The following is a 57,065-nucleotide window of genomic DNA, read 5'->3' on the forward strand; positions in this document are numbered from 1 at the left end:
AGGGGACGGGGGGGGGGTGGAGACCGGGGGGGCCCAGAGGGGAGCGGGGAGTGGGGGGTTTCTTTCAAGGAAGGGCAGCGGGGGGGCGGATTCCCCACGGGGGGGGGGGGTGGCCGCGGAGGAGGAGGCGTCGGTGCCCACCGCCTCGCTGTGAGGGCTGAGCCGGGGGTCAGCTCAGGCCGGCCGTCTTCAGCCAGGTCTTGGCGACGTCCAGCGGGTCCTTGTTCTCGAGCTGGACCTGGGAGTCCAGCTCCAGCAGGGTCTTGGTGTCCAGCTTGGCGGAGACCGCGTTGAGGGCGGCGACGCCCTCCTCGGGGAGGCCGGACTTGTAGACGAGCGGCGTCACGTTGGCGAAGCCGAAGAGGTTCTTCGGGTCCTGGAGGACGACGAACTTCTCCTTCTTGATGTTCGGGTCGGTGGTGAAGATGTCCGCGGCCTGCACGGTGTTCTTCTTCAGCGCCGCCGTGGTCAGCGGGCCGCCCGCGTCGAGCGCCTTGAAGGACTTGAACTCCAGACCGTATACGTCCTTCAGGCCGAGCAGGCCCTGCTGGCGGGTCTGGAACTCGGGCGAGCCGCCGATCACCATCTCGGGAGCGATGCCCTTGAGGTCGTCGAGGGTGGACGACGCAGTGAGGTTGTACTTCTTGGCGGTCTCCGCGTTCACCGACACGGAGTCCTTGTCCTCGGCGGGCGAGGGCTCGAGGAGCGTCAGCTTGGAGTCGAGCTTGGCCTTCACCGCCGAGCCGACGGCCTCGATGGACTTCTGCTCCGCCTTCGGGTCCAGGTACGCCAGCAGGGAGCCGTTGTACTCGGGCAGGACGGTGATGGAACCGTTCTTGAGCAGGCCGTACGTCGTCTCACGGCTGCCGATGTTCGGCTTGTACTCGACCTTGATGCCCTTGGCCTTGAGGGCCTCGCCGTAGATGTCGGCGAGCAGGATGCTCTCGGCGAAGTTGTTCGAACCGACGACGACCGTGTTGCCGTCCGCCTTTTCTTCCGCCAGCGGGTTGTCCGAATTGTCGGCGGAGTCGGAGCCGCATCCGGCAACGAGCGCCGCCACTGCTGCGAGGGCGACCGCGGCCGCGCGGGGGTGTCGCATGCTGGACCAGCTGCTCTTCACGGTAGAAGTCACGATTCCCGTTCCGGGGCTCAGAGAGTGAATGACCTTCATCTGATCCAATCCAGCCGCTTCTCGGTCAGTCAAGGGCAGCCGGGTCACCAATTGGCTTCGATGCGTACCCGATCGTGAAGATACCGAGGAGGATCCGGCAGGGAGACGCACTCAGGTTGTAACGGATTCTTGACTCAGGGTGCGGAGCAACCGCTTCCGAAGAGCCTGTAGTCTCGCCGCAGTTGGCGAAGCACAGTGATGTGCAGGCGCCGCTCCGCTCACATCCCAAACCCAGCCAGAGTCGATCAGAGACGGTCACGTGCGTTCCCGCGCCGTGCGACACCCCACGAAGGAGGCCTGGTGTCCACGAACGAGGTGGGCCTAAGGCGCTTCGCCGACCGCTGGCCGTTCAGGCGCAAGCTCAACGTGCTGGTCGGCGTCCCGCTCGCCGTGGTCGCCGTGCTGCTGGCGTATCTCTTCACCGACCAGGTCGGCCAGGCCCGGGACGCGGCCGCCGCGGCCCGGCTGGTGCGGGACAGCGCCCAGGTCGCGGAGCTGGCCGACCGGGTGAACGCCGAGCACCAGCAGGCGATCCTGCTGTCCGTGCGGTTCGAGGCCACCGAGTCCGGCGCCCGGCCCGGCATCACCGCCTACCGCAAGGCGCAGGCTGCGGTGGACCAGCAGGTCGAGACGGTGCGCGACACCTTCGGCGACCGGCTGCCGGACACCGAGGCGCAGGCCCTGAAGGAGATCAACGGCCTGTCCAGCCTGCGAGCGACGATCGAGCAGGGCTATCTGCCCGCCGACAACATCGACCCCGCCTACACCAACGCCGCCAAGGCCGTGATCGACGGCTTGGAACTCGACCGCAACCCGTCCCTCGCCGCCACCTTCACCGGCAATCTGCTGGACTCCCTGCTGCGCGCCGACGCCGCCCACAGCGCCTTCGAGACCAGCGTGTTCTCGGCGCGGACCGGTGACTCCAACGCGCTCATCGAGTTCATCGCGGCGGTCGGCAACTACGAGCTGTACCAGCACCAGGCCGAGCGCTTCGCCCGGTTCGCCACCGAGGCGCAGGCCGACGAACTGAGCGGTATCGAGCACAACACGGCCCAGGCCGAGATCCTCCGGCACTACGCCGAGCTGCAGATCGACCCCAGTGGACTGCAGGCCAGTTCGCCGGCGGAGATCCGCGCCGCGTTCGCCCAGGCCCTCGACGGCTACCCCGACTACCGCGCGCAGTCCCAGACCCGGCTGAAGATCACCTCCTCGCTGATCGGCCAGATCGCCGACCGCGCCGACAACGCCTCCAACGACGCCTGGTGGAACGCCGCCTGGCTGCTGAGCCTCGCGCTGCTCGGTTTCGCGCTCTGGCTGGCCCTCTCCGTGGCGGTGCGCCGCTCGGTGGTCCGGCCGGTGCAGGCCCTCACCGGCGCCGCGCAGGAGGTCGCCGAGGTCGCCGGGCGCGAACTCGCCCGGGTCGCCGACGACGACACCGAGGACGACGGCCCGCCCCTGCTGCGGGACATCCCGGTCACCGCACGCGACGAGATCGGCGACCTCGCCGAGGCCTTCAACCACGTACAGACCACCGCCGCCGCGCTGCTGGAGCGCCAGGTGCTCAGCCGCCGCAACACCGCCGAGATGTTCGGCAACGTCGGCCGCCGGGTCAGCAACCTCACCACCCGCCAGCTGGCGCTCATCGACGCCGTCGAACGCGGCGAGACCGACCCGGCGCTGCTCGAACGCCTCTACTCCATCGACCACATCGCGGTCCGGCTGCGCCGCAACGCGGACAGCCTGATGCTGCTGGCCGGCATCCGCGAGACCGTCCTCGACGCGGGCCCCACCACGCTCACCACCGTCGTACGGGCCGCGCTCGGCCAGATCGAGGGCTTCCAGCGGGTACGGCTCGACGCACACACCGACGTGATGGTGGAGCCCGACATCATCGGCGACCTCACGCTGATGGTGGCCGAACTCCTGGAGAACGCCGTGTCGTTCTCGCCGGCGGGCAGCCCGGTCGAGGTGACCCTGCACACCGGCGACGACGGCGGCGCGTCGATCGTGATCGCCGACCACGGCCTGGGCATGAGCGCCGAGCGGCTGGCCGAGGAGAACGCCCGGCTGATCCGCCGCGAGCGGCTCGACCTCGTCCCGACGAAGGTGCTCGGCCTGTTCGTGGTCGGAACGCTGGCCCGCCGCTGGTCGGTCGGCATCACGCTGACCCGGACGCCGGGCGGCGGCGTGACCGCCGAGGTGGCCATCCCGGCGTCGCTGCTGCTCTCGATGAGCCGGGTGGCTCCGGCGCCCGCGACGCCCGCCGTGCAGGCGGCGTCCGGCCCGCGCCCGTCCACCGCGGCGGCACCGGGCGACGCCGCCCCGCTCCCCCGCCGGGTGCCCAAGCGGGCGGCGGCTGCGACAGCCGGCACCGAGGACGACAAGCCCGTGATCCCCAAGCCACGCGACGAGGACGCGGCCGACGACGCCCAGGCCTCCCGCCCGCTCCGCCGCCGCGTCCGCGGCGCGACGCTCCGTACGACCGTCGGCGACACCACCGCCGAGACCGCCCGCCCCGCCGCACCCCCCGCCGACGCGGACGCCGTCCGCAGCGCGCTGGAGGAGTTCGAGGCGGCCGTGGAGCAGGCCAACCGGGACAGCGCGAGCGGACCGGATCCGAAGACTTCGCAGGACCAGAACCACCTCCCGGAAGGAGCGGAGCAGTGAGCACGCCGACAGGTGACACTCCCACGGGAGGGGCCACGCCCGACGAACTGCGGGCCGCAGCAGCCGACTTCACCTGGCTGCTCAATCGTTTCGCCACCGAGACCGCCGGTGTCGTCGACGCGATCGCGGTCTCCTCCGACGGTCTGCTGATCGCGGTGGCCCAACTACGGGAGCGGGCGCACTCCGAGCGGCTGGCCGCGATCGTCTCCGGCCTCACCAGCCTGGCCGCCGGTGCCTCCGGCAACTACGGCCTGGGCGCCCTCAACAAGGTCATCATCGACCTGGAGGGCGGCCATGTCCTGGTCTCCGCGATCGGCAGCGGCGCCGTGCTCGGCGTTGTCGCCGACAAGGAGGCCAAGCTGGGCAACATCGCGTACGAGATGACGCTGTTCGCCAACCGGGCCGGTGGCGCGCTCAGCCCTCAGCTCGTGCTGGAACTGAAGAACACCGTCGGCGTTCCGTCGACGGGTTGACCGGGCACCGCCCGGCCGAGGAACAAGAGGACACAGACCCATGGCGGACGGCCGTACGCCGAACGGTGGCGACGAGGGCGGCTCCCCGGACCGGGTGGGCCCCGCCCCCGCGGTACGGCCGTTCCTGGTCACCGCCGGCCGGGTGGCGCCGACCTCGTCCGGGCGGACGATGCCCGTCGAGACCCAGGTGGTGGCCACCGCCGAAGGTCTCGACGCGCTCGACCGGCTCTCCTTCGAACAGCACGACATCATCGCCGCCTGCCGGCAGCCGCAGTCCATCGCGGAGATCGCGGCCCGGCTGCGGCTGCACCTCAACGTGGTCCGTATCCTCTCCGAGGACCTGCGGGCGGCGGGGCAGTTGACGGTGTACGTGCCCAACACCGACGCCACCCATGACTCATCCGTCCTGCGCAGGGTTATCGATGGCCTCCGTGCCATCCCCGACTCCCGGGGGGTACTCCGTGACACCGACTGAACCGGTCGCCGGCGGCGCAGCTGCGCAGACCGCCGTACGACCGCCGCTGCCGGTGAAGATGGTGATCGCGGGCGGATTCGGCGTGGGCAAGACCACCGCGGTCGGCTCGATCTCCGAGATCGAGCCGCTGACCACCGAGGCGGCGATCACCGAGGTCGCCGCGGGCGTGGACGACCTCTCCCACACGCCCCGCAAGACCACGACCACGGTCGCCATGGACTTCGGGTGCATCACCATCGACCCGACCCTGAAGCTGTATCTCTTCGGCACGCCCGGGCAGGACCGGTTCGGGTTCATGTGGGACGACATCGTCGAGGGCGCGGTGGGTGGTCTCGTCATCGTCGACACGCGTCGCCTCGACGACTGCTACGCCGCGGTCGACTACTTCGAGCACAAGCAGATCCCGTTCGCGGTCGCCGTGAACGCGTTCGACGGGAAGGTCGAGCACGAGTTGGACGAGGTCCGCTGGGCTCTGGATGTCTCCGACCGTGTTCCTGTGGTCGTCTTCGACGCGCGGGAGCGGGGTTCGGTACGGGACTCTCTGCTGGTTGTACTGGAACTGGCACTGGCGCGTAGCGAGGGGTGAGCAGGGTTTCGTGGGTGGCTGCGGGCCGGTGGGGGCTGGTCGCGCAGTTCCCCGCGCCCCTATCGGGGCGCCCCGATAGGGGCGCGGGGCTGTGTCAATTTGCGGCTCCGCCGCGTGGGCGCGACCAGCCACGACGGCGCCGCACCTCCAGCGGAGCTACGCGCGGCGGACTCCTCGTGACACCGAGAAGCGGCCCGCCGCCCAGAACACGCCCAGCGTGACCAGAGCCAGCGCAGCGACCAGCGTCGCGCCGCCCACGACCTTCTCGTAGTCGCGCTGGTAGAGACCGTCGACGATGTAACGCCCGAGCCCGCCGAAACTGACGTACGCGGCGATCGTGGCCGTGGAGACGATCTGGATGGCCGCGGAGCGCAGCCCGCTGAGGATGAGGGGGAGGGCGACCGGCACTTCGACCCGGAAGAGGATCTCGGTCTCGGCCATGCCCATGCCGCGGGCGGCGTCCACCGGCGCGGGGTCGACGGAGCGCATCGCCTCGTACGTGGTGACGAGGATGGGCGGGATCGCGAGCACGACCAGCGGGATCATGACGGGCGCGAGGCCCAGGCCCAGCAGCACGAACATCAGCACCATCAGGCCGAAGCTGGGCAGTGCGCGCCCCGCCGTGGCGATGAGGGCGAGCGTGTTGCCGCCGCGTCCGGTGTGGCCGGTGAGCAGGCCGACCGGCAGTCCGACGGCCGCGGCGATGGCGAGGGCCTCCAGCGTGTACTGGACGTGCTCGGCGACGCGGGTCGGGATGCCGTCGTAGCCCTGCCAGTGGGCGCTGTCGCTGAAGAAGGCGTCGATGTAGTTCAGGACGTTCACCGGGCGGCCGCCTTCGCGAGCGTACGGGTGTTCTTGCGGGTGCCGCGCGGCATCCAGGGCGTGAGGAGGATGCGGACGCCGATCAGCGCGGCGTCGACGAGGATGGCGAGGACGGCCGTGCCCACCACGGAGAGCCAGATCAGCCGGGGCTGGTTGTAGATCATGCCGCTGTTGAGCAGGTTGCCGAGGGCTCCCTGGTTGCCGATCAGCATGCCGACGCTGACGAGGGAGACGCTGGACACGGACGCCACCCGCAGCCCGGCGATGATCGCGGGCGCGGCGATCGGCAGCTGCACCTGGAGATAACGTCGTATGGGCCCGAAGCCCATCGCGGTGGCCGCGGCGAGGGTCTCCTGCGGCACCGATCGCACACCGTCGACGATCGCCGGGACCAGCACGACCAGGCTGTAGACGGCGAGCGGGATCATCACGGTGAGCTCGCTCAGCCCGGTGTAGTCGATGAGGATGACGAAGAACGCGAGCGACGGGATCGCGTAGAGCACCGTCGTGACCCACAGCACCGGCGGGTACAGCCAGCGCACCCGCACGCACAACTGGGCCAGGGGCAGCGCCACCAGGAGCCCGAACAGCACCGGCAGCAGCGCCTCGCGCAGATGCAGCGTGACCAGGCCGAGGTAGCTGTGCTGGAGGTCGCTGGGCAGGTCGAAGAGTTCGCTCATCGCGCGGCCTTCTCCGTCGTGCCGTCGGTCTTGGTGCCCGCCTTGCCGTCCGCGCGCCGCTCCGCGTGGGCGCCGCGGATCGCCTCGCCGATGGTCTGCTGGGAGACGACTCCGGCGGCCCGGCCCTCGCCGTCCACGGCGACGGCCCACCCGGTGGGCGAGAGCACGGCACAGTCCAGCGCGGCCCGCAGCGAGTCCGTACCGGCGCTGAACGGCCGTCCGTAGGAGAGGAGTTGGTCCTGCCGGATCTCCCCCGCGGTCAGCTCCCCCGGTTCGGCCCAGCCGAGCGGCTTGCCGTCCAGATCCGTTACGAGGAGGTAGGGCGCGTCCGTGGTGTCGCGGGCGGCGATCTGCTCGGCGGTCGCGTCGACGGCGATGATCGGCGCGGTCAGCAGGGCTAGGTCCGTGGACGGGAAGAACGACAGCCGGCGGATGCCCCGGTCGGCGCCGAGGAAGTCCTCCACGAAGGCGTCCGCGGGGTCGGTGAGCAGTTCGGCGGGCGGCGCGAACTGGGCGAGATGGCCGCCGGTGCGCATCACGGCGACCATGGTGCCGAGCTTGACGGCCTCGTCGATGTCGTGCGTGACGAAGACGATCGTCTTGCCCAACTCCGCCTGGATCCGCAGGAGTTCGTCCTGCAGGCCCTTGCGGACGATCGGGTCGACGGCCGAGAACGGCTCGTCCATCAGCAGCACCGGCGGGTCCGCTGCGAGCGCCCGTGCCACGCCGACGCGCTGCTGCTGGCCGCCGGACAGCTGGTAGGGGTAGCGCTTGGCGAGGGCGGCGTCGAGTCCGACCCGCTCCATCAGCTCCCTGGCCCGCGCCCGCGCCTTGTCCTTCCCCCAGCCGAGCATGCGGGGCACGGTGGCGATGTTGTCGACGATCGTGCGGTGCTGGAAGAGTCCGGCGTTCTGGATGACGTAACCCATGGACCGGCGCAGCGTGTTGACCGGCTGCTTCATGATGTCGACGCCGTCGAGGGTGATGGTCCCCTCGCTCGGCTCCACCATCCGGTTGATCATGCGCAGGGTCGTCGTCTTCCCGCAGCCCGAGGGGCCGACGAGGACGGTGATCGAGCGGTCGGGTATCTCCAGGGAGAGCCGGTCGACCGCCACCGTGCCGTCCGGGTACCGCTTGGTGACTGAATCTATCCGTATCAAAACGCGGAATACCCTTCGGGTCTGGCAGAAGTTGCCCGCTTTCGGCCATGGCGCGGGCCGTTGCGGGGAGAGTCTAGACCGCCTGTGTTGCGGTTTCTTTGACGGGCGAGACAGAGCTCCCTGGGCTCCTCACCAGATCAGCAGGCCCCCGCCCCGCCTCTGCGCGTACCGCGTGCTCGCCTCGATGCAGTCAAGGCGCCTGGAGATGTGGTCGGCGTGGTCCTCGACGGTCCGGTCGGGCGAGCAGGTCTCGGTGGCCAGCTGCGTCACATGCGCGCGGACCAGGGCGATTTCACGCAGGAAGGCGGGAATCTCGTCGGGGGCGACGACGTCCGCGTTGTCGACGCTCACCAGGGCCGGGAAGAACCGGGCGCCGATCCGGCGTATCGCCTGCGACCCCCACACCTTGGTGCGCCAGGACTCCGGTCCTGCCAGATCCAGTCCATCGTCGCGCCCGTCGTCCGGTCCGGCCAGGATGTCGATGCCACCATCCGCCCGCACCAGGAAGACCTCGCTCGTCAGACTCACACCCGCAGTGGATCACGCCCGCTCCGCACCGGTCGACGGGATTTCGGCGGCCGCCGGCCGGCGCACCGGACGACCCGCGCCGGGCCCGCCCCGCGCTCTGGTCAGGCAGCCTGCGTTGGGGTGGAACCTGGAGCAGGTCCCACGGCGAGAGTCGTCACGCCGCCCAGCCACGCATCTGCCTGAACGAGCGACCTGGCGAAGGGCGGCCCTCAGCGTCGTTTTCCGCGCGGCCTGCCCTTGGCCCGATCACGCCGCCCCTATCTCCGCGCGAGCCACCGGACAGCCCTCCGTACGCAGCACCCGTCGCTCCGCATCCACCGCGAACACCTCGCACCCCTCCCGCCCGGCCGCCCACGCGACACCCTCCGCGCCCATCGCGAACGCCGCCGTGGCCGCGGTGTCCGCCTCCGTGAGCGTGGACGCGACGACGGTGACCGCGAGAAGACCGGTCGCCGGACGCCCGGTGCGCCCGTCGATGATGTGGTCGCCGCGCTCGTAGCGCCCGGACGTCGCGACCGCGCCGTCGGTGATCTCCAGCACCGTGCACAGCTGATCGGCGTGTTCGGGGTGCCGTATGCCCACGCGCCAGGGACCGCCGGCCGCGACGACATCGCCGCCGGCATTGAGGCAGAACCTGCGCACCCCGGCGGCGGTCAGCAGGTCCGCCGCCCGCTGCACCGACCAGCCCTTGACGACCGCGCACGGGTCGAGGCCCTCGCCGGGCCGGCGGGCGTCGAAGGCGCCGCCGGTGGCGAGGCGGTACTGCTCGCACAGGTCGAGCACCTCGGCGAGGTCGGCGCTGACCTCGCCCAGGGCGATGTCGCCGCGGTCGAGCCGGGACACCTCGCTGTCGGGCTTGAACGGGCTGAACCGTTCGTCGACCTCGCGCAGCCAGGCGAAGACCTCGTCCGTGAGCGCGGCGGGGACCTCCTCGTCGTCGATGCGCAGGGAGACGGGGAAGCCCATGACGTGCTCGACCCGGTGCATGTGTCAGGCGCCCTTCGCGTCGATGGCGGCCTGGAGGGACTCCATGTAGCCGTCGCTGGTGATCGTGGCACCGGACACCGTGTCGATGTCCGCGCTCTGCGCCTGAAGGGTCGCCGCGATCAGCTTCGGCACCGCGGCCGTGGTCTGCGGGTGGTTGGGCTGCTGGAGCATCCGCACGGACTTGATGGTGTCGCCCTCGAAGGTGACCTCGACCTGCACCGGACCCTTCTCGGTGGCGAGTGTCGAGCCCGCGACCACCTCACTGGTTGCGTTACTGGTCGCCTTACTGGTTGCGTTCTTGTCGATCGCCGCCTGGAGGGACTCCTTGTAGCCCTCGGTGGTGATCGTGGCCCCGGACACGGTGTCGACGTCCGCGCTCTGCGCCTCCAGGGTCGACGCGATCAGCTTCGGCACCGCGGCCGTCGTCTGCGGATGGTTCGGCTGCTGAAGCATCCGCACAGCGGTGATCTTGTCGCCGTCGAAGGTGACCTCGACCTGCACCGGACCCTTCTCGGTCTGGATGGTCGAGCCCGTGACGACGGTGGAACCCGAGGAAGCCGACGGCGTGGACGCGGGCGCAGCCACTTCCGTGGACGTGCCGGTGTCGACGGACGGTTCGTAGCGCCAGACGGTGACCAGACCGGCGGCGGACAGGACAAGGGCGGGAATGACTCGCTTCACGGTGTCCCTCTCATCCAGCCAGGCTGAAACGCTCGAAGTGGATCTGCGGCTTGGGCACGCCCAGCTCGCGCAGGGTGCCGAGCACCGCGTTCATCATGGGCGGCGGCCCGCACAGGAAGACGTCCCGGTCGGCGATGTCCGGCACGAGCCGGCCGAGTTCCGGCGCCGCGAGCCGGTCCGGGACGGGCGATCCGGTCACCAGGTGCAGCTCGGCGCCCTTCATGGCGGCGAGGTCGCGCAGCTCGTCGTAGAGGACGGCGTCCCGGTCGCTGCTCACGCGGTAGATGACGACGGCGTGACCCTCCAGCTCCTCCAGCAGGGCGCGGATCGGGGTGACCCCGACGCCGCCCGCGATGAGGAGTGACTCGGGCCGGGTGCGGTGCATCGCGGTGAACGCGCCGTAGGGGCCCTCGGCGAAGACGCGCGTGCCGACCTTCATGTGCCGCAGGGCCGCGCTGCCGTCACCGGCCGCCTTGGCGGTGAGCCTGAGGCTGCGGCCGTCGGGAGCAGCGGACAGCGAGAAGGGGTTGGCCTGCCACCAGCGGTCGCGGGTCATGAAACGCCACAGGAAGAACTGGCCGGCCCGTGCGCCCATCTGGTCCAGGTCGCGGCCGGTGATGTAGACGGAGACGACATTGTCGGACTCGGGGACGACGGCCGAGACGCGCAGCTGGTGGCGCCAGTTCCGCCACAGCGGCAGCACGGCCCGGCCCAGGACCACCGCGCCGAGCGCGAAGCCCCACAGGGTCCACCAGTAGGCGGTGGCCAGGGACGACGCGACGAACGTCGTACCGACGGCCACCTCGTGCGTGAACGCCAGCACCACGGCGGCGTAGGTGTACAGGTGGATGAAGTGCCAGGTCTCGTACGCCAGTCGGCGCCGGGCCCAGCGGGCCGAGAGGGCGCCGATGAAGATGATCAGCACCCAGGCGACGAGCGCGCGCAGCACGCCCTCGGTGGTCTCCGCGAGGTCGACCAGCTGGTTGACCGGGTCGAGGCCGGAGGACTCGCCGTAGCCGAAGGTGATGAAGACCACGTGGCCGACGAGCGTCCACAGCAGCGAGAAGCCGATCCAGCGGTGCCAGAGGGTCATCCGGTCCATGCCGATGCGGCGGTCGAACCAGGGCAGCCGGGCGACCAGCAGCAGCTGGAACGCCATCAGGAGTCCGCCGAGCAGGCCGCACAGCCGGCCCAGCACGATCAGGGTGTTGGAGGCGAACCCGGCCTGGACGAAGAAGTAGGCCACCACGGCAACGTTCACGGCCAGCACGGCGTACAGGCCCGTGCGGGCGGCCACCCTGGGGCGTATCGCCGTGGGGGGCGCAGGGGGCGATTGGACGGTTGTCACGGTCGGCAGCTCCTCGGTCAGGGGTCCTGGTGCACTGAGCTTCGCTGGCGGGAGCTGTCGAAGACCTGTCGTTGTTCTTTCAAGTACTTATCGATGTGGTCCAGGCCTCGACCGGGCCCATGGAGATCACGGGCGCGTGCCGCACTATGAGGGGGTGGAAAAAGTACGACTGCTCGTCGTGGACGACGACCCGCCGATCGCCGACCTCGTCGCGACGGTCGCGCGTTACGAAGGCTGGGACGCGGTCACGGCGAACTCCGGTGAGGAGGCGCTGCGCGCCGCCGCCGAGTTCCACCCGGACATCGTGGTGCTCGACCTGATGCTGCCGGACCTGGACGGCTTCGGCGTGCTCGACCGGCTGCGCCGCTCCGGGACGATGGTGCCGGTGGTGTTCCTCACCGCGCGGGACGCGGTCGCCGACCGGGTGGCGGGGCTAACGCGGGGCGGCGACGACTACCTGGTCAAGCCGTTCGCGGTGGAGGAGCTGATGGCCCGGCTGCGCACGGTGCTGCGGCGCAGCGCCGGGCCCGGCTTCCAGCGGTCCGTCCTCCAGGTCGCCGACCTCACGATGGACGAGGACACCCGCGAGGTGCGGCGCGGTGACCGGCTCATCACCCTCACACCCACCGAGTACGAGGTGCTGCGCTACCTGATGCGCAAGTCGCCGACCGTGCTCACCAAGGCGCAGATCCTCGACCATGTGTGGGAGTACGGCTTCGGCGGCCGCTCGAACGTCGTCGAGCTGGTCGTCAGCCGGCTGCGCCGCAAGCTCGACGAGACCGACGACGGCACGGCCCCGCTGATCCACACCGTCCGGGGCTTCGGATATGTGATCCGGCAGGCCGCCGAGTGATCCGGCGGCTCAGACACACCTACCGCAGACTGCGCCTCGGCACCCGGCTCGCGCTGGGCCTCGGCGTGCTGTCCCTCGTCGTGTTCGCGGTCGTCGGCACGGCGCTGACGACGTACATGCGGGACTACCTGTCGAAGCAGCTCGACGAACAGCTGGCGCAGGGCCAGATCGCCCAGTCCAAGTCCATCGCGGACTACGGCACGCTCTCCGGGAAGAAGTACTACAGCTGGTACTACGCCGTGTACGACGTGCGGGACGGCACGCCCGTGCTCCGCAAGCCCGAGGACCCCGCCGACCTGCCGGAGGACGTCGACGACTTCACCGCCGTGGCGCGGGCGCAGACCACCTCGCCCACGGAAGTCCTGCGCACCGACCACCTCAAGGGCAAGGGCGACTACCGGTTGCGCGCCTGCGAGGTCGAGTCCGGTCTGATCCTGGTCAGCGCCGCGCCGATGGCCGACATCGACGACACCGTGGGCCAGTTGATCACGATCCAGGCCGTCACGTTCGGGCTCGCGCTGCTCGCCCTGGTGGTGGCCGGCCGGGGGATGCTGCGGCGCGGTCTGAAACCGCTGAGCGACATGGCGCACACGGCGCGCGGCATCACCTCGCACGATCTGACCGACTCGGCGCGGCTGCCGGTACGGCACGACGGGCGCAGCGGCGGCCCCGAGGTGGAGGAGCTGCGCACCGCGTTCAACACGATGCTGGAGCACATCGACGACTCCCTCGCGGTCCGCACGGAGGCCGAGCAGCGGTTGCGCCGGTTCGTCGCGGACGCCTCGCACGAGCTGCGCACACCGCTGATGTCCGTACGCGGCTATGCCGACCTCTTCCAGTACGCCGCCGCCAACGCCCCCGAGGAACGCGACAAGCACCTGGCCCGGCTGCGCGCCGAGGCCGCCCGGATGGGCTTCCTCCTGGACGACCTGCTGCTGCTCGCCCGGCTTGACGCCGCCGAGGTCGAGGCGCCGCTGCGGGTCCAGGAGGCGGACCTGGTGGAGCTGGTCGAGAACGCCGCGGACGCCTTCCGCGCGGCCCACACGGACCACCCGCTGACGGTGGCCACCGGCCCCTCCCGGCTGACGATGCGGCTGGATCCGCAACGCGTCCGGCAGGTCCTGGACAACCTCCTCACCAACGCGGCCGTGCACACCCCGGAGGGCACGGAGGTGTCCCTGTCGGTGTCGGTCACGGCCGGCCGGGCCGTCGTCCGGGTCGCCGACGCGGGCCCCGGCATCCCGCCCGACGACCGGAAACGGATCTTCGACCGCTTCTACCGCGTCGACAAGGCCCGCAGCCGCGACCGCGGCGGCAGCGGACTGGGCCTCGCGGTGGCGCACTCGCTGGTGAGCGCGCACGCCGGCACGATCGACGTCACCAGCGAACCGGGCGCCACGGTGTTCACCGTCTCACTGCCCCTCCCGAAAGGTCTTACAGACCGGTGACATGACGGGCGCGGCCCGTCCGTAAGGGCAGGTCGCAGCCCTACGTTGAGGGCATGCGCGTACTGGTCACCGGCGGTGCCGGCTTCATCGGGTCCCATGTCGTCGAGTCCCTGCGGGCCCACGGCCACGAGCCCGTCGTCTACGACATCAGCGACGCCCCGGCGTCGGACGTAAGGGACCCCGACGCCATCCGCGCCGCCCTGCCCGGCGTGGACGCGGTCTGCCACCAGGCGGCGATGGTCGGCCTGGGCGTCGACTTCTCGGACGCGGCCGATTACGTCTCCCACAACGACCTGGGGACCGCGGTGCTGCTCACCGCCATGGCGGAGGCGGGCGTACGACGTCTGGTGCTGGCCGGGTCGATGGTGGTGTACGGCGAGGGACGGTACTCGTGCGAGTGGCACGGCGTGGTGCGACCGGGCCCCCGTTCGATCACCGACCTCGAGTCGGCCCGCTTCGAACCGCCCTGCCCCGTCTGCGGCGAGGACCTGTCCCCCGGCCTGGTCGCCGAGGACGCCCCCGTCGACCCACGCAACGTGTACGCGACGACCAAGCTCACCCAGGAGCACCTGGCGGCGGCCTGGGCACGCACGACAGGCGGCTCGGCGATCTCACTGCGCTACCACAACGTCTACGGCCCCCACATGCCCCGCGACACCCCCTACGCCGGCGTCGCCTCCTTCTTCCGCTCCGCCCTCGCCCGCGGCGAATCCCCCCGCGTCTACGAAGACGGCCGCCAGCGCCGCGACTTCGTCCACGTACGAGACGTGGCCTCGGCCAACGTGGCAGCCCTGGAGGCGAATCCCGCACCGGGCACCCTCACCGCGTACAACACCGGCAGCGGCGACCCCCACACGGTCGGCGAAATGGCCCGAGCACTGGCAACGGCATGCGCCGGCCCGGACCCGGTGATCACCGGCGAGTTCCGCCTGGGGGACGTCCGCCACATCACGGCCGACTCGTCGCGGCTGCGGGCGGAGCTGGGGTGGAAGGCGGAGGTGGGCTTCGAGGAGGGGATGAGGGAGTTCGCGCAGGCGGAGATGCGGTCCTGAACAGCAAGCGCAGGCACGTCCTGGACATCCTGGAGGGACTGGACGAGGAGGCGCTGCGGCGCCCGGTTCTACCGTCTGGCTGGACATGCCTTGGGCTGGTGCACCATCTCGCCCTGGACGACGAGAAGTTCTGGTTCCGCGCGGTCGCCGCGGGGGAGCAAGCGGCGATCGAAGAGATCCTCGGCGCCGGGGCGAACGCGTGGCAGCCCGCCCCGGAGAAAACAGCCGAGGAGATCTTCGCTCTCTACCGGAAGGAAGGGGAGCTCGCCGACACCTTCCACTGGCACCTGGACGTCGTGCGCGAACTCATCGAGGCAACATCAGCCCCTCCGGCGTTTGAGGAGCGGGGTCTGGGGCCGGAGCCCCAGGGTGGGACGGGTAGGGGCGGCGGGGGCGAAAGACCGCCCGTCACACCCCAGCCATCGGCAACGTCACCTCGAACCGACAGCCGCCCGGCACATTGTGGACCGCCGCCCGCCCCTGATGCGCCTCCACGATCCCCCGCACAATCGCCAGCCCCAGCCCCGCCCCCGCCGGAGGCGTCCGCGCGTCGTTCCCCCGCCACCCGGTGTCGAACACCCGCGGCAGATCCTCGTCAGGAATCCCCCCACAACCGTCCGTCACGGACAACACCACACCATCGGCCGACCGTTCGGCGGCCACAGCGACCGTCCCGTCCGTCGGCGTACGCCGAATCGCGTTGACGAGCAGATTGCCGAGAACCCGGCTCATCTCCTTCCCGTCCACCTCCACCGGCACCGGCTCCACCCGATCCCCGACCAGCCGCACACCGTGCTCACGCGCCAGCGGATCCGCCCCCGCGAGGGCGTCCCCGACAAGGTCGTACAGCGAGATCCGGCTGGGGCTCAGCGCCAGCGTTCCCGCATGGATGCGGGAGAGTTCGAAGAGGTCACCCACCATGTCGTTGAGGTGTTCCACCTCGGTGCGGATCTGACGCAGATAGCGGTCGGGATCGGCGGCGACACCGTCCTCCAGCGCCTCGGCCATCGCACGCAGCCCGGCGAGTGGGGTACGCAGGTCGTGCGAGATCCAGGCGACGAGTTCGCGCCGCGAGGATTCCAGGGCCCGCTCGCGGGTCCGGGACTCGGCGAGTCTGACGCTGGTCGCCTCCAACTCCCGGCTCAGCGCGGCGAGTTCGGCGGTGGCGGGTCCGTCGGGTGAGGTGAAGTTCCCGCCGTCGCCGAAGGAGCGCGCGGCGAGCGCGAGGGCGCGGCTGCGGGCGACGACCCAGCGGCCGAGCAGCGTCGCGGTGACGAGAGAGACCACGGCGGCCATGGCGACGACCAGCGTGACGACCTTCAGATCGTGCTCGGACAGGAACATCGCCCGCGCGACCGCGAGGGTGCCCGCGAGCATCGCGGTGACGCCGACGGCGGCGACCACCGCGAGGTGCACGGCGAGCGAGCGGCGCCGGATGAGCCGCAGGACACCCGCGCCGAGCACGCCGGCCGCGGCGGCGCCGAGGAAGGCGAAGAGGGCGATGAGAAGCATGTCGCGCATGATCACGCCTCCCCGTTGCCGAAACCGCTGCCGGAATCGGCGTCGAACCCGGAGCCGGTGCCGGAGCCGGTGTCGAAACCGCTGCCGGCGCCAGAGCCGGTGTCGAAGCGATAGCCGACCCCCCACACCGTCTGAATCAGCCCCGGCCGCGCCGGATCGTCCTCGACCTTGCCGCGCAGTCTGCGGACATGGACGGTGACGGTCGACAGGTCGCCGAAGTCCCAGCCCCACACCTCACGCATCAGGTCCTCCCGGCTGAACACCCGGCCGGGGTGCCGGAGGAAGAACGCGAGGAGGTCGAACTCGCGGACGGTGAGGGCGAGTTCGGTGCCGTTCTTGGCGGCGCGGCGGGCCGCCGGGTCGACGGTGAGCCCGGCCGCGTGGAGGCTGGCGGACGGCTGGGCGGGGCGGGCGCGGCGCAGCACGGACTCGACGCGCAGGACGAGTTCGCGGGGGCTGAAGGGTTTGGTGACGTAGTCGTCGGCGCCGACCTCAAGGCCCAGGATCCGGTCGTCCTCGTCGCCGCGCGCGGTGAGCATGATGACCGGCACGGGCCCGCGCACCCGCATCTGCCGGCACACTTCCAGGCCGTCCATGCCGGGCAGCATCAGGTCCAGCACGACGAGGTCGGGCCAGTGCGCGGCGGCCCGCTCCAGCGCGTCGGGTCCGTCCCCGGCGCGGTCGACGACGTATCCGGCCCGGTCGAGGTATCCGGACACCACTTCGGCGACGGTCGGATCGTCGTCGACGACGAGGACCCGGGCCCCGGGCCCCGCGTGCTGCTGCTGTTCCATGCCGCCAGCGTCGCACCACCCGCCCACGGATGGCGCCCACCCCCGCTGACGTCCTTGTTTCGTAAGGAGCCGCAGTCCGGTATGCCCGTTTCGCGCTCGTAGGGTGAAAGCCGTGACGACCTCATCTCCGACGGACCACAGCACGGACCACGGAACGGACCAGGAAGTCGACGTGGTCCTCCCCTGTCTCAACGAGGCCGAGGCGCTGCCCTGGGTCCTGGAGCGCATCCCGCCCGGCTGGCGCGCGCTCGTCGTGGACAACGGGTCCACCGACGGCTCCGCCGACATCGCCCGCGCCCTCGGCGCGACCGTCGTACGCGAAGAGCGGCGCGGCTTCGGTGCCGCCTGCCACGCGGGCCTGACGGCGGCCACCGCCGACATCGTGTGCTTCTGCGACTGCGACGCCTCCCTGGACCCGGGCGACCTCATGCCCTTCGTACGGGAAGTGGCGGGCGGCGCGGCCGACCTGGTGCTCGGCAGGCGGCGCCCGCAGAGCCGGGGCGCCTGGCCCGCGCACGCTCGCGCGGGCAATCTGGCGCTGGCCCGGATGCTGCGCCGCCGCACCGGACTGCGCCTGCACGACCTGGGCCCGCTGCGGGCCGCCCGGCGTGAGCCGCTGCTCGCCCTCGGGCTCAGCGACCGGCGCAGCGGCTATCCGCTGCAGATGGTGGTGCGCGCCGCCGACGCGGGCTGGCGCATCGCCGAGCACGACGTGCCGTACTTCCCGCGCACCGGCGCCTCCAAGGTCACCGGGACCTGGCGCGGGACCTGGCAGGCGGTGCGGGACATGAGCCGCGTACTGACCGAGACCGCCGCCGAGCAGGGAGTTCGCCCGTGACCACGCTGCTCGTCATCGCCAAGGAGCCCCGGCCGGGCCGGGTCAAGACCCGGCTGACGCCGCCGTTCACGCCCGAGGAGGCGGCGGCCCTCGCCGAAGCCTCGCTCGCGGACACCCTGGACGTGGTGGCGCGGACACCGGCCACGCGCCGGGTCCTGGTCCTCGACGGCAGACCGGGGCGCTGGCTGCCGCCCGGCTTCGAGGTCGTACCGCAGTGTGCGGGCGGCCTCGACGAACGTCTCGCCGCCGCCTTCGCGGGCTGCACCGGCCCGTCCCTGCTCATCGGCATGGACACCCCGCAGGTGACGCCGGAGCTGCTGACGGTGGACTTCGCCGACTGCGACGCGTACTTCGGTCCCGCCGAGGACGGCGGCTTCTGGGCGTTGGGCCTGGCCGCACCGGACCCCGCCCTGCTGCGGGGCGTCCCGATGTCGACGCCGCACACCGGCGCCGTACAACGCGACCGCCTCGCGGGACTGCGGGTGCGGGACCTGCCGCGCCTGCGCGACGTCGACACGGCGTACGACGCGGAGGTCGTCGCCAAGGCGGCGCCGGGCGGGCGTTTCGCGGCGGCGCTGGAGCGGCTGACGACGAAGGCGCGGTGAGTGCGGTGCGGAGCGCCCAGCAACTGGTGCCGATCGTCCGGCAACCGACCCCCGACGGCCGCCCCTGGACCGTCGACCTCTACAGCGACGCCCTGCGCACCGGACGCGGGCCGCTCTTCCTGCGCCGTACGGACGGCTGGCTGCTGCCGCTGGACGTGGAGCGCTGGTGTGCGCGGGCCGACGCGGTGGACCTGGAGGTGCTGGCCCGGTGCGAGGGCGCCGTGCTGGACGTGGGCTGCGGTCCCGGCCGGCTGGTCGCCGAACTCGCGGCCCGGGGCCGGCGCGCGCTCGGCATCGACGTCAGCGAGGCGGCTGTCGCGCACACCGTGCGGCTCGGCGGACAGGCGCTGCACCGCTCGGTGTTCGAGCCGGTGCCGGGAGAGGGCCGCTGGGGCACCGTCCTGCTCGCGGACGGCAATGTCGGCATCGGCGGCGACCCCGTCGCCCTGCTCGACCGGCTGGCCCAACTGCTGGCTCCCGGCGGGCTGTTGGTCGCCGAGACGGCCCCGGTCGACGTGGACGAGCGTGTCCATGTGCACGTGACCGACGGCCGGGGCGCGGTCGGCGCCCCGTTCCCCTGGGCCCGCCTCGGCACTCCCGCCCTGCTGCGGCACGCACACCGCGCGGGCTGGAGTGCCGTCGATCAGTGGACCTCCGGCGGCCGTTCCTTCGCCGCCCTGCGCAGCCGCCGTACGAAAAGGATCGCGGAGCCCGCGAACAGTGCGGCGGTGATCAGCAGCCAGCGGGCGAGGTAGCTGTCCGCGGACAGGCCGGTGGAGCCGGCGTAGCGGTCCGCCACCCGCCCGCTGATCAGCGGGAACCACACGAGCAGCAGCAACAGCGACAGGGCGGCCGGCACACGGACGTAGCCGGCCGCCCACCGCCGCCCGGCCGCGCCGCACGCCGCCACCAGCGCACGGTCGGCCGCCGCGTACAGCGGCACCAGGACCAGGTCGTGGACCAAGGCGGCGCCCACGAACCACAGCGCGACCTCGAACCAGTCGCCGTCGAGCAGCCGCACCCCCGCGTATCCGGCGAGCGCGAACGACGCGGCGAGCAGGAGGAGTTGGAACGAGCTGCCGACGGCGACACGCGCGCGCATCAAAGATCGCATCTCAGGTCGCATCACAGATCTCCGAACGTCATCCGGGCCACCCACTTGGTGTTGAGCACGCCGGGTGCCGCGGGCACGATGACCCGGGCCGGGTAGCCGTGGTCGGGGGACAGGTCCTCGCCGTTGACGGTCAGGGCGAGCAGGGAGCGTTCGTCGGCGACTTGGTTCGCCCGCAGGGCGGCGCGGCGGAAGGCGCCGGCGCGTTGCAGCGACTCCACGAAGACGTCGGTCGGATCGTCGTGGCCGACGAGCGCGGCCAGATCCCGCAGCCGTACACCGCGCCACCACTGGTCGGAGGTCGACCAGCCCTCGACGCAGGCGATGGGCAACGAGGCGGAGTGCAAGGGGAGTTGGAGCAGGTCGGCGCGGCTGAGGCGGACGGTTCCGGTGCGGCCGATGACGACCAGCCGCCACGCCTCAGCGCCGGTCTCCGCGGGAGTGATCCCCACCTTCGCGGCCGTCTTGTTGATCTGGAAGCCGTTCGGTCCCGAGCCCGGTTCGCCGCCGCCGTGCGGGGCGAGCAGGGCGGTACGGCGCAGAAAGCCGTCGAAGCTCTGCCCGACGGTCGTGGCGAACAGCAGCAGCGAGCCGCCCCCGACGAACCACAGGGCACCGCGCCGGGACACGGTCGGCTCGGCGGGCTCCGGGGCCACCAAGTCGTCCTGCTCGTCCCTTTCCTCCCCCTCCTCCCGCAGTTGCCGCAGATTGCGCAGCGCCTTCGGTGTCTTCAGCGCGGCATGGGCGACGAACGCGGCGAAGAACACCCATGCCCCGTAGAAGTGCAGGGCGTAGAACGAGCCGGGGAAGATGTAGTCGAGCTGGACGTTCAGCACACCGGTGACGAACTCGAAGAGCGCCCCGCCGACCAGCAGGAGCAGCGAGATCCGCTCCGCCGCGTGCGCGAGCGAGCGGGCCGGCGGCAGCGTGAACAGCCGGGGCACGACCGACCACAGCTTGGCCAGCAGCACGGGGATGAGGGCGATCCCTAGCGTGACGTGGATGCCCTGGTTGAGCCGGTACAGCCAGTGCGGGTCGGTCGGCCAGGAGAAGAGGTAGAAGCCGAGGATCCCCTTGTCCGGGGTCTTGTCGTTCACCGGATCCAGGTCCGGGTTGTAGGCGGCGTACGACACCAGCCCCGTCAGGAACAGCAGCGTGATCCCGCCGAGCAGCACGACGCCGAGCACCGAGGTGAGCCAGGGCCCGCGCAGCGGGCTGCGCCAGAATCCGGGCGAGAACGGAGTGAGAGGTGTGCGTCGCATGCCCCGACCGTAGGCCGGGATCACCGCAGGACAGGGTCCGCGAACCATGACGAATCTCTGACGTCCGCGCCCGTCACGCGTCCGGCGCACGCCGGGCGTCCTAGCGTTCGGACGTGACCCACGATCTTCTGCCAGGCACCCGCCCCGACGCGCTCCCCGACGCCCGCCGGGACCTCCGCCACGACCTGTACACGGCGACGGCCGCCACCCTCCTCGTCGTGACCGCCGCGCTGGTCGGCCGCGCGATCGAGCGCCGCGACGACACGCTCTTCGTCCGCTGGCCCCCGCTGCTGGCACTCTGGCACCCGCACATCGGCCCCGGCACCCCGGCCGCGCTCACCGTCGCGCTCGCGGTCATCGCGTACGGCCCCGTCCTGGCCGTACGCCTGCCCTGGCGCTCCCTGCTGCTCTGGGTCTGGGGGGCAGGCATGGCCTGGACATGGTCGCTGGCGCTCATCGACGGCTGGAACCGCGGCATCGCCCGGCGGCTGACGACACGCGCCGAATACCTCCAGGTCATCGACAGTTTCGGGGACATCCCGGCCACCCTGCGGGACTTCACCCAGCACATCCTGATCGACTCACCCGACAACTGGCCCGCGCATGTCGCCGGGCATCCCCCCGCGGCCACCCTCACCTTCGTCTACCTGGACCGCATCGGCCTCGGCGGCGGCGCCTGGGCCGGTGTCTGGTGCATCACCGTCGGCACCACCGCCGCCCTCGCCATCCTCATCACCGTCCGCCTCCTCACCGACGAGCACCTGGCCCGCCGCGCCGCACCCTTCCTGGTCCTGGCACCGGGGGCGGTATGGATGGGCACCTCCGCCGACGCCTACTTCGCCGCGGTCGCGGCCTGGGCGGTCGCGTTCCTGGCACTGGCGGTCACAGGCCACCGCCCACCCTGGACCGGCCTGACGTCCGGCCTCCTGTTCGGCCTGACGCTCTACCTGTCGTACGGCCTCACGCTCTTCGCGCTGATCGCGGCGGCCGTCCTGCTGCTAGCGCCCCGAAGGGGCGCGGGGAACTGCGCGACCAGCCACGACGGCGCCGCAGACAAAAGACGACCCATCACGGCACCCCCAGCGGAGCGCTACCGCATCAGACCCCTCCCCTTCGTGCTCGCCGGATTCGTGGTCGTCCCCGTCGTGTTCACCGCGCTGGGCTTCTACTGGTGGGAGGCGTACGACCTGCTGGTCACCCGCTACCACGAGGGCGTGGGCGGTGTCCGGCCGTACGGCTACTGGGTGTGGGCCAACTTCGCGTGCACGGTGCTGGTGGTGGGCCTCGCGACAGCGGCCGGGCTGCGGCGGACCGGGGTGGCGCTGCTCCGCCGGGACGACCGGGCCGCTGTACGCCTCGGCGTTCTGGTGCTGGCGGCGCTGGTCGCGATGGTCGTCGCCGATCTGTCCGGGATGAGCAAGGCGGAGACGGAACGGATCTGGCTGCCGTTCGCGCTGTGGCTGCTGCCGGCGTGCGCGTTTCTGAGGGGCGCGCGGGGGTGGCTGGCGGCGCAGGCGATCGTCGCGCTTCTCGTCAACCACCTCTTGCTCACGGGCTGGTGACTCCGGCCACACCGTGACCGCGTTGCCCGTCCGCCCTCGCCTTGTCGGTTCCCGGCAACCGTCCCGTCATGCGGAAAGGGAACGCTCCCGGCGTCCCCCTTTGCTCGCCTCCGCGTACCCGTCGGTCCCGCCACAGTGTCGGGCACGACGTGGAAGGACGACGTGCGCCGTGTCCCCGCTCCAAGTCGACGAGCTCCCCAAGCCGTCGCTCACCCCCGTCCCCATCCCCGCTCCCCCCTCGGTCAGTGCCCCCACACCGACCGCTCCCCCGCCGACCACGACGCGCCGGCGCCGGCTGCGCTGGGCGCTGAGTCTGCTGCCGCTCCTGCTGATCGGCGGGTACGCGGCGTTCGACTGGCCCACCGTCCATGACAGCGCCGTCCGGCTGGCCGGCGCCGATCCCTGGTGGCTGCTGGCCGGAACCGTGTTCAACGTCCTGTGCTGGGTGGCCGCGTCCGTGACCCGGCAGGGCGCCCTGCCGGAACGGCTCCCGCCGGGTCCGCTGCTGGCCTCGCAGTTCGCCGCGGGCGCCGCGAATCATGTGCTGCCGGCGGGGCTGGGAGCGCACGCCGTGACCCTGCGGTTCCTGCAGAACCAGGGGATATCGATCCCCCGGGCGACGGCGTCCCTGGCGCTGTATTCGCTGGTCAAGCCGATCGTGAAGACGCTGCTCATCCTCGCGTTCCTCGCCGCCTTCCCCGGCACGCTGCGCGTCGGCCAGCTCGTCCCGGACGCGTCGACGCTGGCCGTGGCCGGCCTCGGCATCGCCTGCGTGCTCGGCGCGGCGACCTTGCTGGTGACGGCCGTACGACCGCTGCGGCGACCGCTGCTCGGCTGTCTGAACTCCGCCCTGACCGACGCGCGGCTGCTGCACACCCGTCCGGTCCGGGTGCTTCAGCTGTGGGGCGGGGCGGCGGCGTTTCCGCTGCTGCAGGCCTGCGTGCTGGCCTCGGTCGGGTCGGCGCTCGGGCTGCAACTGCCCTGGGTGCATGTGATCTTCGCGTACCTCGCGGCCAGCGCCGCGGTGGGGGCCGTGCCGGCGCCTGGTGGCATCGGCCCCGTGGACGCGGCGCTGGTGTTCACTCTCGTCGTGTTCGGGGCGCCCATGGTTCTGGCCACCGGCACGGTGATCGGCTTTCGCGTGATCACCGTGTGGTTGCCGTTGCTGCCGGGGGCGTTGGTGTTGTCGGGGATGGTGCGGCGGAAGATGCTGTGAGCTTCCGCATGGAGTCCCCCGCCCCCTTTCGGGGCGCTCAGCCCTCGTCGGGCGCCAACCGCACCGCGATGCTGTTGATGCAGTACCGCTGGTCGGTGGGCGTGGGATAGCCCTCGCCCTCGAACAGATGCCCAAGGTGCGAACCGCACCGGGCGCACCGCACCTCCGTCCGCACCATCCCGTGCGAACGGTCCTCGATCAGCTCGACCGCGTCGGAGTCGCGGGCGTCGAAGAAGCTCGGCCAGCCGCAGTGGGACTCGAACTTGGCGTCCGAGGTGAAGAGGTCGGCGCCGCAGGCGCGGCAGGAGTAGATGCCCTTGGTCTTGGTGTCGGTGTACTCACCGGTGAAGGCGGGCTCCGTGGCGGCCTGGCGCAGCACCGCGTACTCGCCCGGCGTCAGCTCCGCGCGCCACTGCTCATCCGGCTTCTCGACGTCGTACGACATGGGTGTCAGCCCCTCACTGCGACAGGCGGTCCAGGATCAGCGGGCCCAGGTCGGTCACATCGCCCGCGCCCATGGTGAGAACGAGATCGCCTGCCTTGGCCATTCCCGCGATCACCGACGGCACCTCGGCCTTGTCGTGGACCGCGGTGACGTCCGCGCCCGCCACCCGCGCGGCCTCGATGATCAGCTCGCTGGTGACGCCCGGAACCGGGTCCTCGCGGGCCGGGTAGATGTCCAGGACGACGGAGGCGTCCGCGAGGGACAGCGACTGGCCCATCTCCTTGCCCAGCTCCTGGGTGCGGGAGAACAGGTGCGGCTGGAAGACCACCAGGATCCGCGCGTCACCGGCCGCCGAGCGCATGGCCTCCAGGTCGGCGGTCATCTCCGTCGGGTGGTGGGCGTAGGAGTCGATGACCTGGACGCCCGCCGCCTCGCCCTTGAGCTGGAGGCGGCGCTTGACGCCGGTGTACGCGGCCAGCGCGGGCGCCAGCTCCGCGGCGGGGACGCCCAGTGCCACGCCGGCGGCGAGCGCGGCGACGGCGTTGTGGGCGTAGTGCCGGCCGGGGACGGAGACCGTGAAGGTGAGCTCCGTGCCGTCCAGCAGGACCGTGACCTCGCTCTTCAGCCCCTGGGCCCGCACCGACAGGATCCGTACGTCCGCGTCCGGCGATTCGCCGTACGTCACCACGCGGACGCCCTCGATCCGCCGGGCCAGCTCGCGGGCGCCGTCCTGGTCCGCGGCGATCACCAGCGTGCCGCCGGGCACGATCCGGCCCGCGAAGGTCTCGAAGGACTCGTAGATCTCGTCCATCGACGCGTAGTTGGCGTGGTGGTCGAGCTCCACGTTGAGGACGATGGCGACTTCGGGCGCGTACTTGTGGAAGCTGCGGTCGCTTTCATCCGCCTCGGCGACGAAGATCTCTCCGTCGCCGTGCAGGGCGTTGGAGCCGGGGGCGTCCAGGTCGCCGCCGATGGCGTACGAGGGGTTCAGGCCCAGCTCGGACAGCGAGACGGCCAGCATCGACGTGGTCGTGGTCTTGCCGTGGGTGCCCGCGACGGCGATCGGACGCAGGCCCTCCATCAGGGCCGCGAGGGCGTCGGAGCGGTGCACCACTGGGATGCCCAGCTCGGCCGCGCGGGCCAGCTCCGGATTGTCCTCGCGGATCGCCGACGACACCACGACACAGCTGGCGTCGTCGGCGAGGTGCTCCGTGGCGTGCCCGATGTGCACGGTCACGCCCAGCGCGCGCAGCGCCTCGGCGGTGGCGGAGTCCTTCGCGTCACTGCCCGCCACCTTCGCGCCCCGCTGCGCCAGGATCTTCGCGATCCCCGACATCCCGGCCCCGCCGATGCCGATGAAGTGCGGGCGGTCCATGGCGGTAGGAAGGCCGGGTGCCATGAGTGCTTCTCCCCAAGTGATGCGACACGTATCGAGGGGTCAGCCTATGCCTTGCTGTGGGAGAACAGCTTCAGCACCGGCACCCCCACCTTGTGCCGGGCCCGCGAGGCCCAGTCCCGGTGGAAGAACTCCTCCACGTAGTGGGGGTCGGTCAGCACGATGACCTCGTCCGCCCCGGTCTCCTCGACCAGGGCCTTGAGCGCATCCAGCGCGTGGCCCTCGATGAGCCGGCCCTCCGCCTCGCTGCCGGAGCCGCGCAGAGCCGCGAGGGACACCTCCAGGGCCTGCTCGCCGAGGGCGGCGGCGTCCTTGCCCTCGGGGCTCTCCAGCTCGCGAGCCGCCTCGTCGATCTCGCCGAGTGCGATGTCGTCGATGGCCCGCAGCAGCCGGTCGGCCTGGTCGCCGCGCGGTTGGAGCAGGACGTGGAAGGAGACCTGCTCGTCCCCGTGCAAGGTGGTGACGAACTCCACGTCGGCGGATGTCAGGGCCTTCTCGATCATCAATACGCTTGTGAACACGTCAGGCGTCCTTCTCCTCCGTGGGCCTTGGCCGGGCCCCTGCGGAAACCATCCTGCCCCGCGATCGCACGGGGACTGCGTTGATTCAGTGTGCCCGCCGGGGGCTAAACGGAACGGTAGATTCCGTCCATTACCCGACCAGCGCACTCAAGCCCGCCGGTACCTGCTGAAGAGGAACCCTTCCTCCTCCAGCAGAGACACCAGTGCGAATCGGCGCGGCACCGCGACCGTCGGCCCGCCCGCGATCCGCTGCGCGTCTCCCGCGGTGAGCATCGGAGAGACGGTCAGACACAGTTCGTCCAGCACCTCGGCCGCCACCAGCTGGCCGAGCAGGCGCGGGCCGCCCTCGGTCAGCAGCCGGGTGTGCCCGAGGTCGCCGAGGGCCCGTACGGCACGGGCCGGGTCGACCCCGATCCCGTCCCCGGCGATCACCACCCGGGCGCCCGCCTTCTCCGCGGTCGCGATCCGGTCGGGGGCCGCGGCGGCACCCGTCAGGATCAGGGTCGGCACCGTGGGCGAGGTGAACAGCGGCAACGAGAAGTCCAGGTCCATGCTCGCGGTGACCACCGCGATCGCCGGCGCGGGCGCCTGTCCGGCCTCCGTACGCCGCCGAGCGAACTCCTCACGCGCGCGTGCCGGACGGTACCCCTCCAGGCGTACCGTTTCCGCCCCGACCACCACCACATCCGCCAGCGCCCGCAGCGTGCCGAAGATCCGCATGTCCGTCGCACTGGAAATGGGCTGCGACCGGCCACCGTGCTGAGCGGCACCGTCGAGCGTCCCCACCATGTTGGCCCGCAGCCACGGCTCCCGCCCACCGGGACCCGGCTCCGGGTAGGCGTACGCGTCGGCCAGCTCGTCGAGGCTCCATTCACGGGCGTCCGGGGCTGTTTCGTAGGTCACAGGGAACAGACGTCGCATGTCGAGCAGTCTGGCACGGTGCCAAGCAGGTCCGGGGAGGTCAGGCGCCCCAAAGGGGCGCGGGGAACTGCGCGACCAGCCACAACGGACCAGCAGACGAAGTACCGCCCCACCGCGGACCGCCTAAAGTAGAGAACCGTGCCTACCTCCACCGCCGCCTCCGGGACCGGTCCGATAGCAGACGCGGCCCCTGTGTCACTGTGCGCCCGCGAGCCCCACGTCCCCGCGGAGCGCCTCGTCGGCGAGATGGTGCCCCCACCCCGCTTCGACTCGGTCCGCTTCAGCACGTACATCCCGGACCCGAACCAGCCCAGCCAGACCGAGGCCGTCCAGGTCCTGGAGGCCTTCGCGGGCGGACTCGGCGCCGCGCACCCCACCGCCACCGCCAAGCGCAGCTTCCTCGGCTTCGGCAGGGCGAAGGCACCGAAGACCCCGGCGGGCCCCCGCGGCGTCTACCTCGACGGCGGCTACGGCGTCGGCAAGACCCACCTGCTCGCCTCCCTGTGGCACGCCACCCCAGCCGAGCCCGCGCTCAAGGCGTTCGGCACGTTCGTGGAGCTGACGAACCTGGTCGGCGCCCTCGGCTTCCAGAAGACCGTCCAGACCCTGTCCGGGCACCGCCTGCTGTGCATCGACGAGTTCGAACTGGACGACCCCGGCGACACCGTCCTGGTCTCGACGCTGCTCGGCAAGCTGGTGGACGCGGGCGTCGCGCTCGCCGCCACCTCGAACACGCTGCCGGGCAAGCTCGGTGAGGGCCGGTTCGCGGCGGCCGACTTCCTGCGCGAGATCCAGGGCCTGTCCGCGCACTTCCGCTCCCTGCGCATCGACGGCGAGGACTACCGCCACCGCGGGCTGCCCGAGGCACCGGCGCCGTTCTCCGACGAGCAGGTCACCAAGTCCGCGTACGCCACGCCGGGCGCCTCGCTCGACGACTTCCCGCATCTGCTGGAGCACCTCGCCCGCGTCCACCCCAGCCGGTACGGCGCGCTGACCGACGGAATCCGGGCGGTGTGCCTCACCGACGTCCAGCCGATCCCGGACCAGTCGACCGCGCTGCGGCTCGTCGTCCTCGCGGACCGGCTGTACGACCGCGAGGTGCCCGTGCTCGCCTCGGGGCTCCCCTTCGACCGGCTGTTCAGCGAGGAGATGCTGAACGGCGGCTACCGCAAGAAGTACTTCCGGGCGATCTCCCGGCTCACCGCGCTGGCCCGGGACGCCAAGGGACTCGTCGACGCCGACTAGTCCGGCAACTCCCGCAGGTCAAGAGGCATTTCAAGCCAAGCGGCATCGCCTTTCAGGCTCTCTTCAGCCTGAAACGTTAAGTTAACCCTGCAAACAACTTTGCAGGGTTAACGTGTTTCTTGACCAGCCATTGACCAAGAGTTGGCGTGTCCATAAGTCGTGAACTGCCTGGAGAGGGGCGGATGTTGCGAGGTACGACGACCAGGACCGTAGTTGCGGCCCTAGCCGCCGTCCTGCTCGCCCTGCAGTTCTTCGCTCCCTCCGCGTCGTTCGCATCCGCGCACACGGTTGGTCATGTCGAGGCCAAGGCTCAGCCCGGATCCAAGCTGTCTCCCAAGGCACCGCGCGACGGAATCCTCGCGCTCCGTGACGTGAGCTGCTCCGGGGACCCGACCGGTCCCCAGCACACCCGGGAGCGGAACCGCTCCTCGGTCGCCTGGCCCGGGGCGCAGGAGCGCCCGCTCGTGGCCCCGGGCGCGACAGCCGCGCACCCGACGGTGCCGCGTGCCGTGCAATGTCGCACGGCGAGATCCTCGACGACCCACTCTCCGGCGGCACTTCAGGTCTTCCGCTGCTGAGAGAGAGCAGAGCAGTCATCACCACTCTGTCTTGCACGTCCGACGCGCCTTTGGCGCGCCAGGAGGAGTCACCACATCATGCAGCCCCTCATCGACAACGCCCGCACGTTCGGACAACGCCCTGAGGAGTTCGCCAGACTGGCCGAAGGCCAGTCACCCGAGGTCCTGTTCATCACCTGTTCCGACTCCAGGGTCGTACCGGCCCTGATCACCGGCGCCCGCCCCGGCCAGCTCTTCGAGCTGCGCACCGCGGGCAACATCGTCCCGCCGTACGCCTCCGAGCACCCCACCAGCGAGGCGGCCACCATCGAGTACGCGGTCGAGGTGCTCGGCGTACGCGACATAGTCGTCTGCGGCCACTCCCACTGCGGAGCGGTCGGCGCACTGGTGCGCGGCGACGACCTGGACGCCGTACCCGCCGTCCGCGACTGGCTCGCCGCCGCGACGCCGCGTCCGCAGGGGGCGGCCGGCGATCCCACCGTGGCCGAGGGAGTGCAGAGCCATGCCCTGGCGCAGTTGCTGCGGCTGCGCTCCTACCCCTGTATCGACCAGAAGCTGGCCCAGGGCCAACTCGCCCTGCACGCCTGGTACTACGAGGTGCACACCGGCGCCGTACTGGCGCACAGCCCGCAGACCGACACCTTCAAGGCCCTGTGAGCGCCGCCATGAATCCCTCCACCCTCACCAAGTTCCCTCATCTGCGGCAGGACTTCGCCGCGTCTCTCGTCGTCTTCCTGGTCGCGCTCCCGCTGTGCGTGGGCGTGGCCGTCGCCTCCGGCGTGCCGGCCGAGCTCGGGCTCATCACCGGCATCGTGGGCGGCATCGTGACCGGGCTGATGCGCGGCAGCAGCCTTCAGGTGTCCGGCCCGGCCGCCGGGCTCACCGTGCTGGTCTTCGAGGCGGTGCGCGAGTTCGGGCTGCCGGCGCTCGGTGTGATCGTGCTCGCCACCGGCCTGCTCCAGATGCTGATGGGCGCCCTGAAACTGGGGCGCTGGTTCCGGGCCATCTCGGTCGCCGTGGTCGAGGGCATGCTGGCCGGAATCGGGCTGGTCCTGATCGCCGGGCAGCTGTACTCGCTCGCGGACACCGAGGCGCCCGCCTCCGGGCTCGCGAAGATCACGGGGCTGCCCGGGGCGCTCGCGGACGCCGTCCAGGACACCGGGGCGCTGGCCTCGCTGGCTCTCGGCGCGGGCACGATCGCCGTGCTGATGCTGTGGAAGCGGATGCCGCGCCAGGTGCGCACGGTGCCCGGTCAGCTGGCCGCGGTGGGCCTGGCGACGCTGGTCGCCGTGGCCTTCAGCCTGCCGGTGGCCACCGTCGAGGTGCAGGGGCTGCTGGGCTCCATCCAGCCGCCGTCCCTGGACGCCTTCGGTGAGCTCGCCGATGTCGGCCTGCTCGCCACCGTCGCCGCCTTCACGCTGATCGCGTCCGCGGAGTCGCTGTTCAGCGCGGCGGCGGTGGACCGGATGCACGACGGTCCGCGCACCGAGTACGACAAGGAGCTGCTCGCCCAGGGCGCGGGCAACACCGTCTGCGGTGCGCTGGGCGCGCTGCCGATGACCGCGGTGATCGTACGCAGCGCGGCGAACGTCCAGTCGGGCGCGCGGACGAAGGCGTCCCGGGTGCTGCACGGCGTATGGCTGCTGCTGTTCGCGGCCCTGCTGCCGGCCGTCCTCGCCTACATCCCGATCCCGGCCCTGGCGGCCATCCTGGTGCACGCCGGCGCCAAGCTCATCCCGGTACGGCAGATCGTGGCGCTGTGGCGCGAGCATCGCGGTGAGGCGCTGATCCTGGTGGTCACGGCGGTGTCGATCGTCGCGGTCAGCATGTTCGAGGGCGTCCTCATCGGCCTCGCGCTGGCCGTCGCCAAGACCGCCTGGGAGGCCTCGCACATCAAGCTCGAGGTCATAGACAAGGGAGCCGGGCCCGTCCAGGCCTACCTGTCGGGCAACGCGACCTTCCTGCGGCTGCCGAAGATACTCGACAGCCTGGAGTCCCTGCCCCAGGACCGTCCGGTCGAGCTGAACCTGTCCGGGCTGCACCATCTGGACCACGCCTGCCGTACGGCGCTGGAGAACTGGGCCGAGCGGCACAGTGCGGCCGGCACCGATCCGGTACGGCTCGACGGTGCCGTGGCGGCACCCGAGGCCCGGAGGTAGCACTCCCCGACGTCCGGCGATGCCCGGCTGAAGCCCCGAACCGGGGCTTCAGCCGGGCTTACCGTTGCCCTATTCGGGCATATCGTGGGAAGAGGTTGCCAATACCGCTTTTAACAGGTGCAGGTTTTTAACAGGTGCAGGGTGCAGGGACGGCTGAACAGGGGTCGTCATCATGCTGGAAGAGTTGCTGACCGCGGCCATCGCCACCGGGACCGCGGGGGTGGTGTATCTCGCCGCGGCTGCGCGGGTCGTCAAGCAGTACGAGCGCGGGGTGGTCCTCCGGCTCGGGCGCCTGCGGGGCGCCGTACGGCCACCGGGCTTCACCCTGATCGTCCCCGCCGTGGACCGGCTGTACAAAGTGAACCTGCAGATAGTGACGATGCCCGTGCCCGCCCAGGAGGGCATCACACGGGACAACGTGACCGTGCGGGTCGACGCGGTCGTCTACTTCAAGGTCGTGGACGCGGCGGCGGCGATCATCAACGTCGAGGACTATCGCTTCGCGGTCTCCCAGATGGCACAGACCTCGCTGCGTTCGATCATCGGCAAGAGCGACCTGGACGACCTGCTCTCCAACCGCGAGAAGCTCAACCAGGGCCTGGAGCTGATGATCGACAGCCCGGCGATCGGCTGGGGCGTCCAGATCGACCGCGTCGAGATCAAGGACGTGTCCCTGCCGGACACCATGAAGCGCTCCATGGCCCGGCAGGCGGAGGCGGACCGCGAGCGGCGGGCCCGGGTCATCAACGCCGACGCCGAGCTCCAGGCCTCCAAGAAGCTCGCCGAGGCCGCGCAGCAGATGGCCGACACGCCCTCCGCGCTCCAGTTGCGACTGCTCCAGACGGTGATGGCGGTGGCGGCGGAGAAGAACTCCACGCTGGTGCTGCCCATCCCGGTGGAGCTGCTGCGGTTCCTGGAGAAGGGGGCGGAGACGCACCCGGAACACCACGGCCGCCCCGCGCCGGACAGCTCGGGCCTCGACCAGCTCCCGCACGAGCACCCCGACGAGATCCCGCCCGCCCCCGCCGACCGGCAGCCGTCCCCCGACCGCTCGCTGGAGCAATGACAGGTTCTACGCGCGTGGTTCACGCGGCCGTGACCAAGTGATAGACACGGCGGCATCACAGTCCTGTCCGCCAGCAGGAAGGTTGCCCCATGTCCGAAAACGGCCGCACGACACGCCGTCAGATACTCGCCCGCACCGGCGCGTCGGTCGCCGCGATCGCCTTCGCCGGAAACCTCACCGAACTCTTCGCGGGCACCGCCTCCGCGCAGGTGAACCTGGGCCACACCGGTTACGGCCCGCTCGTCCCCGACCCGAAGGGCCTGCTCGATCTCCCGAAGGGCTTCCGCTACCGCGTCCTGTCCCGCGAGGGCGCCCCACTGCGCTCCGGCGAGGGCGAAGTGCCCTCCCACCCGGACGGCATGGCGGCCTTCGCGGGCCGGCACGGTCGCGTCCACCTCGTCCGCAACCACGAGAACAGGGCCGACGCCGAGATCCCCGTCCCGACGGTCGAGGGCCTCACCTACGATCTGGCGGGCAAGGGCGGCTGTACGGCCCTGACGCTGGACAGCGCCGGCCGGGTCCGGTCCGAGCAGGTCGCGATCGCCGGTACGGCCGTCAACTGCGCGGGCGGGCCCACCCCTTGGGGCACCTGGCTGACCTGCGAGGAGACCGAGGACAAGGCAAGCACCGGCGGCTACGCCAAGGACCACGGCTTCGTCTTCGAGGTCGACCCGGCCGACCCCCGCCGCAGCGGGGCCGTACCGCTCACCGCGATGGGCCGCTTCCAGCACGAGGCGGTCGCCGTCGATCCCCGTCGCGGTATCGTCTACGAGACCGAGGACGCCTTCGAGCGGCCCTTCGGCCTGTTCTACCGCTTCCTGCCCGACAAGCCGCTCGGCGGCCCCGGTTCGCTCCGCGCGGGCGGCCGCCTCCAGGCGATGCGCGTGCCCGGCGTCCCCGACCTCTCCTCGGTCCAGGAGCCCGGCGCCCGCTTCGACGGCGTCGAGTGGGCCGACGTACCGGACCCGCTCGCGGCCCGAACCCCCGTCCGCCTCCAGGACTTCGGCCCGCGGGGCATCACGCACGCGCAGAAGCTGGAGGGCTGCTACTGGGGCGGGCGGTCCGTGTACTTCGTGTCGTCGTACGCGCGAAGTGCCGAGGGCTCGGCGGCCGACCACTACGGGCAGATCTGGCGGTACGACCCGTCGGCACGGCGTCTCACCCTGGTGGTCGTCTTCGGCCCCGACACGGACCTCCAGCTGCCCGGCGAGTCACCGGACAACATCTGTCTCGCACCGAGCGGCGGGCTCATGGTCTGCGAGGACGGCGGCGGCGCCCAGCACGTGTACGGGGTCACGCGGCGGGGTGAGGTGTACGCGGTGGCCCGCAACCGACAGAACATCGGCACCGACGAGGAACCGGAGTGGGGCGAGTTCGCGGGCGTCACCTTCTCGCCTGACGGCGGGACGATGTACGTCAACTGCTATTCGCCGGGAACGACGTTCGCGGTGACGGTCGCTCCGCGGGTTGTGCCGCGATAGGTCGTCGCTCGCCCGCGGGGCGGTGGGGGCTGGTCGCGCAGTTCCCCGCGCCCCTTAAGGGGCGCTGTGCAGCCCGGCTTCATCATCGGCGGGCGGGTGAAATCGGCGAGAGACACCCGGTAAGCAGCCGCCAATGACAAAAGGCGCATTACTCGCATAGCTACGTTCGTGCGGTGATCACACTTACACGACGTGTAGCCATCGCCTGCGCCCTGAGCGCCGCCCTCATCTCCTGCGGGACGGCCGAAGAACCGCACCGCTCCCCCGCCCCCTCGAAACGGACCGTCGCCCCCTCCCGGCCCCCGACCCTCGCCCCCGGCCCCGCGGGCCTGACCCCTGTCTTCGAGAACGGTCCGCGGACCGGGGCCAGGACCGTCGCCCTCACTTTCGACGCCGACATGACCGCGGACCAGGGGCCGAGGGCGGCGGCGGGGGAACGGTTCGACAATCCTCGGCTCATCGCGGCGCTGAAGGCGCTGAGGGTGCCGGCCACCGTGTTCATGACGGGCCGCTGGGCCGAGGAGTACCCGGTCCAGGCCCGCGCCATCGGCCAGGACCCGCTCTTCGAGGTCGCGAACCACTCGTACAGCCACTACGCCTTCACCGACGACTGCTACGGCCTGCCGACCGTCTCCGAGGACCGGATGCGGACGGACGTGGAGCAGGCGTACGCCGCCTTCCGCAAGGCCGGGGTGCGGGACCCGATGCCGTACTTCCGCTTCCCGGGCGGCTGTTACGACGGCCGGGCCCTGAAGGCGCTGAGCGCGACCGGCGTCACCGCCGTGCAGTGGGACGTGGTCGGCGGGGACGCCTTCGCCACCGACGCGGACGCGGTGGCCCGGCAGGTGCTCGACGGCGTACGGCCGGGCTCGGTGGTCGTGCTGCACTGCACGAACAGCGCCGCCCCGACGACCGAACGCGCCCTCCGTACGATCGTCCCCGAGCTGCGCCGCAAGGGCTTCCGGTTCGTGAAGGTGTCCGAGCTGATCGGAGCCGCGGGCGGGCGCGCTGAGGCTCGTACGACGGACAGTTGACCCTCGTACGCTGGATGTATGAGCGAGGACGACTACTGCCTCATCGACGCGACCAGGCCGCCCAAGGCGGATGGGCCGCCGTACGCGGAGTGCGTGCTGTGCCGGGAGCCGACGGAGTACCCGGAGTCGTACAAGGGCATCACCCTCTGCCCCGTCTGCGAGTGGCAGGAGGCCCAGCGCACGGCCTGCTCAGGGTGACCGGCGCGAGGTGAGGGCGCAGGCCACGGCGATCGCCACCGCGGTCAGCAGGGCGGCGGCGCCGAGCGGGAGCAGGGGGAGCTGGACCTGGCCCGACTGCGATCCCGTCACCAGTCCGCTGACCGCCGCCTGCGCCGGGGAGCCCGTGACGACCACGGACAGCAGGGCCGCGAGCAGCATCGCCGGGACCGCCCGGCCGGGCGAGCGCAGCAGCGGCCAGGAGGTGAGCGCGCCGACGGCCGTGCCGAGCAGGGCGCAGGCCAGCGCGGCGAGCAGCCCGGCCGCGCCCGCCGGGAGGGGCGCCACGCGGGTCTGGTGGTCGGAGGTCACCGGATCGCTGATCAGCGTCACGACGAGGGTCGCGACGGTGCCGAGCGCGGCGGCCGACGCCAGCGCGACCAGCAGACAGGCCAGGTGCGCCCGTCCGGGTCCGGCCGCCGCGGCCACCGGGGCGCGGGCGGCGGGCGGCTCGTTGCCGACGCAGATCCGCACCAGCCAGGCGGCGACGGGCAGCAGCGCCGCCGCGGCATAGCCCAGCGAGTCGAGCACCGGCTGCCCGCCCTGCACACCGACGCCCAGGAACACGGCGTACAGGATGAACGGCGGCAGCCAGCGCTGCGAACGCAGCAGCAGGGCGGCTTGATAGCGCAGGAGCGCGGTCATCGGACCTCCTCGGCGTCCTCATGGGCGACGCTCACCACATGCCAGGGCGGGCGGGCTGTCAGCAGGGAGCGCAGGACGACGTCCGAGTGGGACGCGGGGACGGTGAGCCGGTGCGTGCCGGGCGCGGTCTCCTCGGCGGAGGCGAGCTTCGGGGTGGCGGGCAGTGGTCCGCCGGGTGGGCCCTGGACGACGATGACGACGTACGGTCCGGAGGGCGAAGTCCCTTGCTCCGTACGGTGGTTGAGGGCGCCGTCGAGCACGGTGTACGTCGCGTCGGGCGCCCCCGCCAGGCGGTGCGGGTCGTGGTCGACGAAGACGACGGCTCCGCCCGCCGCCGTCCGCTCGGCGACCGCCCGTTCCAGCTCGGCGCGGGCGGACTCGTCCAGTCCGGTCCAGGCCTCGTCGAGGACGAGCAGGTCCGGCTCGGCGAGCAGGGCCTGGGCGACGGCGACCTTCTGGCTGCTGCCCTTCGACAGCCGCGCCATCGGCGTACAGGCGTGGGCGGCGGCGCCGAAGCGCTCCAGCCACTGGTCGGCGGCGCGGGCCGCCGCCGTACGGGACAGTCCGTGCACCGCGCCGAGGTGGGTGAGGTAGCCGACCGGGGTGAAGGGCAGCGCCGACGGGAAGCGCTCGGGGACGTAGGCCGTGCGCGGACGGCCGCTGATCCGGCCCTCCGTCGGGGCGTCGATCCCGGCGAGCAGCCGGAGGAGGGTGGACTTGCCGGTGCCGTTCGCGCCCTCGATACGCAGGAGAGTGCCGGGGGGCACGGCCAGGTCGATCCCGCGCAGCACCCAGGGTCCGCGCAGGCCGTAGCGGCGGCCGACGCGTTCCAGCCGTAATGCACGTTGCATGCGGTCATCCTCTCGCGGCCGGAGGAACCGATCTTCCGCCTGGCAGACTGGAGGACGTGACCAGTGATCCATCCGTTCCCAGCGTTCCCGACGATCTCGGCGTTCCCCGGGAGAGCCCTTTCCGTTCCGAGCCCTCCGTGCGCGACGAGGCGCCGCAGTTCGTGCTGCCGTTGGTCGTACGGATCGAGCGGGCGGCTCCCCCGACCCGTACGGACGCGCTGGAGACCGCGGCCCGCGCGGTGCTGGTGCTGCTCAGCGACGAGCGTGCGCTGGGGGACGGCGAGTGGGCGCAGGCCGTGCGGGACTGGCAGGACGCGCGGATCCGCAAGGTGGTGCGGCGGGCGCGGGGCGCCGAGTGGCGGCGGGCCGAGGCACTGCCCGGCATCACGGTCACGGGCAAGTCCGCGGAGGTACGGGTCTTCCCGCCCGTCCCGCTGGACGGCTGGCCCAAGGACCTCGCCCGGCTCCAGGTCTCCGGGACGGACCTCGACGACCCGGAGCCGCCGGCCAGGGCCGACCCGGGTGTGCCGGTGCTGTGGCTCAGCCCCGACCTGGACATGACGGCCGGCAAGGCGATGGCGCAGGTCGGCCATGGCGCCCAGCTCGCCTGGTGGGAGCTGTCGGACGAGGACCGCGCCGCCTGGCGCGACGCCGGCTTTCCCCTGGCCGTCCGCACCGCCCCCGCCGGCCGCTGGGCCGAGCTCACCACCAGCGGTCTGCCGGTGGTCCGCGACGCGGGCTTCACGGAGATCGCGCCCGGGGAAACGGTCGCCGTCGAGGGAGGCAGCCGCTACTGCCCGCTCATGTCCTTGGGCAGGTAGGGCGGCCGGGAACCTTCCCGGCACTCGGGACGTTCAGTGAGTGGTTGTAGTTGAAGTTTGCGACGTGGAAGCGCCCGCGGAGTTCTGACAGCGGGCGCATTGTCGTGTCGGGGGTTTTCTTCGACGGCTGGCGACCAGCAGCCCGGGGACGCGCGAGCGCGCGTTCTCCGCATCTACTCGCCATCTTCGCCATCTCGAAGGAGACCTCGCTCTGAGGACACCCGTTTCGAGGCGGGCCCGCGCCGCGGGCCTGCTTCGCGCTGCTTCCCCACGGGCCTTTCCGCAACCGGCGCCCTGCCCCCGCGCCGTCGAAAGCCGGCCCGCACCCACCCCGAGAGGAAAAACGTGACCACTGAGATCATCAACCGGGGCACCGAGCCGCCGCCGGACCACGTCGCGACGACCAAGCCCCCGTCCGCCGGCCGAGGCAGCGACTACGCCGCACTGTCCCGCGAGGTGAAGCAGAGCGGGCTGCTGAAGCGGCGGCCGGGCTACTACTCCGTCAAGGTCGGCGCGAACCTGCTTCTGATGGCCGCCGGCTGGACCGCGTTCGCCCTGATCGGGCAGTCGTGGTGGCAGCTGGTGACCGCCGCCTTCCTCGCGGTGATGTTCACCCAGACCGGGTTCATCGGGCACGACGCCGGACACCAGCAGATCGCCCGCTCCAAGCGCGTCAACAACCTGCTCGGCCGCGTGCACGCCGACCTGCTGATCGGCCTCAGCTACGGCTGGTGGATCGCCAAGCACAACCGGCACCACTCCCACCCCAACCACGTCGACCGCGACCCCGACATCGCCGACGGCGCGATCGCCTTCACCGAGGACCACGCCCGGGTCCGCCGCGGCCCCTATGCCTGGCTGGCCCGCCACCAGGCCTGGCTCTTCTTCCCGATGCTGCTCCTTGAAGGACTCGCCCTGCACGTGGCCGGCGTACGGGCGCAGTTCGAGCGCGACGGCACCACGGGCTCCCGGGCGGCCAAACTGGCCGGGGCGGGAATGCTGACCGCGCATCTCGTCGGCTATGTCGCCGCCCTGTTCCTGGTCCTGACCCCCCTCCAGGCCGTGGCCTTCCTCGCCGTGCACCAGGGGCTCTTCGGGCTGTACATGGGCTGCTCGTTCGCCCCCAACCACAAGGGCATGCCCATCTTCGGCAAGGACGACAAGATCGACTTCCTGCGCCGGCAGGTCCTGACCTCACGCAACATCCGTGGCGGCCGGTTCACCGACTTCGCCCTCGGCGGGCTGAACTACCAGATCGAACACCACCTGTTCCCCTCCATGCCGCGGCCCGGCCTGCGCCACGCCCAGAAACTCGTACGCGCCTTCTGCGCCCGGCACGGCGTCGCCTACCACGAGACCGGGCTCGTCAACTCCTACGCCCAGGTCCTGCGGCACCTGCACGCGGTCGGCGGCCCCCTCCGCCCCGAACTGGAGTACTGATGCCGGAGCGGGGCGCCGGTCGCCCCGCACAGATCATCCGGCTACGGTGAGACCCGCGCCGCTGGGAGCGCGCAACGCCGAGGGAATGTCCGGGAGTTGTCATGTCAGTCGACCGTCCGCTGATCAACAGCAAGGTGCCGCACTCCGCTCGCATCTGGAACTACTGGCTGGGCGGCAAGGACTGCTACGAGATCGACCGGCAGGTCGGCGACCAGATGCGTGAGCTCAACCCCGAGATCGTCGACATCGCGCGCGCCCAGCGAGGGTTCCTCAAGCGCGCGGTCACCTATCTGGCCGCGGAGGCCGGGATCCGGCAGTTCCTCGACGTCGGCACCGGCCTGCCCACCCTCGACAACACCCACGAGGTCGCCCAGGGCATCGCCCCCGAGGCACGGATCGTGTACGTCGATCACGACCCCGTCGTGCTGACCCACGCCCACGCGCTGCTCACCAGCACCCCCGAAGGCGCCACCGACTACATCGACGCCGATCTGCGCGACCCGGCGTCCATCCTGCGGGGCGCCGAGCGCACGCTCGACTTCAGCCGGCCCGTCGCGCTCATGCTGCTCGGCATCGTCGCGCACGTCCCGGACGACACCGCCTACCCGATCGTGGAGCAGCTCAAGGACGCCCTCCCCGCCGGGAGCCACCTGGTGTTCTGCGACAGCACCGAGGTGTTCCACGCGGACGAGATGCGGGCGATGGTCGAGCGCTGGAACGAGGCGAGCGACAACCCGCGGATCAACCGGGCCCCCGAGCAGCTGGCCCGTTTCTTCGACGGCTTCGACCTGCTGGAACCCGGTCTGGTCCCGGTGGCGGAGTGGCGCTCCGGGCCGGTCGGCACGTCCGGCACTGACGGCACGGACGAACGGCGGGACGTGGACAGCTTCGGGGGCGTGGCCGTAAAGCGCTGAACTGTCCGCCCCCGGCATTGAACACGGGCCGCCTCCCGCGCGTATCCCCCTCCGTCGGCGGCCTCCCGTCCACGTCCGCTTCCTCCCCGAACCTCAAATGTTGCTCTGAAGGCGCCCGGAGCGCGGTTCGGGTCGGCGCGCCGGGGCCATACCCCCGTCACACAGCGGCGGAACGTCGAAGGAGACGACGCGGCACGGCCAGGTGACATCGGGTGGAGGAGGGGACGATGGAGCGACTGGGGACGGGAATCGGGTGGCGGCCGGAGATCGCGGACGCCGTGGAGCGGATGCCGGGTATCGACTGGGTCGAGGCCGTGGCGGAGAACGTGTGCCCCGGCCATCTCCCCGAGTCGCTGCGGCGGCTGCGTGAGCGCGGCGTGACCGTGATCCCGCACGGCGTCTCCCTCGGCCTCGGCGGAGCCGACCGCCCCGACGAGACCCGCCTGGCGGCGCTCGCCGAGCGGGCCGAGGCGCTGGGCTCTCCGCTGGTCACCGAGCACATCGCTTTCGTACGGGCGGGCGGGCTCCTCACCGCGTCCCCGCGCCTGGAAGCGGGCCACCTGCTGCCGGTACCCCGCACCCGGGACGCCCTCGACGTCCTCTGCGAGAACATCCGCATCGCCCAGGACGCCCTGCCCGTGCCGCTCGCGGTGGAGAACATAGCGGCGCTCATCGCGTGGCCCGGCGAGGAGATGACCGAGGGCCAGTTCCTGTACGACCTCGCCGACCGCACCGGCGTCCGGCTCCTGATCGACGTGGCCAACCTGCACACCAACCACGTCAACCGCGCCGAGGACCCGGCCAAGGCCCTCGCCGAACTCCCCCTCGAAGCCATCGCCTACGTCCATGTCGCCGGCGGCTTCGAACGCGACGGCGTCTGGCACGACAGCCACGCCCACCCGGTCCCCGAAGCGGTCCTCGACATCCTGACCGACCTCGCCTCCCGGGTCTCACCCCCCGGAGTCCTCCTGGAACGCGACGAGAACTTCCCGGAACCGGCCGAGCTGGAGCGGGAGTTGGGGGCGATCCGGGGGGCACTGGAGAAGGGACGGACGAGGCGGGAGTCACCGACAGGCCGCCCAGCGACGGCATTGCAGGACTCCACGGAACCGGATGCCTCCGAGGCACCGCAGAGCTCGACCGTCGTCGAGCCTCCCGCCGACACGACCGCCGCCCGCCAGCGCCTCGCCCTCGCGCAGACGGCGCTCCTCTCCGCCCTGGTGGCCGGCACGCCCGTACCCGAGGGCTTCGACCGGGTCCGGCTGGGCGTACAGGCCCGTGCCCTGGCCGGAAAGCGTGCGGACGTCGTGGCCAAGGTCGCCCCCGAACTCCCGCACATCCTGGGCCAGTCCTACCGCCCCGCTTTCCTCGCCTACGCCCAGCGCCACCCGATGACCGGCGGCTACCGCCAGGACGCACTGGACTTCGCAGGCCACCTCCTGTCCACGGGCCACCCCGAGAACCCAACAGCCCGCCGCCACCTCCACACCTGGCACCGGGACCGCTCCTCCCCCACCCCCCCCCCCCCCCGCCCCACAACCCGCCTGGCCCGAGCAACCCGCAAGGTATTGCTACGCCGCTGAGCAGGAGCACCACGTGCAGCTCCGGCGACAGCGCGGCGACGGGGCCCGGGCGGCGCACCGGCGGCCAGGGCCGCTGCAATGCTGCGGGCATTCGTGCCGCCTGGCGCAGCACCCACCCAGCAGGTGGCGGACTGCTGTCCCGCCAAGCTGCGGGCATGCGTACGGTCTGAGGCGGCGCCCACCCAGCAGCCGGTCCCCGCGACGCCGCAGCCTGCGGGCAGTCGTGCCGCCCGGGGCGGCGCCCACCCAGCAGGCGGCGGACTGCCCTCCCGCCAGCCTGCGGCCGCCGTCCCGCCCAGCTGCGGGCATTCGTGCCGCCTAGGGCGGCACGGGTGGGCGCAGGCGGCGCCCCGTCAGCGCCGGGCCGCGCGACCCACCCCCGGGCGGCACCGACCCGCGGCCCCCCTCAGCGCCGGGCCGCGCACCCCCCCCCGCCCCTAGACGCACCGCACGCCACAAATGTGCGGGACATAACACGCCACCCCCACCTCACCCCCAGAACTCCACCCTTGCCCCCTTTACCCCCATATGCCCACCACCCAAATCCCCCATACGGCCCCCATAACCCCACCCCAACCCTGCCTCCCCATACCGAAGTTGGCGTAGACCGCGAAGTAATATGCCAACGCCGCACCAACCGCGCACTAACGTGCGGTGCCGCAAGCAGGAGGCACCATGCGACCCCGACCCCGACCCCACCCCCCGATCAACGGCCGAGGCATCTTCACCGGCACCGGCCTGATCATCACCGGCCTGGCAGCGACCCTCGCCGCGCTGATCTTCCCGATCTGGTCGTACACGGACCGATCAGGAACCGGCGTCGACGTACTCAACGCCGAGACGGTGTCGACGAGGTTCGGACCGCTGTCGGGACTGGACCGCGACTTCGTCACGAAGGTCCGGCTCGCGGGCCTGTGGGAGCTACCGGCGGGCCGGCTGGCACAGCAGAAGGGCACCACCCCGGCCGTACGCACAGCGGGCCGGCACCTGATCGAGGGCCACGTCTTCCTGGACGAACGGACCCGCGACGCCGCCTCCCGGCTCGGCCTCGCCCTGCCCAACGAGCCCACCGACCAGCAGAAGGAATGGCTCGCCACCCTCAACGCGGCGCAGGGAGTGACGTACGACCGCGAGTTCGCGAACATCCTGCGCCTGGCGCACGGCAAGGTCTTCTCCGTAGTCGCCCAGGTCCGCGCAAGCACCCGCAACTCCCTGGTCCGCGCACTCGCCGACGACGCGAACACCACCGTGCTGGACCACATCAAGGTCCTGGAAGCCACGGGCTACGTCGACTTCGACGCCCTGGCCCACGACATGGCCGCCGGCAACGCTCCCCCACTCACCCCCGCCCCGACCCCGCCCGGCCCCACCACCGCCCCGGGCCCGGTCGTCCCGCTGACCCCGCCACCGTCACCGACGTACCCGCTCCCGCCACCGACCACCAGCCCACCACCGAATATTCCCGGCAATAGCAACCAAGTCCGCGATGGCGGCGGCGGTTCGGCCGCACAATAGGCCCATGTTCTGGGTGCTGCTCCTGCTGCTCGCCTGGGCCGCCGCCGGCACATCGTGCACACGGTTGTGCCTGGCCGCCGTACGTACGGCCGCCGCGGGCCGCAGACACGACCTGACGCTGTACGAAGCGGCGTTCCTGTCCGGCGGCCCCCGCCGGGTCGCCGATCTCACGCTGGTGTCGATGGCCCGCCAGCACCGGCTGCTCCTCGCGCACACGGGCTGGGCGACGGTCGTCGACCCGCGCGGGCGGGACGAGATGGAGCGCTCGGTGATCGGGGCCATCGGACCGGAGGGGCAGTCGCCGATCGCCCCGGTGCGGGACGCCGCAGCCGCCGCCGACGCGGTCGGCAGCCTCGCCGACCGGCTGGTCACCGCGGGCCTCGCCGTACCCCTCGGCTCCCGTACGTCCGTCGGGGCCGCGGTCCGCCAGGTGCGGCTCGCCGCGGTGGCCGTTCTCGCGCTGGGCGCCGCCGCGCTGTTGACGCCCGCCCCGTCGGAGCTGCCGCCCAATCTGGTCGCCCTCTGGTTCGCGCTCCCCCTCACCCTCACCCTGAGCTGCCTGGCGAGCGCGCGGATCGAGGTGCACCCGTACTCGCACTGGGCCTCCCCGGCCGGGCAGCGCCTGCTGGGCGTCCTGGCCCTGCACGCCGGCTCGGCCGACGACCGTACGTCCCTCACGTCCGTCGCCGTCCGCGGGGTACGCGCGATCGGCGAACCGGACCTGCGCGCGGCCTTCGGGCGCCACGACCCGTACTGGCGTCACTGACACGTCAGGGGGCGCATAGGGCGCAATGGCGCCGACACCGGCGGGCGGTGCTTGCCTTCGCCGACGGCCGACCGAAACATCCCTTCTGTTGCTGACGTGCACCGAAGGGATACCTGATGAGAGCCCCCGCCCTGTACTCGGCCGCCGGGTCCTTGCTCCTGACAGCCCTTGCCGGTGTCACCGCCCCGTCGGCCGGCGGCACCGAGGCCGCGACAGGCATCCCCGAACTGCACGGCACCGCGATCGCCGCCGCGCGCGCCGAGGCGGCCGGGATCGACTTCGGCAAGTGCGCCCTGGGACAGGACATGCCGGGCCGCATGCAGTGCGGCACGGTGACCGTCCCCCTCGACTACGCCCAGCCGAACGGCAAGCAGATCAAACTCACCGTCAGCCGCGTGCGGGCGACCCGCAAGGACCCGCACAACAGCAAGCACGAGGTGCCCCGGCAGGGCGCCCTGGTCTACAACCCGGGCGGGCCGGGCGCCTCTGGCATGTACTTCCCGCTGGTCGGCCTGCTCCCCGAGTGGAAGCGCATCGCCGGGGCGTACGACCTCGTCGGCTACGCCCCGCGCGGCGTCGGCCGCTCCGCGCCGCTGTCCTGCCAGGACCCGAAGCAGTTCTTCAAGGCGCCCTCGCAGTCGCCGACGTACCCCTCTGAGGCCTACAAGAAGGAGCGCATCGCGCAGGCCAAGGCGTATGCGCGCGGCTGCGCCAAGCGGTCGGGCAGCGCCCTGAAGCACTACCACTCCCTCAACAACGCCCGCGACCTGGACGTCCTGCGGGCCGCGCTGGGCGAGGAGAAACTGACGTTCATGGGCGCCTCGTACGGGACCTACTTCGGTGCGCTGTACGCGACGCTGTTCCCCACGCACGTGCGGCGGATGGTGTTCGACGGTCCGGTGAACCCGGACCCGGAGCAGATCTGGTACGGCAACAACCTCGCCCAGTCGGCCGCGTTCGAGGGGCGCTGGGCGGACCTGCGGAAGTGGATCGCCAAGCACGATCGCGTGTACGGCCTCGGCGACACCCCGCAGGAGGTGCTGCGCAACTACGAGAAGGCGCGGGCACGGCTGGCCGACAAGCCGGCGGGCGGCAAGGTGGGGCCGGGGCAGTTGCAGGACGTGTTTCTCACGGCCGGGTACTACGACGACTACTGGCCGGGGCGCGCGCAGGCCCTCTCGGCGTATCTGAAGGGCGATCCGCAACCGCTGATCGACATCGCCGGACCGCAGACCGAGGCGGCGGCCGAGGAGGAGAACTCGGGCGCCGTCTACACGGCCGTCGAGTGCAACGACGCGCCCTGGCCGACGGACTGGGCGGTGTGGGACCGGGACAACACCCGGCTCGCGCGCGTGGCGCCCTTCGAGACCTGGGACAACGTGTGGCTCAACCTGCCGTGCGCCTACTGGCCGGCGCCCCGGCAGCAGCCCCTCGACATGCGCACCGCGCCCGGCGCGCTGCCGCCGACGCTCATCCTGGCCGCCGAGCGGGACGCGGCCACGCCCTACGACGGCGCCCGCGAAATGCATCGGCGGCTGTCGGGCTCGGTACTGGTGACCGAGCGGGACTCCGGCACGCACGGCATCGCGGGCGGGCCGAACGCCTGCGTCAACGGGCACCTGGACGCGTATCTGCTGGAGGGCCGCCTGCCGCTGTGGCGCGCGGACTGCAAGGCACATCCGGAACCCAAGCCCGGCGCTCCGCGGTCACGCAGTCATGCATCTGCCGGCGGTCGAGGGCTGGGCGCGCCACGCGGCGGAGCCGCATATTGATGCAGCCCCCGCGCCCCTTGCGGGGCGCGGAACCGCACCGGACGTCAACAAGTCCGCCTAGGCCAGCCCGGCCACCAGCTCGGTCACCGACTTGCGGCGGCCCGTGTAGAACGGCACTTCCTCGCGGACGTGCATCCGGGCCTCGGAGGCGCGGAGGTGACGCATGAGGTCGACGATGCGGTACAGCTCGTCGGCCTCGAAGGCGAGGATCCACTCGTAGTCGCCCAGCGAGAACGAGGCGACCGTGTTGGCGCGCACGTCCGGGTAGCCGCGGGCCATCTTGCCGTGGTCGGCGAGCATGCGGCGGCGGTCCTCGTCGGGCAGCAGGTACCAGTCGTAGGAGCGCACGAACGGGTAGACGCTGATGTAGTTGCGCGGCGTCTCGTCGGCGAGGAACGCCGGGATGTGCGAGCGGTTGAACTCGGCGGGGCGGTGCAGCGCCATGTTCGACCAGACCGGCTCGAGCGCGCGGCCCAGCTTGGTGCGGCGGAAGAGGTTGTACGCCTCCTGGAGCTGGTCGCTGGTCTCCGCGTGCCACCAGATCATGAGGTCGGCGTCGGCGCGCAGCCCGGACACGTCGTAGGTGCCGCGGATCGTCACGTCCTTCGCGGCGAGCTGGTCGAACAGCTCCTGGACCTCGTCGGCGTAGCCCGCGCGGTCCTCGGGGAGGACGTCCTTCAGCTTGAAGACGGACCACAGCGTGTAGCGGATGACCTCGTTGAGGTCCTTGGCCAGCTTGCCCTTGTTCGGGACCCTGGCGGACTCGGTGGTGGGGGCGTCGTCACTCATGCCCTCATTCTCCCGCTCCGCCGTGCAGGCTCTGCACCGGGTGGGCGGTGAGGTCCTGCACAGCGCGCAGGTCACCGTGGATCTGGTCCGCCGCCGCGTACGCGCTGGCGATGCACGCCGGGATGCCGACGCCGTCGTACTGGGCGCCGCACACCGCTAGGCCCGGCAGCTTGGCCACGTGCTCGCGGATGCGGGCCACGCGCGCGTGGTGGCCGACGGGGTACTGGGGCAGGCCGTCGTCCCAGCGGGTGACCCGGGTCTCGACGGGGGTCGCGTCGAGACCGGTCGCCGCCTTGAGGTCGTGCCGGGACACGTCCACCAGCTCGTCGTCCGCCCGCTGGAGGATCTCGGTCTCCGCGTACCGCCCGACGGAGGTGCGCAGCACGACGAGGTCCGGGTTCCGGTCGGCGATCCAGCCCCACTTCTGCGAGGCGAAGGTGGACGCCTTGATGGTGCGCCCGTCGACCGGCGGCACGAGGAACCCGCTGCCTTCGGGAAGTGCGGTCTCGGCGCGGCGGTAGGCGAGGGTGACCAGCGCCATGGAGGCATACTCGACGGCGGAGAGCTCGGCCGCGGCGGCGGGGGCCTCGGCGCGCAGCAGGTCGGCGGCGGCAGGGGCCGGTACGGCGACGACCACCGCGTCGGCGTGCAGGACCCGGTCGCCGGTGACGACCCGCCACCCACCGGAGGACTCCCGGCGCAGCTCCGTGACGGCCGCCCCGGTGACGATCTCGCCGCCCCGCTCCCGCACCGACTCCGCCACAGCGAGCGGCAGGCTGCCCACCCCGCCCTCGATGCCCATGAAGACGGGTCCGGTCTGCTGGGCGGCGGCCGCCTTCGCCTGGATCTCGCGGACGCCCTCCGTGAGCGAGTGGTGCGTCCGGGCCGCCTGGAAGAGCTGGGGGACCGCGGAGCGCATCGAGATGCGGTAGGCGTCGCCCGCGTAGACACCGCCCAGCAGGGGCTCCACCAGGCGGTCGACGACCTCACGGCCCAGCCGCTCGGCCACATACGCCCCGACGGCCACGTCCTCCCCCACCTCGGTGCGCGGCAGGTCGGCGTCGCGCTCGATGCGGCGCAGGCCCTCGTCGGAGAGGACGCCGGTCAGGGCGGAGGCCGTGCCGGGGACGCCCATGACGTGGCCCTTGGGCATCGGGCGCAGGGCGCCGCGGGTCCAGATCGCGGCGGACGCGGTGGCAGGCGGCTGGAGGCGGTCGGTGAGCCCCACCTCGCGGGCGAGGGCCACCGCCTCGGGGCGGCGCGCGAGCATCGACTCGGCGCCGAAGTCCACCCGCGCGCCCGCGATCTCGCCGGGCAGCAGCTTGCCGCCGACCCGGTCCGACGCCTCCAGGACGGTCACGCGCGCCCCCCGCCGCACCAGCCGGTGGGCGGCGGCCAGCCCGGCGACGCCGCCCCCGATGACGACGACCTGCCCCGCACCCGTACGACTCTCCGTTTCGCGCATGTCCCCAGCCTCTCAGACCCCACTGACAGTTCCCCGCGCCCCTTTTAGGGGCGCGGGGAACTGCGCGACCAGCCCCCACGGCGCCGCAGACAAACAACCGCAGCGCCCCAGGGTGTCCGGCACGAGTCCCGACCGTGACCTCTTCGGGACCGTTACCGGCCAACGTCCCGGCCCGCCCGGGCGTCGAAGTGATGTCAGTCGTCACCGACCCTCGGGGGGTAACCGCACATGCGCACACGACGTTCCGTACGACCAGTCACGGCGCTGGCCGGCATCCTGCTGGCCGCCGCCCTCACGCTCACGGGCTGCACCGGCGCGGACGACAGCGCCGGCAGCAGCGACAGCGGCGCCGGCGCGGCCGCCGCGGCACCGGAAGGACGCGCGGAGGGCGCCACGGGCAGCGATAGCGACGCGAGCGGCGCCAAGGCCGATGCCCCGCCCAAACTGTCCGCGAGCCACATCATCCGCACGGCCTCGCTGACCGTGCAGGTCAAGGACGTCCCGAAGGCCCTGGACGAGGCCCGTACGACCGCCGAGAACGCGGGCGGCTACGTCGGCAACGAGACCACCACCCGCGACGAGCAGGGCAACGAGCGCACCCGCGTGATCCTGCGCGTGCCCGTCGACCGATACGCGGAGGTCCTCACCGATCTGGAGGGCGCGGGCAAGCTCCTCGACCGCACGGCGAAGGCGCAGGACGTCACCGAGCAGGTCGTCGACGTGGAGAGCCGCATCAAGTCGCAGCGCGCCAGCGTCGCCCGGATCCGCGAGCTGATGGACCAGGCGACCAGGCTCAGCGATGTGGTCACCCTGGAGGGCGAGTTGAGCACCCGCCAGGCCGACCTGGAGTCCCTCCTCGCCCAACAGACGTCCCTGAAGGACCGCACGACTCTGGCCACCATCACGCTCTCCCTCTCGGAGACGCCCGTGAAGAAGGAGGCCGCCAAGGACGACGACCCCGGGTTCGTGGACGCGCTCACCGGCGGCTGGGACGCGTTCGTGTCGGTGCTGCGCTGGATCGGCGTGGTGATCGCGGCGGTGCTGCCGTTCGCCGCGGCGGCGGCCCTGCTTGTCCTGCTCTGGCTGCGCCTGATCCGCCCCCGGCTGCCGCGCCGCCCGGCCCCCGCGCCCGCGATGAGCGCGCTGGGCCCGATCCCGACGGCGCACCCGGCACCGGAGCGCCCCCGCGGAGAGGACGAGGACTGAGGGTACGGGCTTGAAATGCCCGGCCCACGTAGCGTGTTCGCATGAACATGAGCGCTGCAGGGAGTGCACGGGAACGACTGGTCGTGATCGGCGGCGACGCCGCGGGAATGTCCGCGGCGTCGCAGGCCCGCCGCCTCAAAGGCCCGGACGAGCTGGAGATCGTGGCCTTCGAACGCGGCCACTTCACCTCGTACTCGGCGTGCGGCATCCCCTACTGGGTCGGCGGCGACGTCCCCGACCGGGACCAGTTGATCGCCCGCACCCCCGAGGAGCACCGCGCCCGCGGCATCGACCTGCGCCTGCGCACCGAGGTCACGGAGATCGACGTCGACCGACAGCGCGTACGCGCGCGTGACGTCGATTCCGGCGCCGAGTCCTGGACGTCGTACGACAAACTCGTGATCGCCACCGGTGCCCGCCCGATCCGCCCCGACATGCCGGGCGCCGACGCCCCCGGCGTCCACGGAGTCCAGACCCTCGACGACGGCCAGGCCCTCATCGACACGCTGGCACGCACGCGTGGCCGACGCGCCGTGGTCGTCGGCGCGGGCTACATCGGCGTCGAGATGGCCGAGGCCCTCATCAACCGCGGCTACGAGGTGGCGGTCGTCAACCGCGGCAGCGAGCCCATGTCCACCCTCGACCCGGACATGGGACGCCTGGTGCACGAGGCCATGGAGGGCCTCGGCATCACCATGGTCAACGACGCGGCCGTCACCAAGATCCTCACCGGCGAGGACGGCCACGTGCGCGCGGTGGCCACGGACGCCGCCGAATACCCGGCGGACGTGGTCGTCCTGGGCATCGGCGTCCGCCCGGAGACCACCCTCGCCGCCCAGGCAGGCCTCCCCCTCGGCGCCCACGGAGGCCTGCTGACCGACCTCTCGATGCGCGTACGCGGCCACACCGACATCTGGGCCGGCGGCGACTGCGTAGAAGTCCTCGACCTGGTCTCCGGCCAGGAACGCCACATCGCGCTGGGCACCCACGCCAACAAACACGGCCAGATCATCGGCACCAACATCGGCGGCGGCTACGCCACCTTCCCCGGCGTCGTCGGCACAGCCGTCAGCAAGGTCTGCGACCTGGAAATCGCCCGCACCGGCCTCCGCGAAAAGGACGCCCGCCGAGCAGGCCTCCAATTCACCTCGGCAACCATCGAATCCACCAGCCGCGCCGGCTACTACCCCGACTCCAACCCCATGACAGTCAAAATGCTCGCCGAACGCCGCACCGGCCGCCTCCTGGGCGTCCAGATCGTAGGCAGAGAGGGCGCAGGCAAGAGGGTCGACATCGCAGCAGTAGCCCTCACAGCACGCATGACGGTAGAGCAAATGACGGCCTTGGACCTCGGCTACGCGCCCCCGTTCTCCCCAGTCTGGGACCCGGTACTGGTAGCAGCCAGAAAGGCGACAACGGCGGTACAGCAACGCCCCTAAAGGGGCGCGGGGAACTGCGCGACAAGCCACAACGAACCCGCAGCCCGCAAGCAACCCACACCCCTACGGCGCACCCCGAAAATCAACCAGTCCCGTTGATCCGATCAATAGCCTGACGCGCCTGCTCCGCCGGAGGCCGCGCCGGCAACGACGAAACCGACCCCGTAGAAACCGCGGCCGGCTGCTCCCCGGAGGGCCTCGCATGCGCAGCATTCCGCGCGGACCGCAACCGATGACTGACAGCCTCGTCCAACGTCACCGGCCGCTGCATCTGCGCGGCAAGCCGCCCCGCCTCCTGGCCGAGCCGGGCAATGTCCTCCCAGGGCAGATGCAGCACCAGGGAAACTTCGGCCTCGCCGTCGGGCAAGGCATGAATGGGAGGAGTAACTCGGTCGTTCATCGCCTGTTCCTCACGTCATCCCCGCGGAAGCGCCATTCCGCGGTCGGTTGAGGAGACATACGCACGCGCCCACGGCACCGTTCACCGATTCGCCGCCCTCATCGGGGGCACTACTTCCTTGTGGTCATCCCCGTCCATGACGTGAACCCGACGCGCCGCACGCCTTGGGTGACGTACGCCCTGATCGCGACGAACGTGGTCGTCTTCCTGTCCATGCCGGGCATAGCCGGCTCAGTGGCGGGAGAGAGCAGCCTGGCCCAGCTCTGCCACCTCCAGGCCTTCCTGGACCAGTACGCGGCGGTGCCAAGGGAGTTGATCCACCACCAGCTGCCCCAGCTGGTGCCCACCGGTGACGTCGCCGTCGGCCGGCAGGGACCCGGCTGCGTCGTCGGCCCGCCGTCCTACGACAAGTCGCCGGAACTGAGCGTCCTCACGGCGATGTTCCTGCACGGCAGCTGGCTGCACCTGCTCGGCAACATGCTCTTCCTGCTGATCTTCGGCAACAACGTCGAGGACCGCATGGGGCATGTGCGGTTCACGCTCTTCTACGGCGTCTGCGGCTACGCGGCGTCGTACGGCTTCGCGCTCCTCAACGCCGACTCCGGCGAACCGCTGATCGGCGCGTCCGGGGCGATCGCCGGGGTGCTGGGCGCCTATCTGGTGCTGTATCCGAAGGCCCGCGTCTGGGTCCTCGTGCCCTTCCTGATCTTCCTGCCGCTCAGGCTGCCCGCCTGGCTGGTGCTGGGCTTCTGGTTCGTGCTCCAGGCCGTGTACTCGTCCGGCGAGGGCATCTCCGACGCGGGCACGGTGGCGTACGCGGCGCACATCGTCGGCTTCCTCGTCGGCATGCTGCTCGCGTGGCCGCTCAAGCAGGGCACCCCACCGCCACCGGAGCCGCGCGGCCTGCTGTTCGGCAGGCGGGCCCGGCCCCGGCACACGTGGTGAGTCAGCGGGCGGTGTGGGTGTGGACGTACTCCACGAGGCGGGTCAGCGCGTCCGGGTCGGTGTTCGGCATGACGCCGTGGCCGAGGTTGAAGACATGCCCCTCCAGGCCGGCCGCCGCGTCGAGGACCTCGCGGGTCTTGGTCTCGACGGCTGCGGTGGAGGCGAACAGGACGGTCGGGTCGAGGTTGCCCTGGAGCGCCTTGCCGGGGCCGACGCGGCGGGCGGCCTCGTCCAGCGGGACGCGCCAGTCGACGCCCACGACGTCCGCGCCGGCCTCACCCATCAGGTTCAGCAGCTCGCCGGTGCCGACACCGAAGTGGATGCGCGGCACGCCGTACCCGGCGACCGCCTCGAACACCTTCGCCGAGGCGGGCATGACCGAGCGCCGGTAGTCGGCGGGGGCGAGCGCGCCGACCCAGGAGTCGAACAGCTGGACCGCCGAGGCGCCCGCCTCGATCTGCACCTTCAGGAAGGCGGCCGTGATGTCCGCGAGGCGGTCGAGCAGGTCGGCCCACAGCTCGGGGTCGCCGTACATCATCGCCTTGGCGTTCTCGTACGTCCGGGACGGGCCGCCCTCGACGAGGTAGCTCGCGAGGGTGAACGGCGCCCCGGCGAAACCGATGAGGGGAGTCGAGCCGAGCTCGCGCGTCAGCAGGCCGATGGCCTCGGTGACGTAACTGACGTCCTCCGGGGTCAGGTCCCGCAGCCGGGCCAGGTCGGCGCGAGTGCGGATCGGCTGCTCAACGACCGGGCCGACGCCGGGCTTGATGTCGAGGTCGAGGCCGATCGCCTTGAGCGGGACGACGATGTCACTGAAGTAGATCGCCGCGTCCACGTTGTGCCGACGCACCGGCTGCAGCGTGATCTCGGTGACCAGCTCCGGCCGCATACAGGACTCGAGCATCGGAATGCCCTCGCGCACCTTGCGGTACTCCGGCAGCGAGCGCCCGGCCTGCCGCATGAACCACACCGGCGTATGCGGCACGCTCTCCCGCCTGCACGCCTTCATGAAGGCGGAGTCATACGTCACCGTCGGCTGCTTGCCCGCAGGGCTGTCATTGACGCTCACGCCGGAAAGTCTCGCACGCCGCACTGACAAGCCAAGCTCAGGGGCAGCTGGCCTAGGGGCGCGGGGAACTGCGCGACAAGCCACAACGAACCCGCACCCGCCCCACAACAGCAACCACCCCTCCCCGTAGGCGACCAAACCACCAGCGGCAAGGGTGTCTACCCTGCACCCAGCCCCCGTTCCGCTTAATCTGCACCGCATGGCTGCGGCTCAGGGACAACTCTCGGAAGGCGCTGACGGAATGGACGACGCGAAGGAGGGCGCTGCGCATGAACCCACCGCTCCGCCACCCTTCCGCGCCGCCGTCGACGCGCTGCGCACCGCCCGGCTGCGGCCGCAGGTCGAGGTCGAGCCGACGCGCGCGCCCCAGCGCCTGGCCCCCTTCGCCCACGCACTGGAGGCCACGGTCGTCGACGGCGACCAGGATCTGGCCGACGGCCGCCTGGTACTGCTGCACGACCCGGCCGGACACGACGCCTGGCGCGGCACCTTCCGGCTGGTGACGCTGGTGCGCGCGGAGCTGGAACAGGAGATGGCCGCCGACCCGCTGCTGCCCGAGGTGTGCTGGTCGTGGCTGACCGGTGCGCTGCAGGCGCGCGGACTGACCTACGGCGAGCCGAGCGGCACCGTCACGCGCGCGAGTTCGCACTACTTCGGCGGCCTCGCCGAGCGCCCGGCGGCCTCGCAGATCGAGATCCGCGCCTCCTGGACGCCGCGTGAGGGCCTGGGCGGCGTCCCGGACGCGGCGGCTCACCTGGCGTCCTGGTGCGATCTGCTCGCCCAGGTCGCGGGCCTGCCGCCGGCCGGTCCGGGCGACGCTTCGGTGGTGACGCTGCCGCAGCGACGGGGACCGCAGTCACGCTGACGGCCACCCCAACGGCCGACGCCTGCCTCTCGCTTTGTCGATACGGCCACTTTCAGTCATGAACGAGCCCTCGAACGAACCGATTCGTTCATCGAGCGATCGACAGCCTGTCCGAATTGCCCTGATTGTTACTCACTAGATCGTGATCTTTCTCTAAAGAAACAGAGGTTTGGTGCCGAAGACGACTGTGACCTAGAAGTCGTCCCCGCACCCCAGGAGGCCTGGTGTCCGTTCTCCTCGAGCAGCCCGCAAGCCTGGTCGCCTACCGCCCGAACAAGCCGACCGCCATGGTGGTCGTGGCCGACCCCCGCGTCCGCTCCACCGTCACCCGCCATTTGTGGGCGCTCGGTGTGCGCGACGTCATCGAGGCCTCGTCCATCGCGGAGGCTCGTCCCCGCATCGGCAACCCCCGCGACATCTGTGTCGCCGACGTCCATCTGCCCGACGGTTCCGGCCTCACCCTCCTGTCGGAGACGCGCGCCGCGGGCTGGCCCAACGGCCTCGCCCTCTCCGCCGCCGACGACATCGGCGCCGTACGCAATGCCCTCGCCGGCGGCGTCAAGGGCTACGTCGTCACCGGCACCCGTACGACCGTCGGGCTCCCCACCCGACCGGGCGCCGCCCCCATCGGCGCCGCCGCCGCCCGTATGCACCGCCGCCCCCCGGGTGCCCCGAGCCACCCGGGCGGCTACCGAGAGCTGTCCGGCCGTGAGGTCGAGGTGCTGCGACTGGTGGCGGAGGGCCAGTCGAACAAGGCGATCGGTGTCTCGATGGGCCTGTCCGCCCTGACCGTCAAGAGCCACCTCGCCCGCATCGCCCGCAAGCTCGGCACGGGCGACCGCGCCGGCATGGTGGCGGTGGCCCTGCGCACCGGAATCATCCACTGAGCCCGAACCGAGCCGCCGTATTCGCCTTCGTGAAGCCGTATTCACCTTCCTGAACTCATGAACGGGACCGGCCGGTGGTCCCGCCTCACCAACCCCAAGCGTCGTGAACCGGATCATTCACCGACCTGACTGGTTTACGACCCTCAAGCGCCCGTCGACGGAACGTTCCGTCGACGGGCGCTGTCCATACACAGATACCCTTGACATGTGACCGACGCCCAAGAGACCGCAGCAGACAGCTCACTGCGAACCACCGGAGGCGCCCCTCCGGACGACGGCGGAACTTCTGTTACGGGGGCGCCGAACCCTGAACCGATCCCTTTGCTCGAGCCGCGTGACGGTATTCCGCCGGTCGTCGCCGACGACGCCGCGCTCGCCGAGGTGATCGCCGCCTTCGCCGCCGGCTCCGGCCCCGTCGCCGTCGACGCCGAGCGCGCCTCCGGCTACCGCTACGGACAGCGCGCCTATCTCGTCCAGTTGCGCCGCGAGGGCGCGGGCACCGCGCTGATCGACCCGGTGGACTGCCCCGACCTCTCCGGCCTCGGCGAGGCGCTGTCCGGCGTCGAGTGGGTGCTGCACGCCGCCACCCAGGATCTGCCGTGCCTCAGGGAAATAGGCATGGTGCCCACGCGGCTGTTCGACACCGAGCTGGCCGGGCGGCTCGCCGGGTTCCCGCGGGTCGGGCTCGGCGCGATGGTCGAGGGCGTTCTCGGCTTCGTCCTGGAGAAGGGGCACTCGGCCGTCGACTGGTCCACCCGCCCGCTGCCCGAACCGTGGCTGCGGTACGCCGCGCTGGATGTGGAGCTCCTCGTCGACCTGCGGGACGCGCTGGAGAAGGAGCTGGACCGGCAGGGCAAGCTGGAGTGGGCCCACCAGGAGTTCGCGGCGATCGCGGCGGCGCCGCCCGCCGAGCCGCGCAAGGATCCCTGGCGTCGTACGTCCGGGATGCACAAGGTGCGGCGCCGTCGGCAGCTGGGCGTCGTGCGCGAGCTGTGGCAGATGCGGGACCGGATCGCGCAGCGGCGGGATGTGTCGCCGGGCAAGGTGCTGAGTGACGCGGCCATCGTGGAGGCCGCGCTGGCTCTTCCGGCCAATGTGCAGGCGCTCGCCGCTTTGAACGGGTTCGGGCATCGGATGGGGCGGCGGCAGCTGGAGCAGTGGCAGGCGGCGGTGGATCGTGCGAAGGCGATGGCCGACGCGCAGTTGCCGCAGCCGGGTCAGGCCGTCACCGGGCCTCCGCCGCCGCGGGCCTGGGCCGACAAGGATCCGGCCGCGGCCGCGCGGTTGTCCGCGGCCCGGGCCGGGGTTTCCGCGTTGGCCGAGGAACTGAACATGCCTCAGGAGAACCTGATCACGCCGGACACGGTGCGGAGGGTCTGCTGGGAGCCGCCGGTGCCGGTTGACGCCGAGGCGGTGGGGACGGCACTGGCCGGGTTCGGGGCTCGGGCGTGGCAGGTTGAGCTGGTGACTCCGGTGCTGGTGGAGGCTTTGTCCGCGGAGGCGCCGTAGGCGGCGGAGCCGCACATCGATACAGCCATTTCGATGTGACCTTCGCCGCTCCCCCTGCCAGGGGTGTGCAGCTACGTTACCCACAAGTAGCATGGGCCTGAGCGCGCGCTCAGCGCTTGCAACGCAGCAGTGCAGATCCCGCACCTCTGGAGGAGAGCCATCGTGCCTCGTACCGTCAGGGATGTCGTCTTCGTCGACGGCGTCCGCACCCCGTTCGGCAAGGCGGGCCCGAAGGGCATCTACCACGAGACCCGCGCCGACGACCTTGTCGTGAAGGCGATCCGGGAGCTGCTGCGCCGCAACCCCGGTCTCGACCCGAAGAAGATCGACGAGGTCGCCATCGCCGCGACCACGCAGATCGGCGACCAGGGCCTGACCCTCGGCCGGACGGCGGGCATTCTCGCCGGTCTGCCGCAGTCGGTGCCCGGCTACTCGATCGACCGCATGTGCGCCGGTGCGCTGACCGCCGTCACCACCACCGCGGGCTCCATCGCCTTCGGTGCGTACGACGCCGTCATCGCCGGTGGTGTCGAGCACATGGGCCGGCACCCTATGGGCGAGGGCGTGGACCCGAACCCGCGGTTCGTCAGCGAGAAGCTGGTCGACGAGTCCGCCCTGTTCATGGGCATGACCGCCGAGAACCTGCACGACCGCTACCCGACCATCACCAAGCAGCGCGCCGACGAATACGCCGTGCGCTCGCAGGAGAAGGCCGCGAAGGCGTACGCCAACGGCAAGATCCAGCAGGACCTGGTGCCGATCTCGGTGCGCCGGAGCAACCCGGAGGCCGGTGAGACCGGCTGGGGCCTGGTCACCGCCGACGAGCCGATGCGCCCGGGGACCACCCTGGAGAACCTCGCCGGTCTCAAGACCCCGTTCCGCGTGCACGGCCGGGTCACCGCGGGTAACGCGGCCGGTCTGAACGACGGCGCCACCGCGTCGGTCATCGCGAGCGAGGACTTCGCCCGCGAGCACAACCTGCCGGTCAAGATGCGCCTGGTTTCCTACGCCTTCGCGGGCGTCGAGCCGGAGGTCATGGGCTACGGCCCGATCCCGGCGACCGAGAAGGCGCTGGCCCAGGCCGGTCTGTCGATCGAGGACATCAACCTCTTCGAGATCAACGAGGCCTTCGCCGTCCAGGTCCTGGCCTTCCTCGAGCACTACGGCATCGCCGACGACGACGCGCGCGTCAACCAGTACGGCGGCGCCATCGCCTACGGTCACCCGCTCGCCTCCTCCGGCGTCCGCCTGATGACGCAGCTGGCCCGCCAGTTCGAGGAGC

General features: G+C 71.5%; 55 protein-coding genes and 1 pseudogene (1 of these 56 running past the window's edge). 34 read left to right on the forward strand and 22 right to left on the reverse strand.

The genetic code is table 11. The features are described from left to right. Window positions 1-169: 169 nt before the first annotated feature. Window positions 170-1,132 (reverse strand): ABC transporter substrate-binding protein, encoded by a 963-nt coding sequence (locus KCH48_RS34740; protein ID WP_210580780.1) that lies wholly within the window; start codon window positions 1,130-1,132, stop codon window positions 170-172. A 339-nt stretch (window positions 1,133-1,471) separates the two neighbouring features. Between KCH48_RS34740 and KCH48_RS34745 the strand changes: the two genes are divergently transcribed. The 4 genes from KCH48_RS34745 to KCH48_RS34760 are packed head-to-tail and all read left to right on the forward strand — an operon-like array spanning window position 1,472 to window position 5,372. Further along, complete coding sequence (locus KCH48_RS34745; RefSeq protein ID WP_307841035.1) at window positions 1,472-3,838, forward strand: ATP-binding protein; 2,367 nt, start codon at window positions 1,472-1,474, stop codon at window positions 3,836-3,838. Continuing rightward, entirely contained in the window at window positions 3,835-4,311 is a 477-nt protein-coding gene (locus tag KCH48_RS34750; RefSeq protein ID WP_210580784.1) for a roadblock/LC7 domain-containing protein, read from the forward strand. Before KCH48_RS34745 ends, KCH48_RS34750 begins: the two co-directional genes overlap by 4 nt. A gap of 40 nt (window positions 4,312-4,351) precedes the next feature. Next, a complete protein-coding gene (locus tag KCH48_RS34755; RefSeq protein ID WP_210580786.1) occupies window positions 4,352-4,786 on the forward strand; it encodes a DUF742 domain-containing protein in 435 nt (144 codons plus the stop codon). Further along, entirely contained in the window at window positions 4,773-5,372 is a 600-nt protein-coding gene (locus KCH48_RS34760; protein WP_210580788.1) for an ATP/GTP-binding protein, read from the forward strand. The genes KCH48_RS34755 and KCH48_RS34760 overlap by 14 nt, the downstream gene beginning before the upstream one ends. Before the next feature lie 156 nt (window positions 5,373-5,528). On the opposite strand, the gene KCH48_RS34765 is transcribed toward KCH48_RS34760, so the two are convergent. The 7 genes from KCH48_RS34765 to KCH48_RS34795 all read right to left on the reverse strand — a co-directional run bounded on the left by KCH48_RS34765 (window position 5,529) and on the right by KCH48_RS34795 (window position 11,578). Further along, window positions 5,529-6,194, reverse strand: a complete 666-nt coding sequence (locus KCH48_RS34765) for an ABC transporter permease (RefSeq protein WP_210580790.1) — start codon at window positions 6,192-6,194, stop codon at window positions 5,529-5,531. Further along, window positions 6,191-6,874: an ABC transporter permease gene (locus KCH48_RS34770; protein WP_210580791.1), complete on the reverse strand. Its 684-nt coding sequence runs from the start codon at window positions 6,872-6,874 to the stop codon at window positions 6,191-6,193. Before KCH48_RS34770 ends, KCH48_RS34765 begins: the two co-directional genes overlap by 4 nt. After that, the gene (locus KCH48_RS34775; protein ID WP_210580792.1) at window positions 6,871-8,034 is read right to left on the reverse strand and encodes an ABC transporter ATP-binding protein; all 1,164 of its coding nucleotides are present in this window, start codon (window positions 8,032-8,034) and stop codon (window positions 6,871-6,873) included. The genes KCH48_RS34770 and KCH48_RS34775 overlap by 4 nt, the downstream gene beginning before the upstream one ends. 129 nt (window positions 8,035-8,163) lie before the next feature. Beyond that, entirely contained in the window at window positions 8,164-8,562 is a 399-nt protein-coding gene (locus KCH48_RS34780) for a hypothetical protein (RefSeq protein ID WP_210580793.1), read from the reverse strand. A gap of 246 nt (window positions 8,563-8,808) precedes the next feature. Then, window positions 8,809-9,549, reverse strand: a complete 741-nt coding sequence (locus tag KCH48_RS34785) for an FAD:protein FMN transferase (RefSeq protein WP_210580794.1) — start codon at window positions 9,547-9,549, stop codon at window positions 8,809-8,811. 3 nt (window positions 9,550-9,552) lie between these two features. Then, a complete protein-coding gene (locus tag KCH48_RS34790; RefSeq protein WP_210580795.1) occupies window positions 9,553-10,230 on the reverse strand; it encodes an FMN-binding protein in 678 nt (225 codons plus the stop codon). Window positions 10,231-10,240: 10 nt separating this feature from the next. After that, window positions 10,241-11,578 carry a ferric reductase-like transmembrane domain-containing protein gene (locus KCH48_RS34795; RefSeq protein ID WP_210580796.1) on the reverse strand — a complete coding sequence of 446 codons (1,338 nt, stop codon included), beginning with the start codon at window positions 11,576-11,578 and terminating at the stop codon, window positions 10,241-10,243. Window positions 11,579-11,732: 154 nt separating this feature from the next. Between KCH48_RS34795 and KCH48_RS34800 the strand changes: the two genes are divergently transcribed. The 4 genes and pseudogenes from KCH48_RS34800 to KCH48_RS43285 form a co-directional block, all read left to right on the forward strand. Beyond that, a complete protein-coding gene (locus KCH48_RS34800) occupies window positions 11,733-12,431 on the forward strand; it encodes a response regulator transcription factor (protein ID WP_307841036.1) in 699 nt (232 codons plus the stop codon). Continuing rightward, window positions 12,428-13,879 carry a cell wall metabolism sensor histidine kinase WalK gene (locus tag KCH48_RS34805; RefSeq protein WP_210580798.1) on the forward strand — a complete coding sequence of 484 codons (1,452 nt, stop codon included), beginning with the start codon at window positions 12,428-12,430 and terminating at the stop codon, window positions 13,877-13,879. Before KCH48_RS34800 ends, KCH48_RS34805 begins: the two co-directional genes overlap by 4 nt. 53 nt (window positions 13,880-13,932) lie before the next feature. After that, window positions 13,933-14,931, forward strand: a complete 999-nt coding sequence (locus KCH48_RS34810; protein ID WP_210580799.1) for an NAD(P)-dependent oxidoreductase — start codon at window positions 13,933-13,935, stop codon at window positions 14,929-14,931. Continuing rightward, a pseudogene (locus tag KCH48_RS43285) lies at window positions 14,865-15,149 on the forward strand (DUF664 domain-containing protein); the annotation flags it as partial. The gene KCH48_RS34810 and the pseudogene KCH48_RS43285, both read left to right, overlap by 67 nt. 190 nt (window positions 15,150-15,339) lie before the next feature. On the opposite strand, the gene KCH48_RS34820 reads toward KCH48_RS43285, so the two are convergent. Together KCH48_RS34820 and KCH48_RS34825 are read right to left on the reverse strand one after the other, a co-directional pair. Beyond that, complete coding sequence (locus KCH48_RS34820; RefSeq protein WP_210580806.1) at window positions 15,340-16,452, reverse strand: sensor histidine kinase KdpD; 1,113 nt, start codon at window positions 16,450-16,452, stop codon at window positions 15,340-15,342. Between the two features lie 2 nt (window positions 16,453-16,454). Next, a complete protein-coding gene (locus KCH48_RS34825) occupies window positions 16,455-17,246 on the reverse strand; it encodes a response regulator transcription factor (RefSeq protein ID WP_210580808.1) in 792 nt (263 codons plus the stop codon). 103 nt (window positions 17,247-17,349) lie between these two features. Between KCH48_RS34825 and KCH48_RS34830 the strand changes: the two genes are divergently transcribed. From KCH48_RS34830 to KCH48_RS34840, 3 genes are read left to right on the forward strand one after another with little or no spacing between them, the layout of a single operon-like run. Further along, on the forward strand, window positions 17,350-18,084 hold the full coding sequence (locus KCH48_RS34830) for a glycosyltransferase family 2 protein (protein ID WP_374104742.1): 735 nt from the start codon (window positions 17,350-17,352) through the stop codon (window positions 18,082-18,084). Beyond that, window positions 18,081-18,689: a DUF2064 domain-containing protein gene (locus KCH48_RS34835; RefSeq protein ID WP_210580813.1), complete on the forward strand. Its 609-nt coding sequence runs from the start codon at window positions 18,081-18,083 to the stop codon at window positions 18,687-18,689. Before KCH48_RS34830 ends, KCH48_RS34835 begins: the two co-directional genes overlap by 4 nt. Window positions 18,690-18,712: 23 nt before the next feature. Then, entirely contained in the window at window positions 18,713-19,444 is a 732-nt protein-coding gene (locus tag KCH48_RS34840) for a methyltransferase domain-containing protein (RefSeq protein ID WP_210580960.1), read from the forward strand. Here KCH48_RS34840 and KCH48_RS34845 read toward each other — a convergent pair. Together KCH48_RS34845 and KCH48_RS34850 are read right to left on the reverse strand one after the other, a co-directional pair. Beyond that, window positions 19,333-19,791: a hypothetical protein gene (locus tag KCH48_RS34845; RefSeq protein WP_210580815.1), complete on the reverse strand. Its 459-nt coding sequence runs from the start codon at window positions 19,789-19,791 to the stop codon at window positions 19,333-19,335. The genes KCH48_RS34840 and KCH48_RS34845 overlap by 112 nt on opposite strands. A gap of 23 nt (window positions 19,792-19,814) precedes the next feature. Further along, window positions 19,815-21,062 (reverse strand): molybdopterin-dependent oxidoreductase, encoded by a 1,248-nt coding sequence (locus KCH48_RS34850; protein ID WP_246886338.1) that lies wholly within the window; start codon window positions 21,060-21,062, stop codon window positions 19,815-19,817. Between the two features lie 113 nt (window positions 21,063-21,175). Here KCH48_RS34850 and KCH48_RS34855 point away from each other — a divergent pair, with 113 nt between their 5' ends. Both KCH48_RS34855 and KCH48_RS34860 read left to right on the forward strand, forming a co-directional pair. Then, window positions 21,176-22,624 carry a hypothetical protein gene (locus KCH48_RS34855; RefSeq protein WP_210580819.1) on the forward strand — a complete coding sequence of 483 codons (1,449 nt, stop codon included), beginning with the start codon at window positions 21,176-21,178 and terminating at the stop codon, window positions 22,622-22,624. 169 nt (window positions 22,625-22,793) lie between these two features. Continuing rightward, complete coding sequence (locus tag KCH48_RS34860) at window positions 22,794-23,840, forward strand: lysylphosphatidylglycerol synthase transmembrane domain-containing protein (RefSeq protein ID WP_210580821.1); 1,047 nt, start codon at window positions 22,794-22,796, stop codon at window positions 23,838-23,840. Between the two features lie 37 nt (window positions 23,841-23,877). Here KCH48_RS34860 and msrB read toward each other — a convergent pair whose 3' ends face one another. The 4 genes from msrB to KCH48_RS34880 form a co-directional block, all read right to left on the reverse strand. Further along, the gene (gene msrB / locus KCH48_RS34865) at window positions 23,878-24,285 is read right to left on the reverse strand and encodes a peptide-methionine (R)-S-oxide reductase MsrB (RefSeq protein ID WP_210580823.1); all 408 of its coding nucleotides are present in this window, start codon (window positions 24,283-24,285) and stop codon (window positions 23,878-23,880) included. A 13-nt stretch (window positions 24,286-24,298) separates the two neighbouring features. Beyond that, window positions 24,299-25,684 carry a UDP-N-acetylmuramate--L-alanine ligase gene (murC, locus tag KCH48_RS34870; protein WP_210580826.1) on the reverse strand — a complete coding sequence of 462 codons (1,386 nt, stop codon included), beginning with the start codon at window positions 25,682-25,684 and terminating at the stop codon, window positions 24,299-24,301. A 44-nt stretch (window positions 25,685-25,728) separates the two neighbouring features. After that, window positions 25,729-26,202: an indole-3-glycerol phosphate synthase gene (locus KCH48_RS34875; protein WP_210580828.1), complete on the reverse strand. Its 474-nt coding sequence runs from the start codon at window positions 26,200-26,202 to the stop codon at window positions 25,729-25,731. Between the two features lie 147 nt (window positions 26,203-26,349). Then, window positions 26,350-27,123, reverse strand: coding sequence for a pyrimidine reductase family protein (locus KCH48_RS34880; protein WP_210580830.1), 774 nt, complete (start codon window positions 27,121-27,123; stop codon window positions 26,350-26,352). A gap of 138 nt (window positions 27,124-27,261) precedes the next feature. Here KCH48_RS34880 and zapE point away from each other — a divergent pair, with 138 nt between their 5' ends. The 7 genes from zapE to KCH48_RS34915 all read left to right on the forward strand — a co-directional run bounded on the left by zapE (window position 27,262) and on the right by KCH48_RS34915 (window position 34,884). Next, window positions 27,262-28,368 carry a cell division protein ZapE gene (gene zapE, locus KCH48_RS34885; protein ID WP_210580832.1) on the forward strand — a complete coding sequence of 369 codons (1,107 nt, stop codon included), beginning with the start codon at window positions 27,262-27,264 and terminating at the stop codon, window positions 28,366-28,368. A gap of 656 nt (window positions 28,369-29,024) precedes the next feature. After that, a complete protein-coding gene (locus tag KCH48_RS34890; protein WP_210580834.1) occupies window positions 29,025-29,603 on the forward strand; it encodes a carbonic anhydrase in 579 nt (192 codons plus the stop codon). A gap of 8 nt (window positions 29,604-29,611) precedes the next feature. After that, complete coding sequence (locus tag KCH48_RS34895; protein WP_210580836.1) at window positions 29,612-31,105, forward strand: SulP family inorganic anion transporter; 1,494 nt, start codon at window positions 29,612-29,614, stop codon at window positions 31,103-31,105. Window positions 31,106-31,277: 172 nt separating this feature from the next. Beyond that, window positions 31,278-32,171 (forward strand): slipin family protein, encoded by an 894-nt coding sequence (locus KCH48_RS34900; protein WP_210580838.1) that lies wholly within the window; start codon window positions 31,278-31,280, stop codon window positions 32,169-32,171. 89 nt (window positions 32,172-32,260) lie between these two features. Further along, entirely contained in the window at window positions 32,261-33,652 is a 1,392-nt protein-coding gene (locus KCH48_RS34905; protein ID WP_210580840.1) for an alkaline phosphatase PhoX, read from the forward strand. Window positions 33,653-33,825: 173 nt separating this feature from the next. Then, the gene (locus KCH48_RS34910) at window positions 33,826-34,686 is read left to right on the forward strand and encodes a polysaccharide deacetylase family protein (protein ID WP_210580842.1); all 861 of its coding nucleotides are present in this window, start codon (window positions 33,826-33,828) and stop codon (window positions 34,684-34,686) included. 18 nt (window positions 34,687-34,704) lie between these two features. Further along, on the forward strand, window positions 34,705-34,884 hold the full coding sequence (locus tag KCH48_RS34915; protein ID WP_210580844.1) for a hypothetical protein: 180 nt from the start codon (window positions 34,705-34,707) through the stop codon (window positions 34,882-34,884). Here KCH48_RS34915 and KCH48_RS34920 read toward each other — a convergent pair. Together KCH48_RS34920 and KCH48_RS34925 are read right to left on the reverse strand one after the other, a co-directional pair. Next, window positions 34,876-35,547 (reverse strand): ABC transporter, encoded by a 672-nt coding sequence (locus KCH48_RS34920; protein ID WP_210580846.1) that lies wholly within the window; start codon window positions 35,545-35,547, stop codon window positions 34,876-34,878. The two genes, KCH48_RS34915 and KCH48_RS34920, sit on opposite strands and share 9 nt — an antisense overlap. Further along, window positions 35,544-36,398 (reverse strand): ATP-binding cassette domain-containing protein, encoded by an 855-nt coding sequence (locus tag KCH48_RS34925; RefSeq protein ID WP_210580848.1) that lies wholly within the window; start codon window positions 36,396-36,398, stop codon window positions 35,544-35,546. Before KCH48_RS34925 ends, KCH48_RS34920 begins: the two co-directional genes overlap by 4 nt. A gap of 56 nt (window positions 36,399-36,454) precedes the next feature. On the opposite strand from KCH48_RS34925, the gene KCH48_RS34930 reads away from it, so the two are divergent. The 7 genes from KCH48_RS34930 to KCH48_RS34960 all read left to right on the forward strand — a co-directional run bounded on the left by KCH48_RS34930 (window position 36,455) and on the right by KCH48_RS34960 (window position 45,209). Next, window positions 36,455-37,219, forward strand: a complete 765-nt coding sequence (locus KCH48_RS34930; RefSeq protein WP_307841038.1) for a peptidyl-tRNA hydrolase — start codon at window positions 36,455-36,457, stop codon at window positions 37,217-37,219. 345 nt (window positions 37,220-37,564) lie between these two features. Next, window positions 37,565-38,659 (forward strand): acyl-CoA desaturase, encoded by a 1,095-nt coding sequence (locus tag KCH48_RS34935; protein ID WP_210580852.1) that lies wholly within the window; start codon window positions 37,565-37,567, stop codon window positions 38,657-38,659. Window positions 38,660-38,760: 101 nt separating this feature from the next. Then, window positions 38,761-39,573, forward strand: a complete 813-nt coding sequence (locus tag KCH48_RS34940; RefSeq protein WP_210580854.1) for an SAM-dependent methyltransferase — start codon at window positions 38,761-38,763, stop codon at window positions 39,571-39,573. 227 nt (window positions 39,574-39,800) lie between these two features. After that, window positions 39,801-41,156, forward strand: a complete 1,356-nt coding sequence (locus tag KCH48_RS34945) for a DUF692 domain-containing protein (protein WP_210580857.1) — start codon at window positions 39,801-39,803, stop codon at window positions 41,154-41,156. Between the two features lie 675 nt (window positions 41,157-41,831). Continuing rightward, entirely contained in the window at window positions 41,832-42,671 is an 840-nt protein-coding gene (locus KCH48_RS34950; protein ID WP_210580859.1) for a DUF4142 domain-containing protein, read from the forward strand. A 4-nt stretch (window positions 42,672-42,675) separates the two neighbouring features. Continuing rightward, on the forward strand, window positions 42,676-43,437 hold the full coding sequence (locus KCH48_RS34955; protein ID WP_210580861.1) for a TIGR04222 domain-containing membrane protein: 762 nt from the start codon (window positions 42,676-42,678) through the stop codon (window positions 43,435-43,437). Between the two features lie 116 nt (window positions 43,438-43,553). After that, on the forward strand, window positions 43,554-45,209 hold the full coding sequence (locus KCH48_RS34960) for an alpha/beta hydrolase (protein ID WP_210580863.1): 1,656 nt from the start codon (window positions 43,554-43,556) through the stop codon (window positions 45,207-45,209). Window positions 45,210-45,266: 57 nt separating this feature from the next. Here the strand turns inward: KCH48_RS34960 and hemQ are convergent, their stop codons facing one another. Together hemQ and hemG are read right to left on the reverse strand one after the other, a co-directional pair. After that, window positions 45,267-45,998 (reverse strand): hydrogen peroxide-dependent heme synthase, encoded by a 732-nt coding sequence (gene hemQ / locus KCH48_RS34965; RefSeq protein ID WP_210580865.1) that lies wholly within the window; start codon window positions 45,996-45,998, stop codon window positions 45,267-45,269. A 4-nt stretch (window positions 45,999-46,002) separates the two neighbouring features. Beyond that, on the reverse strand, window positions 46,003-47,463 hold the full coding sequence (hemG, locus tag KCH48_RS34970) for a protoporphyrinogen oxidase (RefSeq protein ID WP_210580867.1): 1,461 nt from the start codon (window positions 47,461-47,463) through the stop codon (window positions 46,003-46,005). 228 nt (window positions 47,464-47,691) lie between these two features. Between hemG and KCH48_RS34975 the strand changes: the two genes are divergently transcribed. Together KCH48_RS34975 and KCH48_RS34980 are read left to right on the forward strand one after the other, a co-directional pair. Next, a complete protein-coding gene (locus KCH48_RS34975) occupies window positions 47,692-48,669 on the forward strand; it encodes a DUF4349 domain-containing protein (RefSeq protein WP_210580869.1) in 978 nt (325 codons plus the stop codon). A gap of 41 nt (window positions 48,670-48,710) precedes the next feature. Continuing rightward, window positions 48,711-50,108, forward strand: coding sequence for an FAD-dependent oxidoreductase (locus KCH48_RS34980; RefSeq protein WP_210580871.1), 1,398 nt, complete (start codon window positions 48,711-48,713; stop codon window positions 50,106-50,108). An 82-nt stretch (window positions 50,109-50,190) separates the two neighbouring features. Here KCH48_RS34980 and KCH48_RS34985 read toward each other — a convergent pair whose 3' ends face one another. Beyond that, the gene (locus KCH48_RS34985; RefSeq protein WP_210580873.1) at window positions 50,191-50,508 is read right to left on the reverse strand and encodes a hypothetical protein; all 318 of its coding nucleotides are present in this window, start codon (window positions 50,506-50,508) and stop codon (window positions 50,191-50,193) included. A gap of 120 nt (window positions 50,509-50,628) precedes the next feature. On the opposite strand from KCH48_RS34985, the gene KCH48_RS34990 reads away from it, so the two are divergent. After that, complete coding sequence (locus KCH48_RS34990; RefSeq protein ID WP_210580875.1) at window positions 50,629-51,453, forward strand: rhomboid family intramembrane serine protease; 825 nt, start codon at window positions 50,629-50,631, stop codon at window positions 51,451-51,453. Between the two features lies 1 nt (window position 51,454). Here the strand turns inward: KCH48_RS34990 and hemE are convergent, their stop codons facing one another. Next, window positions 51,455-52,522: a uroporphyrinogen decarboxylase gene (hemE, locus tag KCH48_RS34995; RefSeq protein ID WP_210580877.1), complete on the reverse strand. Its 1,068-nt coding sequence runs from the start codon at window positions 52,520-52,522 to the stop codon at window positions 51,455-51,457. Between the two features lie 241 nt (window positions 52,523-52,763). On the opposite strand from hemE, the gene KCH48_RS35000 reads away from it, so the two are divergent. The 4 genes from KCH48_RS35000 to KCH48_RS35015 form a co-directional block, all read left to right on the forward strand. Continuing rightward, window positions 52,764-53,387: a DUF3000 domain-containing protein gene (locus KCH48_RS35000; protein WP_246886340.1), complete on the forward strand. Its 624-nt coding sequence runs from the start codon at window positions 52,764-52,766 to the stop codon at window positions 53,385-53,387. A 224-nt stretch (window positions 53,388-53,611) separates the two neighbouring features. Further along, window positions 53,612-54,274, forward strand: a complete 663-nt coding sequence (locus KCH48_RS35005) for a response regulator transcription factor (RefSeq protein ID WP_155059374.1) — start codon at window positions 53,612-53,614, stop codon at window positions 54,272-54,274. A 207-nt stretch (window positions 54,275-54,481) separates the two neighbouring features. Further along, window positions 54,482-55,783, forward strand: a complete 1,302-nt coding sequence (locus KCH48_RS35010) for a ribonuclease D (RefSeq protein ID WP_210580881.1) — start codon at window positions 54,482-54,484, stop codon at window positions 55,781-55,783. 162 nt (window positions 55,784-55,945) lie between these two features. Next, window positions 55,946-57,065, forward strand: partial view of an acetyl-CoA C-acyltransferase gene (locus KCH48_RS35015; protein ID WP_210580883.1) — the 5' portion only. 107 nt of this gene lie beyond the right edge of the window; 1,120 of the gene's 1,227 nt are visible here — the first part of the coding sequence; its start codon is at window positions 55,946-55,948; the stop codon falls past the right edge of the window.

The organism is Streptomyces sp. GESEQ-4, from assembly GCF_017948455.1.
GTDB lineage: Bacteria > Actinomycetota > Actinomycetes > Streptomycetales > Streptomycetaceae > Streptomyces.

Coding starts and splice junctions, on each gene's coding strand:
- KCH48_RS34755 (WP_210580786.1), top strand. CDS start 4,352: ATGGCGGACGGCCGTACGCCGAACGGTGGCGACGAGGGCGGCTCCCCG.
- KCH48_RS34770 (WP_210580791.1), bottom strand. CDS start 6,874: ATGAGCGAACTCTTCGACCTGCCCAGCGACCTCCAGCACAGCTACCTC.
- KCH48_RS34785 (WP_210580794.1), bottom strand. CDS start 9,549: ATGCACCGGGTCGAGCACGTCATGGGCTTCCCCGTCTCCCTGCGCATC.
- KCH48_RS34810 (WP_210580799.1), top strand. CDS start 13,933: ATGCGCGTACTGGTCACCGGCGGTGCCGGCTTCATCGGGTCCCATGTC.
- KCH48_RS34820 (WP_210580806.1), bottom strand. CDS start 16,452: ATGCGCGACATGCTTCTCATCGCCCTCTTCGCCTTCCTCGGCGCCGCC.
- KCH48_RS34825 (WP_210580808.1), bottom strand. CDS start 17,246: ATGGAACAGCAGCAGCACGCGGGGCCCGGGGCCCGGGTCCTCGTCGTC.
- KCH48_RS34845 (WP_210580815.1), bottom strand. CDS start 19,791: ATGCGCGCGCGTGTCGCCGTCGGCAGCTCGTTCCAACTCCTCCTGCTC.
- KCH48_RS34850 (WP_246886338.1), bottom strand. CDS start 21,062: ATGCGACGCACACCTCTCACTCCGTTCTCGCCCGGATTCTGGCGCAGC.
- msrB (WP_210580823.1), bottom strand. CDS start 24,285: ATGTCGTACGACGTCGAGAAGCCGGATGAGCAGTGGCGCGCGGAGCTG.
- murC (WP_210580826.1), bottom strand. CDS start 25,684: ATGGCACCCGGCCTTCCTACCGCCATGGACCGCCCGCACTTCATCGGC.
- KCH48_RS34880 (WP_210580830.1), bottom strand. CDS start 27,123: ATGCGACGTCTGTTCCCTGTGACCTACGAAACAGCCCCGGACGCCCGT.
- KCH48_RS34890 (WP_210580834.1), top strand. CDS start 29,025: ATGCAGCCCCTCATCGACAACGCCCGCACGTTCGGACAACGCCCTGAG.
- KCH48_RS34895 (WP_210580836.1), top strand. CDS start 29,612: ATGAATCCCTCCACCCTCACCAAGTTCCCTCATCTGCGGCAGGACTTC.
- KCH48_RS34900 (WP_210580838.1), top strand. CDS start 31,278: ATGCTGGAAGAGTTGCTGACCGCGGCCATCGCCACCGGGACCGCGGGG.
- KCH48_RS34905 (WP_210580840.1), top strand. CDS start 32,261: ATGTCCGAAAACGGCCGCACGACACGCCGTCAGATACTCGCCCGCACC.
- KCH48_RS34915 (WP_210580844.1), top strand. CDS start 34,705: ATGAGCGAGGACGACTACTGCCTCATCGACGCGACCAGGCCGCCCAAG.
- KCH48_RS34920 (WP_210580846.1), bottom strand. CDS start 35,547: ATGACCGCGCTCCTGCGCTATCAAGCCGCCCTGCTGCTGCGTTCGCAG.
- KCH48_RS34925 (WP_210580848.1), bottom strand. CDS start 36,398: ATGCAACGTGCATTACGGCTGGAACGCGTCGGCCGCCGCTACGGCCTG.
- KCH48_RS34940 (WP_210580854.1), top strand. CDS start 38,761: ATGTCAGTCGACCGTCCGCTGATCAACAGCAAGGTGCCGCACTCCGCT.
- KCH48_RS34945 (WP_210580857.1), top strand. CDS start 39,801: ATGGAGCGACTGGGGACGGGAATCGGGTGGCGGCCGGAGATCGCGGAC.
- KCH48_RS34950 (WP_210580859.1), top strand. CDS start 41,832: ATGCGACCCCGACCCCGACCCCACCCCCCGATCAACGGCCGAGGCATC.
- KCH48_RS34955 (WP_210580861.1), top strand. CDS start 42,676: ATGTTCTGGGTGCTGCTCCTGCTGCTCGCCTGGGCCGCCGCCGGCACA.
- KCH48_RS34960 (WP_210580863.1), top strand. CDS start 43,554: ATGAGAGCCCCCGCCCTGTACTCGGCCGCCGGGTCCTTGCTCCTGACA.
- hemQ (WP_210580865.1), bottom strand. CDS start 45,998: ATGAGTGACGACGCCCCCACCACCGAGTCCGCCAGGGTCCCGAACAAG.
- hemG (WP_210580867.1), bottom strand. CDS start 47,463: ATGCGCGAAACGGAGAGTCGTACGGGTGCGGGGCAGGTCGTCGTCATC.
- KCH48_RS34975 (WP_210580869.1), top strand. CDS start 47,692: ATGCGCACACGACGTTCCGTACGACCAGTCACGGCGCTGGCCGGCATC.
- KCH48_RS34980 (WP_210580871.1), top strand. CDS start 48,711: ATGAACATGAGCGCTGCAGGGAGTGCACGGGAACGACTGGTCGTGATC.
- KCH48_RS34985 (WP_210580873.1), bottom strand. CDS start 50,508: ATGAACGACCGAGTTACTCCTCCCATTCATGCCTTGCCCGACGGCGAG.
- KCH48_RS35000 (WP_246886340.1), top strand. CDS start 52,764: ATGGACGACGCGAAGGAGGGCGCTGCGCATGAACCCACCGCTCCGCCA.